The organism is Shewanella intestini (genome assembly GCF_018221465.1).
GTDB lineage: Bacteria > Pseudomonadota > Gammaproteobacteria > Enterobacterales > Shewanellaceae > Shewanella > Shewanella intestini.
In genome coordinates this window covers 57672-115342 of record NZ_JAAIKR010000011.1, presented here as the reverse complement: position 1 = coordinate 115342, position 57671 = coordinate 57672, and the positions used below count along the sequence as shown (strand labels likewise).

The following is a 57671-nucleotide window of genomic DNA, read 5'->3' as shown; positions in this document are numbered from 1 at the left end:
CCGCGAATTTGATCAGCAACTAGACGGGCCTTCTGCGCAGACGTACGAGCAAAACGATGTTTAGCTAAAACTTCCATCTTATTTCTCCCGTATTAACGCTTCTTCGCTTTCTTATCAGCAGCATGGCCGCGATAAGTGCGAGTTGGTGAAAACTCACCAAGCTTGTGGCCGATCATTTCGTCAGTTACGAACACAGGTACGTGCTGACGACCATTATGGACAGCGATGGTCAACCCAATCATATTAGGGATGATCATTGAGCGGCGAGACCAAGTCTTAATTGGTTTTTTATCTCCCGCTTCCATCGCTTTCTCTACCTTCTTCAGCAAGTGCAGGTCAATGAATGGACCTTTCTTGAGAGAACGTGGCATGGGCGAATCCTCTTACTATTTGTTACGACGACGTACAATGTACTTGTCAGTGCGCTTGTTACTACGAGTTTTATAACCCTTAGTTGGCACACCCCATGGACTTACTGGATGACGACCACCAGAAGTACGACCTTCACCACCACCATGTGGATGGTCTACCGGGTTCATTGCAACACCACGAACTGTAGGGCGTACGCCTCTCCAGCGTTTAGCACCTGCTTTACCTAACTGGCGTAGCATGTGCTCGGCATTACCAACTTCACCGAATGTCGCGCGGCAATCAACTGGAACTTTACGCATTTCGCCTGAGCGAAGACGTAGAGTTGCATAAGCGCCATCACGAGCAACAACTTGTACATAAGCACCAGCTGAACGAGCGATCTGAGCACCTTTACCAGGCTTCATTTCTACCGCGTGAACAACACTACCTACAGGAATGTTGCGTAACGGCATTGCGTTACCGGTCTTGATTTCGGCATCGATACCAGATTGGATTGCGTCACCAGCTTGCATACCTTTAGCAGCAAGAATATAGCGGCGTTCACCATCTGCGTATAATACTAGCGCAATGTGCGCTGTACGGTTTGGATCGTACTCAAGACGTTCGATTTTTGCAGGGATACCATCTTTATTGCGTTTGAAGTCAATAATACGGTAATGCTGCTTGTGTCCACCACCGATGTGACGAACAGTGATACGACCAGTATTGTTACGGCCACCACTTTTAGACTTTTTCGCCAACAAGCCAGCAAAAGGTTTACCCTTATGCAGGTCAGTGTTTACCACTTTAACAACGTGGCGACGACCAGCAGAGGTAGGCTTACACTTAATAACTGCCATGATAATTCTCCTTTGCTTACTCAGCGCCGACGAAATCGATGTCAGCACCAGCAGCTAGAGTAACGTAAGCTTTTTTCCAATCGCTACGACGACCAACACGGCCACCAGTGCGTTTAGATTTGCCTTTGTTAACTAAAGTGCGAACCGAATCAACTTCAACTTCAAATAGCTTCGCTACTGCAGCTTTAATTTCTGCTTTAGTCGCATCAATCGCTACACGGAAAACTACAGTGTTGTTTTTCTCAGCAACAATAGTGCTCTTTTCAGAGATATGCGGCGCTAAGATAACTTTTAGCAAACGTTCTTCGCGGATCATGCTAGCATCTCCTCGATTTGCTTCACTGCGTCAGCAGTAACTAAAACAGTGTTGAACGCGATTAGACTTACTGGGTCAAGACCCGCTACGTCACGTACGTCAACTTTGTATAAGTTGCGAGCTGCTAAGAATAAGTTCTCATCAACTTCTGCAGTAACAATCAGAACGTCGTCTAATTTAAGCTCATTCAATTTCGCTTTTAGCTCTTTAGTTTTAGGAGCTTCAACGCTGAATGACTCAACGACAACAAGACGTTCTTGACGTACCAATTCAGAAAGAATGCTCTTAAGAGCACCACGGTACATCTTCTTGTTAACTTTTTGGCTGTGATCTTGTGCTTTAGCAGCGAATGTTACGCCACCGCCACGCCAGATTGGGCCTTTAACACTACCGGCACGAGCGCGGCCTGTGCCTTTTTGACGCCAAGGCTTTTTGCCTGAGCCTTTTACTTCCGCACGAGTCTTTTGAGCACGAGTGCCCTGACGCGCGTTTGCAGCATAAGCTACAACTACCTGATGAACCAGTGCCTCGTTAAAGTCACGGCCGAAGGTAGTTTCGGAAACTTCAAGAGCGCTTTGGGCGTCTTTCAATACCAATTCCATTACTATCTCCTCAGACCTTAAGCTTTAACGGCAGGTTTGATAATCAGGTCGCCATTGGTAGCGCCTGGAACTGCGCCGCGTACTAATAACAAGTTACGCTCTGCATCAACACGTACAACATGTAGATTTTGAGTTGTTACTTGCTCAGCACCCATATGGCCTGACATCTTCTTGCCTTTGAATACGCGACCTGGCGTTTGGTTCTGACCAATAGAACCATTCGCACGGTGCGCTAATGAGTTACCGTGAGTCATGTCTTGAGTACGGAAGTTCCAACGCTTAATACCGCCTTGGAAACCTTTACCTTTCGACTGACCAGTAACGTCTACTTTCGCTGTGTCAGCGAAAATATCAACATTTAGCTCAGCACCAACTTCAATGCCTTCGCCTTCACCATCTGCTAAACGCATTTCCCATAAACCACGACCGGCTTCAACGCCGCCCTTGGCAAAGTGACCTGCTTCTGCTTTGGTGATGCGATTGGCTTTTTTGGTACCTGTAGTTAACTGAAGTGCACGATAACCGTCGTTTTCTAAAGTTTTCACTTGAGCAACGCGATTGCCAGCAACTTCAATTACTGTTACAGGGATTGACGCACCATCTTCAGTGAAGATGCGGGTCATACCCACTTTACGACCAATAAGACCGATAGCCATCTCTCAAACCTCTTCTAAGGATCTCAATTAACCTAAGCTAATCTGAACGTCGACACCAGCCGCAAGATCTAAACGCATTAATGCGTCTACTGTCTTCTCTGTTGGCTCTACGATGTCAACTAAACGCTTGTGGGTACGAATTTCGTACTGATCACGAGCATCTTTGTTAACGTGCGGAGAGATCAAAACGGTATAACGCTCTTTGCGTGTTGGTAGTGGAATTGGACCACGTACCTGCGCGCCTGTACGCTTAGCAGTTTCAACGATTTCCGCTGTAGACTGATCAATCAAACGATGATCAAAACCTTTCAAGCGGATACGGATTCTTTGGTTCTGCATTGACCAGAGCTCCTAAAATGGACACATAAAAAATCACCCTCTAGCTTCTTCCTTATGGAAAAGCAGAGCGAGATGATTTAACCGTTAGACTCCCAATCGGAGTCCCTATGAATATGAAAAAACCATATCGGTTTTTCACTTTATTTTCTCTGTACTAGTACAGAGAGGGGCAATTATACAGATCAATAATTAAAGATCAAGCCCGTTGTGTAATTAATCTGCTATTGCAGTAATACACAATTTATTTGCGTAGTTTACTGTTATCTATAAAAAGTGCAACTTTTTATAGATAACAAAAAAGGAAGCCGAAGCTTCCTTTTTAGATGTGAGTTAAAATCTGCTATTAAGCAATGATTTTAGCTACAACACCAGCACCTACTGTACGGCCACCTTCACGGATAGCGAAACGTAAACCGTCGTCCATCGCGATTGGGTAGATTAGTGTAACAACCATTTTGATGTTATCACCAGGCATTACCATTTCTACGCCTTCTGGTAACTCAATAGTACCAGTTACGTCAGTTGTACGGAAATAAAACTGTGGACGGTAACCTTTGAAGAATGGTGTGTGACGTCCACCTTCATCTTTCGAAAGTACGTATACTTCTGATTCGAAAGTGGTGTGTGGAGTGATGGTTCCTGGCTTAGCAAGAACTTGACCACGTTCTACTTCATCACGCTTAGTACCACGTAATAGAACACCACAGTTCTCACCTGCACGACCTTCGTCAAGCAGTTTACGGAACATTTCAACACCTGTACAAGTTGTTGTTGTAGTGTCTTTGATACCAACGATTTCTACATCGTCTGATACGCGGATGATACCACGCTCTACACGACCTGTTACAACTGTACCACGACCTTGAATTGAGAATACATCTTCAATTGGAAGTAGGAAAGGCTTATCAATATCACGCTCTGGCTCTGGAATATAAGTATCTAGCGCTTCTGCAAGTTCTAGTACTTTAGCTTCCCAATCAGCTTCGCCTTCTAGCGCTTTAAGTGCTGAACCTTGGATTACTGGTAAGTCATCACCTGGGAAGTCATATTCTGAAAGAAGTTCACGAACTTCCATCTCTACTAATTCTAGTAGTTCTTCATCGTCAACCATGTCACATTTGTTCATGAATACGATGATGAAAGGTACACCAACCTGACGTGAAAGTAGGATGTGCTCACGAGTCTGTGGCATTGGGCCATCTGTCGCTGCTACTACTAAGATTGCGCCGTCCATTTGGGCTGCACCAGTAATCATGTTTTTAACATAATCCGCGTGACCAGGACAATCTACGTGTGCGTAGTGACGTGTTGGTGTGTCATATTCGATGTGAGAAGTATTAATAGTAATACCACGCTCACGCTCTTCTGGAGCATTATCGATTTGTGCGAAATCTTTAACATCACCGCCGTATGCTTTAGTCAATACTGCTGAGATTGCTGCTGTTAAAGTAGTTTTACCATGGTCAACGTGACCAATTGTGCCCACGTTTACGTGTGGTTTGCTACGTTCAAATTTTTCTTTAGCCACAATATATTCCTTTCTTTTCAGAAGTGCTCGATTTGTCGAGCTATATACAATTAATTAAGCACCTAACTATAATTAGGTACGTGATTCAATAATCGCTTTTGCAACATTTTGCGATGCTTGGTCATATTTCAAAAACTCCATAGAGTACGAAGCACGACCTTGTGTAGCACTACGCAAGTCTGTTGCATAACCAAACATTTCAGCTAGGGGAACAACTGAGTGAACGATTTTAACACCACCTAGGCCATCGTCCATACCTTCAATTAATCCGCGACGACGGTTGAGATCACCCACCACATCGCCCATATAATCTTCAGGTGTTGTTACTTCTACTTTCATGCAAGGTTCGAGCAAAACAGGGTCAGCTTCTAGAGCGCCCTTTTTAAAGCCCATGGAACCAGCAATTTTAAAAGCCATCTCGTTAGAGTCTACATCATGGTATGAACCATCAAATAGTGTGACTTTTACATCAAGAACAGGATAACTGGCTAATACACCATTTTTCATTTGTTCTTGAATACCTTTGTCAACCGCTGGGATGAATTCACGAGGAACCACACCACCTACGATTTCATTGACAAATTCGTATCCAGCCCCTTCTGCTAGTGGTTCGATTTTCAGCCATACATGACCAAATTGACCGCGGCCACCTGATTGGCGGACGAACTTACCTTCCACTTCAACACTGCTACGAATAGTTTCTCGGTATGCCACTTGTGGCTTACCAACATTACATTCAACACCAAACTCGCGACGCATACGGTCGACGATGATATCTAAATGTAACTCACCCATTCCAGAGATGAGTGTTTGAGCGGTATCTTCATCTGTTTCAACACGAAATGATGGATCTTCTGCAGCTAATTTCTGCAAAGCAATCCCCATTTTGTCTTGAGCAGCTTTCGAACGTGGCTCAACGGCAATGGTAATTACAGGCTCTGGAAACTCCATTCGCTCAAGAATTACTTTTTTATCGTTGTCACATAGAGTATCGCCGGTTGTGACTTCTTTTAACCCAATAGCCGCTGCAATGTCACCCGCGCGAACTTCTTTTAGTTCGGTACGGTCGTTTGCATGCATTTGCACCATACGACCAATACGTTCACGTTTTTGTTTGACTGAATTGTATACTGAAGCGCCAGTTTCTAGCACGCCCGAATACACTCGGATAAAGGTTAAAGTACCAACAAACGGGTCAGTCGCAATCTTGAACGCAAGGGCTGCAAAAGGAGCGTCATCATCAGATGGACGTTCAACTTCCTTCTCATCCATATCAATACCCTTAATAGCAGGGACATCGACAGGTGCAGGTAAGAAATCTACAACCGCGTCAAGTACAGCTTGCACACCTTTGTTCTTAAATGCAGAACCGCAGGTTACAAGAACAATTTCATTATTGATTGTTCGCTGACGTAGGGCTTGCTTAATCTCTTGTTCTGACAGCTCACCTTCTTCAAGGTATTTGTCCATCAGTTCATCAGAGGCTTCAGCAGCACTTTCTACCAAATACTCATGCATTTCTTCGGCTTTAGCCAAAAGATTTGCAGGAATTTCTTCATAAGAGAAAGTCACTCCTTGATCTTCATCAGACCAATTAATCGCTTTCATCTTGATCAAATCAATAACACCTTTGAAGTTTTCTTCTGCCCCAATATTCAATTGAATAGGGACACAGTTTGCTCCTAGGCGGTTACGAATTTGGTCGACCACGCTATCAAAGTCAGCACCAGCACGGTCCATCTTATTGACGAACACTATTCTTGGTACTTCATATTTGTTGGCTTGACGCCAAACAGTCTCTGATTGAGGTTCTACGCCTGATGAGCCACAAAATACAACTACTGCGCCATCAAGAACACGTAAAGAACGCTCCACTTCAATGGTGAAGTCAACGTGGCCGGGAGTATCGATGATATTAATACGATGTTCAGTGAATTGAGCATCCATACCACGCCAGAAAGCAGTTACTGCAGCAGATGTGATAGTAATACCACGCTCTTGCTCCTGAACCATCCAATCTGTTGTAGCGGCGCCATCATGCACTTCACCGATTTTATGAGACAAACCGGTATAGAACAGAACACGTTCTGTTGTGGTAGTTTTACCTGCATCCACATGAGCGACAATACCGATGTTGCGGTAATGCTCAATTGGGGTTGTACGAGCCACTTTTATACCCTCTCAACTAAAGTGTAAACTTTAGTAAATATCAACAATATGAGGCGGGCATTAGCCCGCCTCATTATATTACCAACGGTAATGAGCAAAGGCTTTGTTTGCTTCAGCCATACGGTGAACGTCTTCACGTTTCTTAACAGCTGTACCTTTGTTTTCAGATGCGTCTAACATTTCACCTGCTAGACGTAGAGCCATAGATTTTTCACCACGCTTGCGAGCAGCTTCAACTAACCAGCGCATCGCTAGTGCGTTACGACGCACTGGACGAACTTCGCATGGAACTTGATAAGTTGAACCACCAACACGACGAGATTTAACCTCGACTGATGGGCGAACATTTTCAAGTGCTGCGTCAAGGATGCTTAAATGTTCTTCGCCTTTTTTCTCAGCAACAACATCTAACGCCTTGTAAATAATTTTTTCAGCAGTCGACTTTTTGCCGTCCTGCATGATGACGTTGATGAACTTAGCCAGCAACTCACTTTGAAACTTTGGATCTGGTAGGATTTTACGTTGTCCTACAACGCGACGTCTTGGCATATTAATTCTCCGTATGCTTCAGGTATTTCCAAAACTGGAATGTCTATAAATTTAGCTTGGCCTTACTATTAACGGGATACGTTAAGACTTAGGACGCTTAGCACCATATTTAGAACGGCCTTGGCGACGAGTAGTCACACCAGCACAGTCTAATGCGCCACGAACAGTGTGGTAACGCACACCTGGTAAATCTTTAACACGACCACCACGGATTAGGATTACACTATGTTCTTGCAAGTTATGGCCTTCACCACCGATGTACGAAGTTACTTCGAAACCGTTAGTTAGACGCACACGAGCTACTTTACGTAGTGCAGAGTTAGGTTTTTTAGGTGTAGTAGTGTACACACGAGTACAAACACCACGTTTTTGTGGGCACGCATTCAACGCAGGCACATTCGTCTTTTCGACTTTTGGCGCGCGTGGCTTACGTACCAACTGGTTTACAGTTGCCATGTATAGCTCCGACAGTTGAATATCTCAACAATTAGGTGTGAAAAATCTATATCCCACAATTGTGGGACGCGGAATTTTAGAAAGGTAATGGCTGCCTGTCAAGAAATAGACAACTTTTGATCGAAATAACATAAAAAAAGGCGCCTTAGGCGCCTTTTTTTACATTTTGATCACTTAGTCTTGGCTACCAGCCAAATTAAGTAGATCAGCGAGGTTCTGCTCAGCTTCACTAGCGGTTACCGTTGGAGCCTCAACATTGTCCGTACCTTTGGCACGTTCTTCGTTGCGGTTCATATGGTAAGAGTAGCCAGTACCCGCAGGGATTAGACGACCAACGATTACGTTTTCTTTAAGACCACGTAATTGATCGCTCTTACCACCTACTGCAGCTTCAGTCAGTACGCGAGTTGTTTCTTGGAACGATGCTGCTGAAATGAATGATTCAGTAGCCAAAGATGCTTTGGTAATACCTAATAATTCACGTTCAAACGTTGCAGGCGCTTTACCTTGAGCAATAAGCTCACGGTTAGCAATTTTAACGCGCGAAACTTCAGCTTGTTCGCCTTCAAGGAACTCACTATCACCAGCGTTCTCAATGATACACTTACGAAGCATTTGACGAATGATAACTTCAATGTGTTTATCGTTGATTTTTACACCCTGTAGACGGTATACATCTTGAACTTCGTTCACAATGTAATTCGCTACATGATGGATACCACGTAAACGTAAGATATCATGTGCAGCTTCTGGGCCATCTGCAATCACTTCACCGCGTTCAACTTTTTCACCTTCGAACACGTTTAAGTTACGCCACTTAGGGATCATCTCTTCGTAGTGATCACTGCCATCTGCTGGTGTGATAACCAAACGGCGCTTGCCTTTGGTCTCTTTACCAAACGAGATAGTACCTGAGATTTCTGCAAGAATTGCAGGTTCTTTAGGTTTACGTGCTTCGAACAAGTCAGCAACACGTGGCAGACCACCGGTAATATCGCGAGTTTTTGATGACTCTTGTGGAATACGCGCTAGCGCATCACCAACGTTGATTTTCGCGTTATCGTCTTTAGCAACAATTGCGTGACCAGGTAAGAAGTATTGAGCTGGAACCTCTGTCCCAGGGATCATTAAGTCATCACCGTTAGCATCAACAAGGCGAATTGCTGGACGCATTTCTTTACCTGCTGCAGTACGCGCATTTGCGTCCAATACAACAATTGAAGAAAGACCCGTTAGTTCATCTGTTTGACGAGTCATCGTCACGCCATCAATCATGTCAACAAACTTAACACTACCCGCTACTTCTGAGATGATTGGGTGAGTATGTGGATCCCAGTTCGCGATGATTTCGCCCGCTGATAATTCACTTTCTTCCAATTTCTCAAGCACAGTACCGTAAGGCACTTTATAACGCTCTTTTTCTCGACCTAGCTCATCGATAACAGCTAGTTCTGATGAACGAGAAACGATAACAAGTTTACCTTCAACGTTAGTAACGTGTTTAGCATTATGCAGTTTCAATGAACCTGCATTTTTAACTTGAACATTATTTTCAGCAGATGCTCTAGATGCAGCACCACCAATGTGGAACGTACGCATTGTAAGCTGTGTACCAGGCTCACCAATAGATTGAGCAGCAACAACACCAATAGCTTCACCGTGGTTAATGATATGACCACGTGCTAAGTCACGACCATAACATGCTGCACAAACACCGAAATCAGTTTCACAAGTAATTACAGAGCGAACGATGACTTCGTCAACACTGTTTTCTTCTAACTTATCACACCATTTTTCGTCTAACAGCGTATTGCGCGGAGCAAGAACTTCATCAGTACCAGGCTTAAATACATCTTGCGCAACAACACGACCCAGTACGCGTTCGCGTAATGGTTCAACAACATCACCACCTTCGATTAGTGGTTTCATTGTTAGACCGCGTTCAGAGCCACAGTCATCTTCAATAACAACTAAATCTTGTGCAACATCAACAAGACGACGAGTTAGGTAACCCGAGTTAGCTGTTTTAAGTGCGGTATCGGCAAGACCTTTACGTGCACCGTGAGTTGAGATGAAGTACTGAGATACGTTTAGACCTTCACGGAAGTTCGCCACAATTGGCGTTTCGATGATAGAGCCATCTGGTTTAGCCATCAGACCACGCATACCAGCAAGCTGACGAATCTGTGCCGCACTACCACGAGCGCCCGAGTCGGCCATCATGTAAATGCTGTTGAAAGACTCTTGTTCTTCCTCAACACCGTCACGATTAACTACGGTTTCTGTCGATAAATTTTTCATCATCGCTTTAGAAACTTTTTCGTTGGCACTTGCCCAGATATCGATCACTTTGTTGTAGCGCTCACCCGCGGTGACAAGACCAGATTGGAACTGTTCTTGAATTTCACGAACTTCAGCTTCAGCATCAGCAACAAGCGTGTACTTCTCAGGTGGGATTTCCATGTCGTTAATACCGACAGAAGCACCAGAGATAGTTGCATAACGGAAACCGGTATACATCAATTGGTCAGCGAAGATAACAGTGTCTTTTAGACCAAGCTGACGGTAACAGGTGTTCAATAATTTCGAGATCTGTTTTTTACCCATGTTCTGGTTAACCAGATCATAAGATAAGCCTTCAGGCAGGATCAATGAAAGTAATGAACGACCAACAGTCGTGTCAACAATACGGGTAACACGATTACGGTCACCGTTTGCATCAATGATAGTTTCAGTGATACGAACTTTAACGCGTGCATGTAATTCAGCAGCACCTGTCGCATACGCTTTTTCTACTTCAGCAACTGAAGAGAAAGCCATGCCTTCACCTTTACCGTTTACACATTCCCGGCTGGTGTAATATAAGCCTAATACAACGTCTTGAGACGGAGTAATAACAGGCTCACCGTTTGCAGGTGACAAAATGTTATTGGTAGACATCATTAACGCACGAGCTTCAAGTTGAGCTTCCAGAGTTAATGGAACATGTACCGCCATTTGGTCACCATCGAAGTCAGCGTTGTACGCTGCACAAACGAGTGGGTGTAATTGAATTGCTTTACCTTCAATTAGAACAGGTTCAAATGCTTGGATACCTAGTCTATGAAGTGTTGGTGCACGGTTAAGCATCACTGGATGTTCACGAATCACTTCGTCTAATACATCCCATACTTCTGCTTGTTCACGCTCAACCATTTTCTTAGCTGCTTTGATTGTCGTAGCAAGACCACGACCTTCTAATTTGCCATAAATAAATGGTTTAAATAGCTCAAGAGCCATCTTCTTAGGAAGACCACACTGATGCAGACGCAAAGTTGGGCCTACAGTAATTACCGAACGACCTGAGTAATCTACACGTTTACCAAGTAAGTTCTGACGGAAGCGACCTTGTTTACCTTTGATCATGTCAGCCAAAGATTTAAGAGGACGTTTGTTAGATCCGGTAATTGCACGACCACGACGACCATTATCTAATAGCGCATCAACAGATTCTTGTAGCATACGTTTTTCGTTACGTACGATAATATCCGGAGCAGCTAAGTCCAATAGACGTTTTAGACGGTTGTTACGGTTGATGACACGACGATAAAGGTCGTTCAAATCAGAGGTAGCAAAACGTCCGCCATCTAGCGGAACTAGAGGACGTAAATCAGGTGGAAGTACTGGTAATACTTTTAGGATCATCCACTCTGGTTTGTTACCAGAGGTAAAGAAGGCTTCCATTAACTTCAAACGCTTAGTGACTTTCTTACGACGAGTCTCAGAATTGATTGAAGGTAACTCTTCACGCATTTGTTCGATTTGTTCTGCTAAATCGATTGCACGTAATAAGTCTAAAACGGCTTCAGCACCCATTTTAGCTTCAAACTCATCACCGTATTCTTCTAAGGCGTCTAAGTAAGTTTCTTCCGTTAACATTTGACCGCGCTCAAGCGAGGTCATGCCAGGCTCAATCACGACAAATGATTCAAAGTACAGTACGCGTTCAATGTCACGTAGTGTCATATCTAGCATCAAACCGATACGAGACGGAAGTGATTTTAAGAACCAAATGTGTGCAACTGGGCTAGCCAATTCAATGTGACCCATACGCTCACGACGTACTTTGGTTTGGGTGACTTCAACGCCACACTTTTCACATATCACACCGCGGTGCTTAAGACGTTTGTATTTACCACACAAACATTCGTAATCTTTTACAGGACCGAAAATACGCGCACAGAACAAACCTTCACGTTCAGGTTTGAATGTACGGTAGTTAATGGTTTCTGGCTTTTTAACTTCACCAAAAGACCAAGAACGGATTAGGTCAGGCGAAGCCAACCCAATTTTAATACCGTTAAATTCTTCAGTCTTGCTTTGCTGTTTAAGAAACTTTAATAAGTCTTTCACGTTTCTCTCCTGAAGGAGTTAAACCAGGTGCTCTGCTGTGCAGAGCACCGTTAGGTTACCAAACATTGCTAAAGAGCGATGCTTACTCTTGATCCAACTCGATATTAATACCCAGTGAACGGATCTCCTTCAGCAATACGTTGAAGGACTCTGGCATGCCAGGTTGCATCTGATGGTTACCGTCGACGATGTTTTTATACATCTGTGTGCGACCGTTAACGTCATCTGATTTAACCGTTAGCATTTCTTGAAGAGTATAAGCAGCACCGTATGCTTCTAGTGCCCATACTTCCATCTCACCGAAACGCTGACCACCAAATTGAGCTTTACCACCCAATGGTTGTTGAGTCACTAAGCTGTACGAACCTGTAGAACGGGCGTGCATCTTGTCATCAACTAAATGGTTCAGTTTAAGCATATACATGTAACCAACAGTTACTTTACGCTCAAATTCGTTACCGGTACGGCCGTCACATAACGTTAACTGGCCAGAAGTAGGTAAGCCGGCAAGTTCAAGCATTTGCTTGATCTCTTTTTCTTTAGCACCATCAAATGCTGGGGTTGCAATTGGCAAACCAGTTTTAAGGTGTTTAGCAAGGCGTACAACTTCATCATCAGAGAATGAGTCGATGTCAACTTTTTGTTGAATTTCATCACCTAACTCATAAACTTGTTTGATATAACCACGAAGCTCAGCTAATTCACGCTGTTCGTCAAGCATTTCAGTAATACGATTACCGATACCTTTAGCGGCAGCGCCCATGTGAACTTCTAATACCTGACCAATGTTCATACGCGATGGTACACCCAGTGGGTTTAGTACGATATCAACAGGGTTTCCTGTTTCATCATATGGCATATCTTCAATTGGACAAATCTTCGAGATAACACCTTTGTTACCATGACGACCCGCCATTTTATCACCAGGTTGGATAGTACGTTTTACTGCAAGGTAAACCTTAACAATTTTAAGTACACCTGGTGCTAAATCATCACCTTGAGTGATCTTACGACGTTTAATTTCAAACTTCTTATCAAAATCAGCTTTAAGCTCTTCGTGCTGCTCAGCTAACTGCTCTAGTTCAGTTTGTTTTGTTTCGTCGTCTACAACTTGAATCAATACATCTTTGCGTGCAATTTCGGCTAATTTAGCTTCTGAGAAACCCGCTGACAATAACAAGTTGCGTGCACGGTTTAAGACACCTTCTTCAAGGATCTTGAACTCTTCACCTAAGTCCTTACGAGCTTGGCTAACGTGCATTTCTTCAATTTCAAGTGCGCGCTTGTCTTTTTCAACACCATCACGGGTGAAGACTTGAACGTCGATGATGGTACCTTTAACTGAATTAGGTACACGTAGAGAGCTATCCTTAACATCAGATGCTTTCTCACCGAAAATCGCACGGAGCAGTTTTTCTTCTGGCGTTAGCTGTGTTTCACCTTTAGGTGTCACTTTACCAACTAAAATATCGCCGCCCTTCACTTCTGCACCAATGTAAACAATGCCCGACTCATCTAATTTAGATAGAGCAGACTCACCTACGTTTGGAATATCAGCGGTGATCTCTTCGCTACCCAATTTAGTATCACGTGCAATACATGATAATTCTTGAATATGAATAGTGGTGAAACGGTCTTCTTGCGCTACGCGCTCAGAAATAAGGATAGAATCCTCAAAGTTATAACCATTCCAAGGCATAAATGCGATACGCATGTTTTGACCAAGTGCCAAGTCACCTAAATCGGTAGACGGACCATCAGCTAAAACATCACCACGAACAACTGGCTCACCAACAAAACAACGAGGACGTTGGTTAATACAAGTGTTTTGGTTTGAACGGGTGTATTTTGTCAGGTTGTAAATGTCGATACCTGCTTCACCAGGAGTCAGTTCGTCTTCATTTACTTTGATTACGATACGACTTGCGTCAACATAATCAACCACACCACCACGTTTAGCAGCAACAACCACACCAGAGTCAACAGCAAGAGTACGTTCAATACCAGTACCGACTAATGGTTTTTCAGCATTTAGTGTTGGTACGGCTTGACGTTGCATGTTTGCACCCATCAATGCACGGTTAGCATCATCGTGTTCTAAGAACGGAATTAATGACGCTGCAACAGAGATAATCTGTTGTGGTGATACATCCATATATTGAATATCAGAAGGACGCATAAAGGTTGATTCACCTTTGTGACGACAAGCAACTTGTTCTTCAATAATGCGATTTTCACCGTCAATTTCAATGTTCGCCTGCGCGATCACATAACGACCTTCTTCGATTGCCGATAAGTATTCAACATCATCAGTAACCACACCATCAACAACCTTACGGTATGGTGTTTCAAGGAAGCCGTATGAGTTAGTACGTGCAAAACTTGCCAAAGAGTTAATAAGACCAATGTTTGGTCCCTCTGGCGTTTCAATTGGACATAAACGACCGTAGTGAGTCGGATGCACGTCACGTACTTCGAAGCCTGCACGTTCACGAGTCAAACCACCTGGGCCTAATGCAGAAATACGACGTTTATGCGTCACTTCTGATAGCGGGTTGTTTTGATCCATGAATTGAGAAAGCTGTGAAGAACCAAAGAATTCTTTCACTGCCGCAGAAATCGGTTTAGCGTTAATCAAATCTTGAGGCATAAGCTCGTTTAAATCGCCTAGAGATAGACGTTCACGAACCGCACGTTCAACACGTACTAAACCAACACGGAATTGGTTTTCAGCCATTTCACCCACAGAACGAATACGACGGTTACCTAAGTGGTCGATATCATCGACTTCGTCATCGCCATTGCGGATTTCAATGATTTTCTTCATTACTGCAACGATATCGTCTTTTGACAATATGCCTGCACCTTCGTCTTCAGACATTTCAAGACGACGGTTGAACTTCATACGACCTACTTTTGATAAGTCATAACGTTCGTCACTGAAGAATAGGTTTTGGAATAAACCTTCTGCGGCATCTTTGGTTGGTGGCTCGCCAGGACGCATCATACGGTAGATTTCAACTAACGCTTCTAAGCGTGTAGTCGTTGAATCAATACGTAATGTGTCGGCGATGTATGCACCATGATCTAAGTCATTGATAAACAGAGTATCAATTTCTTTGATGCCCGCTAAAGAAAGTTTAGCTAGATCTTCTAATGAGATTTCACTGTTAGCAGCAATCAGTACTTCACCGGTGTCCTGATCGATATAATCTTGTGCAGCATACTTGCCCACAATGTAATCAACAGGTACTTCAAGTTCAGTCGTATTACTTTTTTCTAGCTGTCTAATATGACGAGCAGTAACACGGCGACCGGCTTCAACTAATAACGTGCCTTCAGCATCTTTAATATCATAACTTGCCGTTTCACCACGTAGGCGATCAGGTACAAGTTTCATGACTAAAGAATCTTGCTTAATCTTGAACTCAATGCGTTGGAAGAATAAGTCAAGAATTTCTTGAGTAGAGAATTCTAATGCACGTAAGATGATAGTCGCTGGTAATTTACGGCGACGGTCAATACGGACAAATAATGCATCTTTAGGGTCAAATTCGAAATCAAGCCATGAACCACGGTAAGGAATAATACGTGCGTTATATAACACTTTACCTGATGAGTGGGTTTTACCACGGTCGTGATCGAAGAAAACACCAGGAGAACGGTGTAACTGAGATACGATTACACGCTCAGTACCATTGATAACAAAAGTACCGTTTTCAGTCATTAATGGGATATCACCCATGTAGACTTCTTGTTCTTTGATATCTTTTACAGTACCTGCTGCAGCTTCACGGTCAAACAGTACCATGCGTAGCTTAACGCGTAATGGCGCTGAATATGTAACACCGCGGATCTGACATTCTTTCACATCAAAAACTGGCTCACCTAGCTTATAGCTGACATATTGCAGCTCACTATAGCCAGAAAAGCTCTTGATAGGAAAAACGCTACGGAATGCGGCTTCAAAGCCACGTTCACCCGTAGGGTCTTGATCGGTGAACTTCTTAAAAGAGTCTAACTGGATAGACAATAAATAAGGGATGTCCAATACTTTAGGACGCTTACCAAAGTCTTTGCGAATACGCTTCTTTTCAGAATAGGAGTAAACCATGGGTTTCCTCTACTTACGAGATGTGACCAAGACTGAAATAAAATTAATTAAATCAGCACGTTTGCCCATCACCGTTGATGCAAGAACCTAACCAGTAATCTCTGCTAGGGACTGCTAAACATTGGCGACAAACGGTGAGAAAAAATCGCCTGCGCTTAGAGCGCAAAAAAGGCCGACGGTTAAAAAACCGCCAGCCTTCACCCAATTACTTGGGTGAGTAAGCTAGATTATAGCTTACTTGATTTCAACTTCAGCGCCAGCAGCTTCTAAATCAGCTTTAAGTGCTTCAGCTTCTTCTTTAGTGATAGCTTCTTTAACTGCAACTGGTGCAGATTCAGCCATCGCTTTTGCTTCTTTAAGGCCAAGACCTGTTGCGCCACGAAGTGCTTTAATTACAGCAACTTTGTTTGCACCGAATGAAGTCATCATGACGTCAAATTCAGTTTGCTCTACAGCAGCAGCGCCAGCGTCACCGCCAACAGCAACAGCAGCAGCTGCAGCAGATACGCCGAACTTCTCTTCCATTGCTTCGATTAGTTCAACAACTTCCATTACAGACATTTCTGCAAAGGCTTCTAAGATTTGATCTTTAGTGATAGACATTAGAAATATTTCCTATTGTTCTGAATTCAATTTAATTAAGCAGCTAATGAAAAATTATGCTGCTTCTTTCTGATCGCGTAGGGCAGCCAAAGTACGTACGAATTTGCCAGCTGATGCCTCTTTCATGGTCATCATTAACTGAGCTAATGCTTCGTCGTATGTTGGTAGTTTCGCTAAACGATCAATATCAGCTGCGGAGATGAATTCTCCTTCAAATGCTGCACCTTTAACTTCAAACTGCTCTTCTTGTTTAGCGAAGTCTTTTAAAAGACGCGCTGCAGCACCTGGGTGCTCATTAGAAAATGCAATTAAAGTTGGGCCAGTGAATGTGTCTACTAAGCACTCAAAATTAGTACCTTCAACAGCACGCTTAGCTAATGTGTTACGTACAACGCGTACAAACACACCATTTTCGCGAGCTGTTTTACGTAGAGCAGTCATGGCTCCTACAGTTACACCGCGTGAATCGGCAACAACTGCAGAAAGTGCACCTTTGGCAGCTTCGTTGACTTCAGCAACAATTGCCTTTTTGTCTTCGAGTCTTAATGCCATTGGCCTTACTCCTGGATTCTACCTAGGGATCCCCCTAGTATTAACCAAACTAAACACACCTGTGTTTAGTTACTTACGGTGCAGATTTCCAGCAGAATAAAATTCTTTCTGGGGGTCTGACACCGTCTACGCAGGAAATTAAGTGTATCTATTGATATACACCTGCGGTCTTGGACGGAAGCCAATTCTTCGCGATATAAATCACGTCAAATCAGCTTCAACCCACAAAGTGCGCGCATTATAGACTAATACGCACTCTTTGTATATTACTTCGCTTCTTCTAACGAACTTTGGTCAACAGCAACACCTGCGCCCATAGTTGTAGAGATGCTAACTTTCTTCACGTAAACGCCTTTTGCAACTGCAGGCTTAGCCTTTTTCAGTGCAGCGACTAGTGATTCTAAGTTTTCTTTAAGCTGTTCAGTAGTAAAGTCCACTTTACCGATAGTAGTGTGGATAATACCATTTTTGTCGTTGCGGTAACGAACTTGACCAGCTTTAGCATTCTTAACTGCTTCTGCAACATTTGGAGTCACAGTACCAGTTTTAGGGTTAGGCATTAAACCACGTGGGCCTAATACTTGACCTAACTGACCAACAACACGCATTGCATCTGGAGATGCAATAACAACGTCGAAGTTCATTTCGCCAGCTTTAACTTGTGCAGCTAAGTCGTCCATACCAACAAGTTCTGCGCCAGCTTCTTTCGCAGCTTCAGCGTTTGCACCTTGTGTGAATACCGCAACGCGGATATCACGACCAGTACCGTGTGGAAGTACAGTAGCACCACGCACGTTTTGGTCTGATTTACGAGGATCAATACCTAGGTTAACGGCAACGTCAACACTCTCAACGAATTTAGCAGTTGCTAATTCTTTAAGAAGAGCTACAGCTTCGTTAATATCGTAGCTTTTAGTCGCTTCAACTTTCTCGCGGATAACGCGCATACGTTTAGTTAGCTTTGCCATTATATTAGTCCTCTACTACCAAACCCATTGAACGTGCAGTACCTTCAATTGAACGCATCATAGCTTCAATATCAGCACCAGTCATATCAGCGGCTTTAGTTTCAGCAATTTCCTGAACAGCGCTGCGCTTGATAGTTCCAACTTTCTCAGTATTTGGACGACCTGAACCTGATTTCAGACCCGCTGCTTTAAGCAGTAGGAAAGACGCAGGAGGAGTCTTAGTTTCGAAAGTGAAAGAACGGTCGTTATAAACAGTGATAACAACTGGAATTGGCATGCCTTTGTCGAACTTTTCAGTACGAGCATTGAATGCTTTACAGAATTCCATGATGTTCACACCTTTTTGACCCAAAGCTGGACCAACTGGTGGAGACGGGTTTGCAGCACCGGCTGCTACTTGTAGCTTAATATAAGCTTCAATTTTCTTTGCCATGTCGACATTTCCTCAATTTGGGTTCAAACGCTTATCGGCGACATGCCAATATGCTCCCCTGAAAACAACGGGCGCAGATTATACAAAAATCTGCACCCGCAAACAATCATAAATTTGCTTTTAATTTAATCAGCTTTTCTCAATCTGACTAAAATCTAGCTCTACAGGCGTTGAGCGACCGAAGATCATTACAGAAACCTTAACGCGGTTTTTGTCGTAATCAACTTCTTCGATTGTGCCATTAAAGTCTGCAAATGGACCATCAGATACGCGAACAACTTCACCAGGCTCGAACATAACGCGATGCGTTGGAGACTCAGTGGTTTCTTGAAGACGTTGTAAAATTGCATCCGCTTCTTTATCAGAAATCGGTGCCGGACGATCTGAGGTGCCACCAATGAAACCCATTACACGTGGAATGCTTTTCACTAAATGCCAGCTATCATCATTCATTTCCATCTGTACTAATACATAGCCTGGAAAGAACTTACGTTCACTTTTACGGCGTTGACCTGCACGCATTTCAACTACTTCTTCTGTAGGTACTAATACCTCACCGAAGTAATCTTCCATGTTGTGCATTTTGATATGTTCAAGCAGTGTTTTGCATACACGGCCTTCATAGCCAGAAAATGCTTGGATCACATACCATCTTTTTTTCGCTTCAGTAGCTTCAGTCATTTTTAATGCCTATACGCCGGTAATGAAATTTACTAGTTGTAGCAACACTGCGTCTAATCCCCAAAGGATTAATGCAACAACACCTGTTGCAGCAAGTACGATAAACGTAGTATTACGCGCTTCTTGACGCGTTGGCCATACAACCTTACGCACTTCAATTTGTGCTTCTTTAGCAAAATTAAGTGCTATTTTGCCTTTAATTGTTTGAGCAGCAATAAAACCTGCAATTGCGAATGTCACAATTACACCAGCTGCGCGAGCAACCACACTGGCTTCACTAAAAGAGTGGTTAGCGATAACTGCAGCTGCGATTAATACTACTGCAACGCCCCACTTTAAAATATCCAGAGAAGTACTCTGGTTTTCAGTATTTGTTGTCATCGGTTAGTTCCGTTACTTACTACGACCTGAGCTCATATTTAAACAATTACATGTTTACTTGTTTATATTCCATTATTTAGGAATATAGTGCCGCGCAGGGTCAAAAATCGGCCATAGATTGTATTCTTATTCAACTTTGTTCGCAACATGCTAAGTGCTGTTAGCGTAACAAAATTGAAAAAACATGCTATTTAAATTTAAAAACAAAAAAGGAAGCCGAAGCTTCCTTTTTAGATGTGAGTTAAAATCTGCTATTAAGCAATGATTTTAGCTACAACACCAGCACCTACTGTACGGCCACCTTCACGGATAGCGAAACGTAAACCGTCGTCCATCGCGATTGGGTAGATTAGTGTAACAACCATTTTGATGTTATCACCAGGCATTACCATTTCTACGCCTTCTGGTAACTCAATAGTACCAGTTACGTCAGTTGTACGGAAATAAAACTGTGGACGGTAACCTTTGAAGAATGGTGTGTGACGTCCACCTTCATCTTTCGAAAGTACGTATACTTCTGATTCGAAAGTGGTGTGTGGAGTGATGGTTCCTGGCTTAGCAAGAACTTGACCACGTTCTACTTCATCACGCTTAGTACCACGTAATAGAACACCACAGTTCTCACCTGCACGACCTTCGTCAAGCAGTTTACGGAACATTTCAACACCTGTACAAGTTGTTGTTGTAGTGTCTTTGATACCAACGATTTCTACATCGTCTGATACGCGGATGATACCACGCTCTACACGACCTGTTACAACTGTACCACGACCTTGAATTGAGAATACATCTTCAATTGGAAGTAGGAAAGGCTTATCAATATCACGCTCTGGCTCTGGAATATAAGTATCTAGCGCTTCTGCAAGTTCTAGTACTTTAGCTTCCCAATCAGCTTCGCCTTCTAGCGCTTTAAGTGCTGAACCTTGGATTACTGGTAAGTCATCACCTGGGAAGTCATATTCTGAAAGAAGTTCACGAACTTCCATCTCTACTAATTCTAGTAGTTCTTCATCGTCAACCATGTCACATTTGTTCATGAATACGATGATGAAAGGTACACCAACCTGACGTGAAAGTAGGATGTGCTCACGAGTCTGTGGCATTGGGCCATCTGTCGCTGCTACTACTAAGATTGCGCCGTCCATTTGGGCTGCACCAGTAATCATGTTTTTAACATAATCCGCGTGACCAGGACAATCTACGTGTGCGTAGTGACGTGTTGGTGTGTCATATTCGATGTGAGAAGTATTAATAGTAATACCACGCTCACGCTCTTCTGGAGCATTATCGATTTGTGCGAAATCTTTAACATCACCGCCGTATGCTTTAGTCAATACTGCTGAGATTGCTGCTGTTAAAGTAGTTTTACCATGGTCAACGTGACCAATTGTGCCCACGTTTACGTGTGGTTTGCTACGTTCAAATTTTTCTTTAGCCATGATATTGCCTCAATCCAGAGTCTTGGTAATAAAAACACATATAGAAAAAATCCGACGCATGAAATGACATCGAATCAATTAGTTTTGGGTGATTAAGTTTAGCATAAGACAGGAGGTGCTGATTTAAAGGATTTGATTGACTTAATAATTCAAATAAAAAGAACGATTAAGCAATCAAGTCATTCAGCAATTTGGAGCGGATGGCGGGAATCGAACCCGCGTTATCAGCTTGGAAGGCTGGAGTAATACCATTATACGACATCCGCGCAACCTGAAAGGCTACCTAACTACCTTTAAAAATGGTGGAGGGAGAAGGATTCGAACCTTCGAAGGCTGAGCCGTCAGATTTACAGTCTGATCCCTTTGGCCACTCGGGAACCCCTCCAGAAAATGGTGCCGGCACCAAGAGTCGAACTCGGGACCTACTGATTACAAGTCAGTTGCTCTACCAACTGAGCTATACCGGCTAATCATTTCGGGGACGGATATTAGGTAAATGTCGCGTCGAGTGCAACTTAAATTTGCAAAAAAAACAAAAAAAATGCCTAAACGATGCTTTTTTATCCTTAAACCGCGCACTTTGCTGCCTTTGTGCACAATTAAGCATAATTCAGTTGGGATTTATTATTGCACTATTGTTTCAACTGTCGTTTTTGCGTTACTGTGCTTGCTTACAAAAGGAATGGTCATGAACTCGACAAGCACACTTCAAAATGCCCTGTATTATACTTTTACTCGTGACAAATGGTCGAAACTGCGCAAAGCCGTACCGCTGACGTTAAGCGAAACGGAGTTGACTCGTTTACGCGGTATGAATGAACAGCTGTCGCTCGCTGAAGTAACTGACATATATCTCCCCCTAAGCCGTTTACTTAATTTAATTGTTGGTGCCAAACAACAACGAAATCTTGTACTTGAGCAGTTTCTCGACCAAAAGCCAGATCAAAGCCCCTATATAATTAGCATTTCAGGCAGTGTTGCCGTAGGTAAAAGTACTACGGCGCGAATTTTACAAGCACTATTACAACATTGGCCCGAACATCCTAAAGTTGACTTAGTGACCACTGATGGTTTTTTATATCCACTTGCCGATTTAAAACGTAAAGGATTGATGAAACGCAAAGGCTTTCCTGAAAGTTACGATGTGAAAATGCTCAGCCAGTTTATCTCTGCGGTGAAAGCGGGCCAAAAGGAAGTATTAGCTCCGCTATACTCGCATATTACTTATGATCGCAGACATGATGAGCATCAGCCAGTACGTCAACCTGATATTTTAATTCTAGAAGGATTAAATGTTTTACAGACAGGTATGGATACTTTAGTGCATTCCACTGCCCCCTTTGTCTCCGATTTTGTCGACTTTTCTATTTATGTCGATGCACCAGAGCCGTTATTAAAGCAATGGTACATGCAACGCTTTTTACAATTTAGACAAAGCGCCTTTATAAATCCCGACTCTTACTTCAATCATTATTCTAATTTAACGGACGATGAAGCCAATGCCATTGCGGGCAATATTTGGGATACAATTAATGCACCAAACCTAAAACTGAATATTCAGCCCACGCGAGAACGGGCACATCTTATTTTACAAAAAGGTCCAAACCACACGATGGAAAAGGTGTTACTCCAAAAATAACATCTTAAAGGTGATTAATCTGCTCGCAGGCTTATTTCTCCACCGATATAACTTTGTTTTCCCTGTGCGGTATTGAGCATTACAGCGCCGTCTTTATCAATACCGCAATAAGTGCCGTAAACTTCATTTGGTGCCATGATCAATGTCACTGCTTTTCCCATAAACTGATCGTCTTGATTCCAACGAGCAATAAAGTCAACTAAGCCTGTACGTTCAAAGTGCTCAATGTCTTCACATATTTGTTGATGCAATTGCCCCATTAACATGGTCTTATCGATCTGATTTTCTACCCCTGACAAATCACTCCACGGTTGATCGATTTTCAGCCCTTGTGCCTTAGACATATTCATATTCAATCCAAGCCCAATCACCAGCTCAAGACCTTGAGCTTGATTCGCACCTAACTCAACCAATACCCCCGCTAATTTGCGACCATCGCGGTAAATATCATTCGGCCATTTGACACTCAAACCGTCAACGCCAAAGGCTTTCAATACCTGCACCATAGAACAGCCAATGACCAAACTTAATCCCATGAGTTGTGGCGGAGTCAGCGATGTACGCCAAAACACGGAAGTATATAGATGATGTCCATAAGGTGACTGCCATGTACGCCCTCTACGACCACGCCCTTTTGACTGATATTCAGCAATACAAACATCGCCACTATTAAGCTCTGCAGCATGTGCCATTAAAAACCCATTTGTACTGTCGATGTCATCAAAATAAAAACAGCGTTTGTCTATTAATGTCAGCAACCGAGATTCGTCTATTAACGAAATAGGCTCAGCTAATTGGTATCCCTTACCTTTCACTGAATAGATATCAATGCCGTATTGTGCCATAGCATCAATGTGTTGATTAACCGCACCGCGCGTAAGCCCTAGTGCAGTAGCAATTTGCTCACCTGAGACGAATTTATCCGCCGTTAATAAGGCTAAGATATCTCGCTTTGTTGCCCAATGTTGCATGGTCATACTAATGCTACCTCCGCTTGTGATCCCATCACTCTTGGCTCCGCTTCTAATGTTATTGCAAATGTCGTTTCAACAACTTGCATAACATATTTAGCTAAACGGCAAATGTCCTCGCCCCTTGCGTGGCCTAAATTAATTAATACTAAGGCTTGTTTATCATGTACGCCAGCGTTGCCAAGCTTGTATCCTTTCAAATGCGCATGCTCAATTAACCAACCAGCGGCTACTTTTATGTCGCCTTTATCTTGTGGGTAGCCGACGATATTTGGGTATTGTTGTTTTAACAAAGCAAACTTTGCCGCAGTAATAATTGGGTTTTTAAAAAAACTGCCCACATTCCCCATTACATTCGGGTCGGGTAACTTCGCCTTACGGGTTTGGCAAACATGGTCAAAAACTTGTACTGCACTGACGGTATCAGCCGATAAATGCTTTAACGGACCATAGCTTAAATTAGGCTGCCAATTAGCCGGAATAAATAACCTGACCGCAGTGATAATCGCTTTTCCCATTAGCGCCTGTTTAAAAATGGAATCGCGATAACCAAACTGACACTGTTGATTATCCAACCTATTAAGCTTAAAAGACGTTCGGTCTAAATATTCAACTTGGGTACAAAACTGACCAAACTCCACGCCATAGGCACCAATATTCTGAATCGGCGCAGCTCCAACACTACCGGGGATTAACGCTAAGTTTTCCAATCCATAAAAGCCTTGCTGCAGACAATATTCAACCAATTGATGCCAATTTTCACCCGCTTGCACGGTTAACGTTACGCCATCAGCTTGTTGCTCCACCTCAATACCTTTCGTGTTCATTCTCAATACCGAACCCGCGAAATCAGTGGTTAAAACCACATTACTGCCGCCACCTAATACCAATAATGCTTGATTTAACGCTTGTAATCGCTGGCATTGGATAATGAGCTGTTCGACACTTTCGACATTGATTAACTCCTGACACGACTGGTCTAGGCCTAATGTATTGTATTTCAGCAATGAAACCGACATATAAACTCTTAGCTACCGATAAATTAATCTGCATTGTACCAGTTTTGACTCGTTTCACACCTACACAGACCCGCCTTGCTGCGATATACACCGATGGAGTTTTTGCTTTTAACTTTGTGATGATGATTTTTGTGACTAACAGTAATATAAAGGCAATCATTTTTTGAAAAAGAGCTGATTTATCCTGATTTACATATCGTTACTTTTGAATTGTTTTTGATACACTGTGATGCCGTATCGAACCGTCCACCATTATGACAACAGAAACACTCAAACCATATAAATTGTGGTTATTCTTAGCGTTGGGGTTAATTTGTTTATCACCATTGATCTCTTCTCCCATTGCCTTGCTTTTAGGCTTTACCTTAGCCAGCCTTGGATTGGTTCCACCCAATATTGATCTCGGCAAATGGACAAAAAAATTATTGAGTTATTCCATTGTCGGGTTAGGCTTCGGAATTAATTTACCTGAAGCAATTTCTGCTAGCAGTCACAATTTGGGTTTGATTGTCGGCTCAATTGTATTCACTCTGATACTCAGCTTTGTGTTAACTCGAGCATTGCAATTGGAAGTCAAAACGGGTCACCTGATTGGTTGCGGTACGGCGATTTGTGGTGGAAGCGCCATTGCAGCAGTATCGCCGGCCATTAACGCACGAAACGATCAAACGGCGGTTGCCCTCGCTTGTATATTTCTGCTGAATTCAATCGCATTATTTGTATTTCCCGCTATTGGCCATGCCTTAAACATGAGTCAGTATGACTTTGGGGTGTGGAGTGCCATTGCCATTCACGACACGTCATCTGTGGTGGGTGCCGCTAGTGCATATGGTGATGAAGCGTTAAAAACCGCAACAACCATCAAACTTGCTCGCGCGTTATGGATAATTCCTGTTGCTATGTTGAGTGCAGTTGCATTTGGCGGAGACCGCAGCAAAATCCGTATACCTTATTTTATCGGGTTTTATTGTTTGGCTATCTTATTCGCCTATTTTGTCCCTCAAGGTCAACCGGCTTATGAATTGTTATTTGCGGCATCTAAACAAGTTTTAATTGTATGCTTATACTTAATTGGTGCAGCCATAACCGTCAGCAAAATGCGGGCTAATGGTCCAAAACCATTGTTATTAGGTGTGTTGTTGTGGGTGTCGATTGGCGTTGCGTCATTAAGTTATATATTAATGGTTAGCTAGTAAAAGCGGCATAAATTTGCGATTGCAGCAAATGCATTGAAGATTTGCTGCAACTGACATTTCATTCTACATTTTCATCGATATACGGTTTTGATAAAACCAACCATAGCAAGGTAGCAAACACCAGTAATTCAATCACCGCGGTGATCAACCCACTGGTGAGCAATGATGCGGCAACGGCAATAACACACAATAACAAGATGAATATTGATTTTAATTGCTTACTGCCTGATAACGATTTCATGTTAATTCTCCATAGCTTAACTATGACGAATTATCTAAGTGGCTGATAAAACTTGCCAATACCAATCTTTTCTAACTTATTACTAATAAAAGCATAAGGCCGATTTTCATCGCTCAAAAGCAGATTAATTTATCACTTGTTTATCGCTAGGTTTTAACCAAAACTGCAATGCGACGGCCAATAAGCAATAGCCACTAAAATAATAAAAACCACTTTCAAATTGTGCTTGAGTCACTAGCATATCCCCCATTCCTGCAGAGGCATTTCCAGCCATATAGACAATAATTAACGCCACTACAAATACATCGGCCATTGACCACTTTCCAATGGCTGTCATCATCTTTAACAGCATATTCTTAAGCGATGAGGGTATTGGAAAATTAATCATCAATAGCATCAATAGTTTTAACGACGGAATGACAACACTAAAGAGTCCAACCATTAGCGCCACAAATACATGTTGCGACTGATACAGTTCATTTATTGTATCTAAGATACTTCGCGATTTATGAAACACTTCAACCGTGCCTGTAACCTCATCGAGCCCCAGCATACCCACGGCAATATTGAGCATGTTCTTTGCACTACTTTGGGAATGTTGTGGGATACTTTCAATGAACATGTCCATCCCGCTATCAACTAATTGTGACTTTTCAATCGTTCCTGTAATCGTGAGTACAGGTTGGGTTATACCTGGAATTAATAACCCCATAGAGACAATGATTAAACACACTGACATTACCGTTCTCATCTTTATCCCTTACTGTTAATGCTAAATTGAGCCCAATAAAAAACCATCATAAAGATGGCAAAAATAGATATTAATATTGATGTTTATAGTTTTAATAAAAAGGCGACGGGTCAGCTTCTAATGAACTAGGTGATACGCCACGCTCAATATTTAACTCTGACTTTTTCAGGTCGACAAATGCAACCTTGGTATAGCGTTTATGTTTTAGTGAATAAAAACATTTCACGATAGGGTTTAAAGGATTGCGTCCTTTTGAGTCCCATACAATACCTACTCTATCATCAGATAATTGTACTAACGATCCAACGGGATAAATGCCAACACAACGAATAAACTCATAAACCAACTTTTGGTCTAGATGATGTGGCGTTAAGCTTATTAACACTTTAAACGCGGCAGCTGGACTCATTGCCTCTTTATAACAACGTGTGGCAGTTAGCGCATCATAGATATCGACAATACACCCCATGCGTCCATGTTGCGGTATTTGCTCATCGATTAAACCTTTGGGATAACCGGTTCCATCCAATTTTTCATGATGCATTAAACACACATCGATACTTGTTTGAGACAAACCTTCAATATCTTTCATAATATCGATGGCATAAACCTGATGCAGTTTCATTTTTTCAAACTCTTCAGGGGTTAATTTAGCTGGCTTTTGTAAGATGGTAGTATCGACATTCACTTTGCCAATATCATGCAAAATCCCGCCTATGGCCATTTGCTTAACCAGTGCATTATCGATATTTAAATGGCGACCAAACGTCACTAATAAAAACGCCACATTAATTGAATGTTCAAGCAAGTAAGCATCTTTAGTACGCAGTGCTGAAATACATTTGAATGCATCTGCATCACCCACAACTGACTCAATCATTTTGTCAGCAATTTCCGCAAACGGCTCAACTTCAATCGCTTTACCTTCGAAAGTTTCTGACATTACCTTTTGAATAAGGCATTTAGCTTCGGCAAGAATTTTTTTGGCATGTTTTTGCTTGATATCGCGCGGGTTGAGCGCCGGCTTTCCTCTTAACGGATTACTTGTTGTCCTCGGTTCCTTCTTTTTTAAACCACTGGCTTCAGAAGAACGTTCAACATCCACCCATACCGTTTTAATCCCATTTTTAACTAACGTGGTTATCGCTTGCCGATTTTTAATTTGTCCAGCATTAGAAATCGCCATTTGACTATTGTTTTGATCAAACGCGGTTACAAACATACCGACTGATAATTTACTCACCGGTATTTTTATGACATTGGCTGATTCCGTTGAATCACTCATGTAAAAACCACTCCAGAAAGACAATGTTGTGTAGAATAAATAAGGGAAAATAAAAGAATTAGCATTCTTCATTAATGTTAAGCTTTATCAGCGATATTTACCAAAGCTATGACACATTTATTCCATATATCGTTGTAGCATGCGCTCTTAGACCTCTTACTTCAAGAGTTTGTGCTTTTTTGTTAATCACCTCGTATTAGATATTTCTTTTAGATTGTCACAAGACTGATAATTGCTTATCGGCTTTTTAATTCGCTGCTGGTATATTAACTTTTTATTGCGTTTCAAAAGTCACTATAATTTACATTATCGCGCTCGTGCATTATTGGAGAATACATTGTCAGGCCACGTTTTTTCACAACAAATTAATGAGTTAAAAGAAAAGCTCATTAAACTAAAACAAACGCCTGTGATAGAGCCTATTGTACAATTATCGGCAGATGCTCCTTCTGTACCGGTTTTGTCTTGGCTTGGCTCACAAGTTATTTACCCTAAGATTTATTGGCATGGACGTGACAAAATAGAAGAAGTTGCCGCGATAGGCTCATGTAAAGACTTTTTCTTTGAAGACCAAATTGATGATGACAGCTTAGCAGAGCTTTACCAAAATCAACGGGGTAAAAGTCATGGTCAAGATATCCGTTACTACGGCGGCTTAGCGTTTGATCGCAGCGTTGAATGCTGGGGTGAGTTTGGTCGAGCACGCTTTGTTTTACCACGGATTGAAATTCGTCGTAATGGCAACACCATTCGTATTTTGCTCAACCTCAACTTTGACAACACTTGCCCACAACAAGAATGTGAAGACGCTCTAGCAGCATTAATGCAAATCCAACGTGCCACGCCACTATCACCACCTAAAAAATTGGCTTTGATGGGCCGCAGCGATCTACCCAATTACCCTCGTTGGCAAGAGCTTGTTGAACAAGTCACTCAGCAACAATTTAATAAAACCACCCCTAAAGTCGTACTGTCGCGCCAAACGCAACTAGAAGTAGACGACATTATTGATCCTTGGACACTGCTTGCTTGTTGGCAAGGACGTAACCCCAATAGTTTCCAATTTGGGTTCCAGTTTTCAAAAAACAAAGCCTTTATTTCCTGTTCTCCTGAGCGTTTATATCTGCGTCGCCAACAAGAGTTATATACTGAGGCATTAGCTGGAACAACCATAAGAGGTTTAAATCAGGAAGAGGATCAATGCTTAGCGCAACAACTTCTTGATGACACCAAAAACAGTCACGAAAACCAACTCGTCAGACAGCATATTGTTGAATCACTGGCATCACTGAGTCAGTATGTCGGCGCTGAAGAAGTCCCTAAAATTTTTAAACTCAACCATATTCAACATTTACATCGCGATATTCGTGCTCAGTTGAAAATGGGTGTAAGTGATTTTGACCTACTAAAAGCACTGCACCCAACGCCTGCTGTTGGTGGACTGCCTCGTTTTTCAGCATTGAATTTTATTCGCCAACGCGAAGGCTATGCTCGCGGTTGGTATGCTGGCGCATGTGGTTATTTAAATCATTATGAATCTGAGTTTTCAGTCGCTATTCGTAGCGCACTCATTGAACCGAGACGAATTAATTTATTTGCAGGTGCAGGCATTGTTGCAGGTTCTGATCCTCAAGCCGAGTGGCAGGAGCTAGAAAATAAACTCGCAACGATCATGTCTATTTTAATTGATTTTTAATCAAGGACTTCACTCAGAACAATCTCTCATATTAAGGCGTTTGCGAAAACTGACGCTTTTCCTGTGAGGTTACTTTTGCTATTATCCCGCCCCCAAAAAGCTGTTACCAATAATATAGCCACATCATTGATGTCTGTTAGCATTGATTGGTCACTGAATATTTATCACTGTCATTGTGCTCAGATTGAACGAAAACTAATTTATCGTTATTTTTACCTGCGTACATAACGGGTTCCCTCACCCCGTGCAACTTCAATAAAAAGGCCACAATATGTTATCGCTTACCGCGACGCAAAAGCACCGCGCACTGACTTTATTAGTCAGCTTTCACATCCTTATTATTTGTGCCAGCAATTACTTGGTACAACTGCCCTTTCAAATATTTGGCTATCACACCACTTGGGGAGCATTTAGTTTTCCTTTTGTATATCTGGCAACCGATCTCACTGTACGTATATTTGGTCAACAAGCTGCTCGGGTCATTATTTTTAAAGCCATGCTACCAGCGCTACTTATTTCTTATGTTGTTGGAGTGATATTTACCCAAGGTCAATTTCAGGGCTTAGGTGCATTAGCTGAAATTAATCAATTTGTATTTCGTATTGCCTTTGCAAGCTTCGTTGCTTACCTTGTGGGTCAGCTGATGGATATTAGTGTCTTTGCCAAATTACGCACCCTTAAATACTGGTGGGCAGCCCCTGCTGCATCGACTGTCGTTGGCAATTTAGTCGACACGTTAGTGTTTTTCAGTGTGGCATTTTATGCATCAAACGATGCCTTTATGGCGCAACACTGGCCAGAAATAGCCACCGTTGATTACAGTTTCAAATTGATTGTCAGCTTAGGGTTATTTTTACCTGCTTATGGTGTCTTGCTAAAAATATTGCAAGATAAAATCTTAACTACCCAAGCGCATTCAAACGTTAGCTCACACTAATTTTTATCAGGTTATTTGAGTAAACCTACCAATCTCACAGTTTGCTCAAATAACCAACGCCACACCTACCCTACTTGCCCGTCCTCATGTAATGTTTCAATAAAATAGTCGTTCATATAATTAGAAGAGGGAGATTGAAGATGTACTCCACTGAAATCAAAGCTTATACCCAACTTACGCCCCAAATAGTGCAGCAATTATCTAAATTAACGCTGTCGATCCCTGAACTTAATAACCCACAAACCGCTGCAGAGTTAGAACAAAAGCTAATCAACAAAAATATACTGATATTAATTGCTTATGTGGAAGGAGAAATGGCGGGATTCAAGCTAGGTTACGCCCAATCAGAACAGACTTTTTATAGTTGGCTTGGCGGTGTACACCCTGACTTTAGAAAACTGGGATTAGCAAAATCAATGTTAGCATTTCAAGAAAATTGGGCCATGCAGCAGAATTACCACACAATGACAGTAAAAACCCATAATCATTTTAACGCCATGCTAAATCTGTTGGTCAATCAGAAGTATCACATCACTGCCGTTATCGAAGCAAGCGAAGTACCAAACCACAAGTTACACTTACAAAAGCAATTATAACAATAGCTTAAAAATTATTTTGTAAAGATAAGCACTTTTTTTACATTCAAACTTGCAAATATTAATGATAATGATTACTATTTACGTGCGTTCCAAAACCTTGATAGTTAAAGACTCATCACTTTAATTATTCTCCGGGTTTATCAGTACAACATTGCTCATACACTCTTTGTGGCCGGGTTCATCACCCGGCTTTTTTTTGTCTGCATTTTAGGCGATATATCAAAAAACATTCATCTTTTTAACGAATATAAATACATAATCTCATCACGCGTTGTCATCTTGGATTGCAAACTTAGATCGGCCACCAAAATGCAGCCCAACATATGGACTATTCGCCCCCTCTTCTTTGGCTTTATGATACAAACCAATAGTAAACACAGTGCCTTTACCAAGCACAGAACTCACCTCAATCGTGCCGCCAATGCGCTTAATAATCCCGTAGCTTAAAGATAAACCCAGCCCAGTACCGTCTTTACGAGTGGTATAAAACGGATCAAAAATGCGACTTAATTTCTCTTCTGAAATCCCAGAGCCTTCATCGGCAATCTCAATTTTAACCCCAATGCATTCACCCTTTTCATTGAGCCAGTCGTTTGTCTTAATAAAAATCTTGCCACGTTGCTCAATGGCATGAGCGGCATTAACAACCATATTAATCAGCACTTGCAAAATTTGTGGTTGATTAATTTCAACTTCACAAGTGGCGTTAAGCTCTTGCACTAATTCAACTTGTTGCTGTTGAATAGAATGACGCACTAACACTAACATCTCTTCAATAATTGGCGTCACTGGATTCATTTGAATAGGTGCATTAAATTCACCCGGTCTGCTGTACTGCAGTAAACTGCGAATAATGGTGCTAATTCTGCCAACTTGTTGGATAACAAGATCAATCTCTTCTTCAACCGTTTCAGCTTTATCACCTAGCTCATATTTAAGCAGCTCCATATTGCCTAATATAACCGCGGTAGGATTATTAATTTCATGCGCTATCCCTGCGGTTAACTCCCCTAGTGCGGTGAGTTTTTCGTTTGTCACTAATTGCTGGCGAGTTTCATTAAGTAACGCAACATTGCGTTGCAGCTCTTCTGTTTTATCCTGCAAGCTACGGGTCCGTTGCTCAACTTTTACTTCAAGCTGTTCTGCAGCCGACTGGATCTGAGCATTACGTTGTTGTAGTAAATCGAGCATTCGGTCAAATTGCTCAGCAAGATTTGATAGTTCATTTTCACTGTCTAAATCTAATTCACCTATACGGACATTACGCCCAGATTGAACCGCTTTGACAACGTGATGAATTTGTTCAATAGGTTGCAATAAACTATAGGCACCGCGATAAACTAATAAACCAGATACCAATAATACCAGCATCAAAATCGTGCCAAGCTCAATGATATTGAGTAGGTAGTTATGAATAAAAGGCGATTCTGAAAAGCCGGTATATATCATCCCGACACGTTTGCCACGAATATCTATAATGGGAGAGTAGGCTGCGATAAACCAATCATTAAGCACAAAAGCACGGTCAACCCATATATTGCCATTAACCAGCACATCTTCACGGACGTCCTCAGACACTAAAGACCCCAACGCTCTGGTAATACTTTTTTCCTCCGGGAACTTGATGCTCACAGGTACGTTAGTGCTTACTCGTATATTATCCAGAAAGATAGTTACGGTACCAATAGAGCGTTCTGGCAAGGTCCCGGTGTCGTAAACTAAGTCGCGAATGGCATCGACTATCACGGTATTACGGTTTATTAAAATACCACAATCTAAATACCACACGACATTACCGTGTTGGTCTAATACTGGTAATACGCTGCGGCTCATTAAACCACGACGCTCTTGCTTTTTATTAGGTTGTTGAGCGCGTAGTGTTTCCGTTAATGGGATAACAGCTTTTTCAGCTAATTCAGGATCAATATGTTTAAGTCGTTGCGATGAGACGACCGTAATACCTGAATGGGCTTTATTGTCTTTTATTCCAGCAAGCATGGTACGTAAGTCTGGGTCAGCTGCCGCTTCAGTGATGGTTAATATGCGTAAAAAATCTAAACCAAATTGAGCTTTTTGTTGTTTTAAATGTGCATTTAATTTTGCTTGATTCGCAAGTTGTTGAGGTCGCCCCTGAGAGATGAGTTGTTCGTAGAAATTATGAAATTCCCATGAATGACTAATGGTAACCAGTTGGCGTTGCTGCTCTTGTTGTACTTGCATCAAGGTGTTATTTGCCACCGCAAGATCAGCCTTCACCTTCATAAACAATTGCTGACCGGTATAACTGATATTCCAATAAATGGTAATAAATACCAAACTAACAAGTGTCAACAAAATGGGTAATAACGTCAGTACTAATAACCGATATCGCACCTTGGCGCGCATTTGTTGCCAAGTTACCCCAAATATACGCGAAAAAAATGACACGATTAATCTTCCTTGTCGGTTTCTACGTCTGCGTTGTTAAACCAGTCTTTAAATTTACGGTCAAGGGTTTTGCGAGACACTCCTAAATCTCTTGCCGCAGCTGATTTATTTCCATCATGTGCATCAACGACGTGCATCACATGCTGCTTTTCAACATCTTTTAATGGCCAATCAACTGGATAACCAATAATTTCTGCAACGGGCTCTTGGCTATCCACCTTCCAATACTCTGCCGGCGGTTTACCTAATAAAATGCAACGTTCAATCATATTGCGCAGTTCACGAATGTTACCTGGCCATTCGTATCCTTTTAACACTTGTAGGTCTTCATGGCTCCAAATCACTTCCTTCAAACCCATTTCTCGGGAAATTTGCATAGTGAAGAAATGCGTTAATTCGACAATATCATCGACTCTTGCACGCAGTGGCGGAATAAGAATATTCAAAACATTTAACCGATAGAATAAATCACGACGAAAATGTCCAGCTTCAACTTCTTCTAACAATGTTCTATTAGTTGCAGCGACAATACGCACATCAATAACGACTTCTTTTTCGCTACCAATCGGCCGAATTGCACGTTGCTCTAACACTCGTAGTAATGCCGTTTGCATGTTCATTGGCATTTCCCCAATTTCATCAAGGAAAATAGTACCACCTGATGCAAAGCTAAATAGGCCTTCCCGACTGTTTTTTGCCCCAGTAAATGATCCCGCAATATGGCCAAATAACTCGCTGCCTAATAATTCTGGTGCAATGGCCCCGCAATTAACGGGCACAAATGCCCCCGTTCTGCCACTTAACGAATGCAGCTGTCTGGCAACGAGCTCTTTACCTGTGCCCGACTCACCTTCAATTAATACAACAGCATTGGTCGGTGCCACACGCTCAATAACTTGTTTGACTTCTTGCATGGCATCACTGCGACCTATAATTGTTGAAGCTTGCCCATTTAGCAGTTCACGCTTGAGCATAAAGTTCTCTCGCTGTAATAAGCGCCGCTCAATGCAGCGATTAACCGCCGTCATCATTTGCTCAAGATGAAACGGCTTCATAATGAAATCAGAGGCACCAGCACGTAATGCTTTAATGGCCACGTCCATATCGGCATAACCGGTCATAAAAATAATATCTGCTTGACGATCTGGGTCATCAAGCGCCTCATGCCATTCAATACCGGAACGGTCTGGGAGGCGGATATCGACAATCAATAAATCATAATGCCCCTGAGAGCGCATTTGCTCAGCCTGGGTAATCGTTGAGGCAGTATCAACCAAGGCAAATTTTTTGCTCAATGCTTTGGTTAAAAAACTGCGCATACCCGGTTCGTCATCGACAATTAACACGGACATGCCTGTCGGAAATGAATTTTTCATTCGCTCTCTCTAATGATTTAAATGGACAAAATGACACTATTATTCATGCTTATATAATTATGCCACTATTATAATGGTCAGTATGAACCAGTATTATCACCCAGTGGGACAAATTGTCTGGGGGTATTATACAAATAACAGGAGATAGATCACACTTGGCATTGCATTCGTGACAAATAATGCTTTCAATACACTATGGCATTACATTTGCTTACAATAACGTTGAAATGGCTTTGTCTATTATGCACTTACGATTATCATTGAGTGTAATAGTCTTTATTTTTATCGATATTTCAGGAAATTTTCATGTTTATTAAAAAAACGACAGCAACTTTTGTTTTAGCAGCAAGCTTAGTCAGTAGCGTTGTATTTAGCCCAGCAGTATTCGCTGGTGATATTATTAAACTTGCCACTACAACCAGTACCGAAAATTCGGGTTTATTGGGTTATATTCTGCCTAAATTTGAAAAACAATCGGGTTACACAGTGCAAGTCATTGCGACGGGTACAGGTAAAGCATTAAAACTTGCTAGCCAAGGTGATGTAGATGTGGTTATGACTCATGCACCTGGTGCTGAAGCTAAATTTGTTGCTGACGGATTTGGTATTGAACCACGTGGTATTATGGCCAACGACTTTGTTGTTCTTGGGCCCAAAGCCGATCCTGCTGGCATTCACTCGAGCAAAACTGCAGAAGATGCTTTTGCTAAAATCGCCGCAACTCACAGCACGTTCTTATCACGCGGTGATAACTCGGGCACCAACATGAAAGAAAATATCATTTGGAAACGTGCTAAAGTCACACCTAACTTTAAAGGTTATACACCTGTTGGCCAAGGTATGGGTAAAACATTGCTAATGGCAAATGAGTTACAAGCCTACACCTTATCTGACCGTGGTACTTTTGTTGCTTACAAAGCAAAATTAGATTTAGAAGTTAAATTTGATGGTGGCAAGTTATTGGCTAACCCATATCAAGTTATTCTAATTAACCCTAAAAAATATCCTGACTTAAACCACAAAGGTGCACGTGCATTTAGTGATTGGTTAGTTAACCCTAAAACAAAAGCGTTAATTAACAGCTATAAAGTACAAGGCCAACAATTATTTAAGGCAAAAGAAGACTAATGAGCGAAGGCTGGTTATCTTTATTGCAGCAAGCATTTAGCTTGCTGCTTTCTTTTGACCACGACGTGTGGTCAATTATCAACATCTCTTTTAGCGTCTCTTTTGCGGCGTTACTTATCACACTCATTCCATCGCTTGCGCTGGGATTTGTGCTTGCTTTTACCCAATTTCGTGGCCGCTGGTTAGTCACCAATCTTGTGCAAACATTGCAATCAATTCCTACTGTTGTCATTGGTTTATTGGTTTACCTACTACTCACCCGTAATGGTGTTTTAGGTGATTTAAAGTGGTTATTCACCCAAAAAGGCATGATTTTAGGCCAAATGCTGATTTGCGCCCCAGTGTTAATTGCCCTATCACAAGCAGCATTTTCAAGTGTTGATCGCCGCGCATGGGAAACGGCTCGTACTCTTGGCGTAGCTTGGCCAAAGGCCGTCTATGTATTATGCCGAGAGCTTAGAGTGCCATTACTATTAGCGGTTATTGCGGCATTTAGTCGCATTTTAACTGAGGTGGGATGTTCGATGATGGTTGGTGGCAACATTATGAATGTCACCCGTAACATTCCTACCGCCATCGCCCTTGAAACCAGTAAAGGGGATTTTGCTCAGGCCATTGCATTAGGTTTAGTGCTATTAATTTTAGCTTTAATACTTAACTTTACCTTAGGCACTTTACGTGGCAAAGCCGTGCCGAGGAGTCATTAATAATGGCAAATTCTAATATTGCTTGCATTATTGCAGAGCACGTCACAATGCACTTTGATGGAAAAATGTTATTTTCCGTACAGCATTTATCTTTCTCTCAAGCTGATGTGATTTATTTGCAAGGTGACAATGGCTCAGGCAAGTCAACCTTAATGAAATTACTCGCGGGGTTAAGTATTGCAAGTGAAGGCAGCATCACTGCCCATGGCTTTGAAAAGTCTCATTGGTGGCGAAAAGATGGCTTAGTCGGTAAAGCGCTTTACCTGCATCAACACCCGTATTTATTTGATGGCTCGGTAAAATATAATCTAACATTTGCGGCCAAGCAGGCCTCAAAAAACAAACAGCTACTCACGAAAAGAGTTGAACAAGCCATTGAAATGGCGCAGTTAGGTCATTTGCTCGACAACAGTGCGAGTAATTTGTCTGGCGGAGAACGCCAACGCTTAGCAATGGCAAGAGCGTGGATTATTCAACCGACATTATTGATGCTAGACGAACCGACATCGAACATGGATAAACCTTCACAGCTGTTGGTGTTGGATATGATCAAGCAGTTAAAAGAGGAAGGCACAGGGCTATTATTAAGTAGCCATCAAGCCTGTGGACTCACAAGTTTGTGCAATAAGCATTGGTTTATTACTAATAAACAAATTAAGGTCAGCGATGATGCGCCGCATAATAGTGACCAAACACTTTTAACCACGATGGAATTAAATTATGCAAATTGATGCGGTGATATTGGCTGGCGGAATGGCTCGCCGTATGGGTGGTAACGATAAAGGTTTAGTTGAACTAGCTGGTAAACCTATGGTGCAACATACAATTGAACGTCTAAGGCCACAAGTCGACCACATCATGATTAACGCTAATCGTCACCATGAGCAATATTGTCAGTTTGGTTTTGATGTGTTTAGCGACCAAGACAGTGGTTATTTAGGCCCGTTGGCAGGCATGATCACCGCAATGGACAACACCGAGGCAAATTATTTATTGGTCGTTCCTTGTGATTGCCCATTATTGCCCACAGATCTACTGGCACGATTAAAGGCGACATTAGAGCAAAACAACGCTGATTTAGCCGTAGCAAGTGATGGTAAACGCGAACAACCTGTCGTGTTGTTATTAAAACCACAACTGCGCCAATCCATGAAGAATTTTTTAGATGCTGGTGAACGTAAAATAGATATTTGGTATGCACAGCACAAATATGCTGTAGCGGAGTTTAGCGACCAGCCAAATGCATTTGTAAACGTCAACACCCCAGAACAAAAACAACAACTTGCTGCCGAAATAGCGCAGTAATTGAGTCGAGGTCAAACTATGAGCATTGTGTTTTCTAACCCACTTTCAGTCCCTGTTCTTGGATTTTGTGCCTACAGTGGTACGGGTAAAACGACATTATTAAAACAATTGATCCCTGAGTTAAACCGTCGAGGTGTTCGCTTAGCTGTGATTAAACATGCTCATCATAATTTTGATGTCGATATTCCAGGAAAAGACAGTTACGAAATGCGTAAAGCCGGTGCTAAGCAAATGCTAGTCGCATCGCATGTTCGTTGGGCATTAATGACTGAAGACGCAGTTGAAAACGACCCAAAACTTGATCATCTGTTACGCCAAATTGAAACCGACACGATTGATATTGTATTGGTGGAAGGTTTTAAAAAGCTGTCATTGCCAAAAATTGAACTGCATCGAGCAGCTCACGGTAAGCCACTAATCTATACCCATGATGATGATATTGTGGCGATTGCCTGTTGTGACGATACCCAAACTCCACCAGAGCTCACCCGTTTAGACCTCAACAATGTGTCACAAATTGCCGACTTTGTTATTGAGTACCAAAAAAACTGGCAACCAGCTCCAGCGCAACTGCCAATTAACGTACCAGCGCAAGTCGACAGTCAAAATAATCAACAAGCACTGAGTGTTTCTCAAGGTATCACTTACGTTTTAGATCAAGTTACTGCCAGCACCAAAACCACCATGTGTCAGTTAGATGATTTAGCTAACCGCGTATTAGCGACAGACTTAATTTCACCTGTTAATGTGCCGCAACAAACCAATTCTGCAATGGACGGTTATGCCTTTGCTTATGCAAGCACAAGTCACGCAACATTAAACGTTGTAGGTGAGGTGCTCGCTGGCCACGGTTATGACAAAACATTACAAGCGGGTGAAGCGGTAAGAATTATGACTGGCGCTCCGGTTCCAGCAGGGGCTGATACCATTCAACCACGCGAGTTGACTACCGAAGAAAATAACCAATTAACGCTTACAGATGTAGACGCTATTAAAGCAGGTCAACATGTTCGCCTTGCAGGTGAAGATATCGCCAAAGATGCTGTAGCACTTCAAGCAGGCACACGTATGGGCGCTGCTGAAGTCGGATTAATGGCCTCATTAGGTCTTAGCCAAGCACAAGTAGTGAAACGTCCTACTATTGCGGTATTTTCTACTGGTGATGAAGTTAGCCAACCAGGCGAGGCATTACAATCCAATTGCATCTACGACTCTAACCGTTACACCATTAAAACCATGGCCAAAAAATTAGGCTGTGAAGTGATTGACTTAGGCATCATTGAAGACGACGAAGCTAGCTTAATGCAAGCTTTGGACTCAGCAAGTCAACAAGCTGATATTGTGATCAGCTCTGGTGGTGTTTCAGTAGGTAATGCTGATTATATTAAAACCGCATTAGCCAAACTTGGTGCCATTAATTTTTGGCGGATCAATATGCGTCCCGGCCGTCCGTTAGCCGTAGGTAAGATAAATGATGCCTTATTCTTTGGTTTACCGGGCAACCCTGTTGCTGTGATGGTGTCATTTTTGCAATTTGTTCAACCAGCATTACGTAAATTGGCTGGTGAAACACACTGGCAACCCACCTTCTTACCGGCTGTTACTGATGAAACACTCCGTAGCCGTGAAGGACGAACAGAATTTTTGCGCGGCGTTTACCACATAGGTAACGACGGCAAGCTCCATGTAAAATCAACTGGAGCACAAGGTTCAGGCATGCTGAACTCGATGGTACAAGGGAACTGTTTAATTGTTATTGGCGAACAACCTAAGTCGGTTGTCAGCGGTGACACGGTATTTATCCAACCCTTTGCCGATGTGCTTTAAGGTTTTATATGAGCCAAATAGTTGACCTGTTTGATCGCCACGTAGATTACCTACGTTTGTCAGTTACTGACCGCTGTGACTTCCGATGCGTATATTGCATGAGTGAAGACCCTGAATTTTTACCTCGTGATCATGTGCTCAGTCTTGAAGAGCTGTCATGGGTTGCGCAAGCTTTCACCGAACTTGGGGTAAAGAAAATTCGCCTTACCGGTGGTGAACCACTCGTGAGAACCGATTGTGACCGTTTAGTTGAATACCTTGGAAAATTACCAGGGCTTGAAGACTTATCGATGACCACTAACGGTTCGCGTTTAAGCAAATTGGCCAAGCCATTATTTGATAACGGTCTTAAACGCTTAAATATTAGCTTAGACACACTGAACCCTGAATTGTTTAACAAACTTACCCGTAACGGTAAACTGGAACGTGTGATTGCTGGTATTGATACCGCAATCGCTGCTGGGTTCACTAAAATCAAAATCAATGCCGTCATTTTACGTGGTCAAAATGATCATGAAATTATTGACCTGGTTAACTTTTGTCGTGAGCGTAAACTGGATATTTCTTTTATTGAAGAGATGCAAGTTGGCGTCATTGATGAACGTAAACAAAGCCGTCATTGCTCAAGTGCCGAAGTACGTGAAATTATTGAGCAACACTATCCATTATTGCCTTCAAGTAAGCGTACAGGTGGGCCTGCACGTTATTACAAAATGGCTGATAGCGACACCCACATTGGCTTTATTTCGCCGCACAGCAATAACTTCTGCCATGAATGTAACCGTGTCAGAGTCACGGTAGAAGGCCGTTTAATCCTTTGTTTAGGTAACGAAAACTCAGTTGATTTAAAAGCGATTGTAAGAGCGTACCCTGGTGATATTGACCGCTTAAAAACCGCCATTTTAAATGGTATTAAAAATAAGCCAAAAGAGCATCATTTTGGTCAACAAGACGAAGTACAAATCTTACGCTTTATGAATGCGACAGGCGGTTAACCGCAACTAACAACGACAGCCATGACCACAATGTGCCTTGCGCATGTGTCATGGCTTGGTTTTATTCGATTAGTTCACCACGTTGTTGTGTTAAACCTACACTCACGACTACGCTCACAACAAACCTTGTTTCGACTTCATTATTTACCTTATTTAGCGCAATATGATAGCGTAAGCATCATTTTGATGGATAACCGTCAGCGTCTACATAAGTGAATAACAATATGGCTTTGTCTCGTAAAAAATGGAACAACATCATTATCGCAGCCAGTGTGATTATGATTTCACTCTTATCGTATCTCGACCGCAAAACCCAACAATTGCCCGACGATGCGCTGCCATTATTTGACGACGCCAGTCCCATTGCTCAACTTCAATTAAACAACGTATGGTTAAAGCACCAACCGAACAATGCTTCAAAGCAATGGCAATGCGCCACAACGGTATTAAATTGCCAATTATGGGCACAAGCTTGGCAGCAAATATATGTCTCGCCGTTAAGCCAAGCGCCTCAGTTAACTGACACACCAAAAGAATTATTAATTCAAGTGACATCATCCCCCCAAGTGCAACGTTGGCAATTTTTTGTCAGGCACGGGTTGCTTAAATCAGCCAGCGGCAATTGGTATCAAATCCCCCCCAGTTTACGTGATAATTTACTGCCGATTATCGATTTAAGCGCTAAATCATAAACTCGCTTTGGCCATCTCAATTAATGGATTTTATAAGGAAATAGTTGCTCAATGCCTGAATTACCCGAAGTTGAAGTTACCCGCCAAGGGATTACTCCTCACCTACTAAACCAAACGGTTAGCGCATTGGTGGTCAGAAATGCATCATTACGATGGCCAGTGCCTCAGGTGGCGCAAAACATTGTCGGCCAAACCATTACGCATATCCGCCGCAGAGCAAAATATTTGCTGATCGAAACCCAAGCGGGGATCACTATCATTCATTTAGGAATGTCAGGTAGCTTACGGATATTGCCCGCATCGACCCCAATCGAAAAACACGATCATATTGACATGCTATTAGCCAATGGTCAGGTACTGCGCTTTAACGACCCGCGACGCTTTGGTGCGTGGCTATGGTATGAGCTACCAGAAGAAAATCACCCGCTGTTAGCAAGGCTTGGTCCAGAGCCACTCAGTGAGGCATTTAATCCGCTGCAACTACAACAGGCAATAGCAAATAAGAAAAAGGCCATCAAGCTGTGCTTAATGGACAATCATATCGTGGTTGGCGTCGGGAATATTTACGCCAATGAAGCGTTATTTGCAGCAGGTATTCATCCTCAAACACCCGCAGCTAAAGTGGATATTGCGCGTTTAACGGTATTAGTCACTGAAGTGAAGCGGATTTTAGCCTTAGCAATTAAACAAGGCGGCACGACATTAAAAGACTTTACCAATGCCGATGGTAAACCAGGTTATTTTGCCCAAAAGTTACATGTTTATGGCCGTGGCGGACAAACCTGTACTCACTGCGGTAATCTACTCAGTGAAATTAAGCTTGGCCAACGTACTACCGTATTTTGTGGACGTTGCCAAACTCGCTAAGCTATTAATTTTAAGAAAAAATAACGCGCTAATGGCGCGTTATTTCATAAGTAACCGCGATAAATTTGATGTCATTATCTGATTTATCGCATACAGATAAGCTATCTCACATAGGTCGGTAATGTAGCCAATTAACCAACCATAGTTGCAGGTTAAAATCAGTGACGCGCTTCAATCTGTTTTCTGTAGCGCGTTTGCCACTTCGGGATGAACAAACTGGCTCACATCGCCGCCATGCAAAGCCACTTCTTTAACTAGCGAAGATGAAATAAATGAATTTTCTTCTGCTGGGGTTAAAAATACACTCTCTAGATTTGGGCTTAAACGTCTATTCATATTCGCAAGCTGAAATTCATACTCAAAGTCAGAGACCGCGCGTAGACCACGAACTAATACACTGGCATCTTGCTGCTTAGCAAAATCGACTAACAGCCCGCTAAAACCGACGACTTCTACATTATCTAAATGCTCAGTCACCTTGCTCAGCAACGCCACGCGTGCTTCAAGGCTAAAACGCGGTTGTTTCGTAGGGTTCGCCGCAATACCAATAATGACATGCTTAAAAAGTTTTGCAGCCCGTTCAATTAAATCAGCATGACCATTGGTCACAGGGTCAAATGTGCCGGGATAAATCGCGCGTCTATGCATAATTCAAAATACCTGTGCTTAATAGGTTAATGTGTTTAAATTTAACTTTTTAACGTTGAAATATCAGGGAGTTTATGACGGTTCAACCTAACCTTCGCTTCAAAACACATTTTTTGTAAAATACGCTTTAAAGGCCGTTTTTGAGTTTGGGAGCGGTTACCTAAAATGGTAATTTCACTTTCAAATTTAGCCCCAACGACAGGAAATGGTCTTACAACAAAACAATTTATGTTTTTCTCAAACCAGTATTGAATATCAACATCAATAGGTCGAGAAATGGGTAACGCCGTCGCTAACAATTTTTTCGCTCCGGCAAGTGACACAAATTGACCACGGGTTGATGCCGGCAATTTTAAACACGTGCCAATAGAGAACTTGTCGTTAATAGCAATACTGTCAATGACGCCCTTTTCTTTTTTACTGTGGCACAATTTAATGTAATCCCACGTTGGTTCCAACTGGGCAACACCGTCCATTAACGTTCCAAGTTCAGGGTCAAGTCTAGAGTCATCTTCTAAAATCAAAGCAAATTCAATTTGCTGTTCAACCATCTGTTTCCAACAGTTAACATGGCTTAAATAACACCCTAACTCACCGACATTCAGAACTTTATCGTACTTTTCAAGATTCGCTTTCTCATTAAAAACAGCTGTAATTTCTGAATCATCAAGATCTTTGCCATACACGGCTGCAACCCTTTCGTATGCGATATCAAGCTGTTGTAATTGCCGATGCATAAAATCCATTCTTTCTGTACTTTTATCCAAATTAATAACAAATACTTTGCATTTCATAGTATTTTTAAATTCCATCCGAGTGTCGTGAAGTAATTGATGTCTTTAGTCATCGAGATGTCTCACCGTAAGCTTAAAACCACTTTAACATTATGATTTTTAAGTCATCCTAAGACGTGTTTCAGAAGCTTATGCTTTTGAATTAGGCGTAATATTTAGCTTTTGCTTCAACACTGTGGAACTGACATTTGGCGTATAATCAAAATAAACCATTTCACAGGTAACGGCGGGATATTTTCCTTTCCAATCGGAGCCGACAGAAATGGCATCGATATTATATTGATCAACAATATCTTGTTTATTTTTATCGACTTGCGGAATAACCTCATCAACAAACCGATTTGCTTCTAAAATAGAGATTCGTTCGTCAAATGGAATAATTGGTGGACGTCCTTTTGATTTAATAATCAATTCATCGGTTGACACACCAACAATTAAATAATCACACAACTCTTTAGTTTTCTTAAGAATATTTAAATGACCTTGATGGAAAATATCAAAACAACCTGATGTATACATTTTCCTATAGGGCTTTTTAGTGTCAGCAATGGTTACTTCAGCCACATTGCTAAAATCACTTTTTAGGGTTTTAAGTAACTCTTCACGATAAATATTTGGAAGCTTTAATTCATTAGATAAACTTGGTGGTTTAGGCCAGTTTGAATCGAGGTATTCTTGGTCACAAAATTCAACGGGGAACTCATAACGAGGAACAATATGAAAGTGAACCGCTGGATCAACCATCATCAACATTAGATAGTTAACTTTATTACAATCAAAACGATATTTAAGCACGCTTTCAACATCTGAGATAATCTGTTTCTGCTCCTCTGCTGCGGCAGTAGAAATCTTCGAATAGTGATGAACACTTTCTTTACAAACTAAAACCATTGATCCTAACGTAGGTTGATCAGGTCTAAGTAATAAATGCCAATGTTGATAGCTTTTTATCAAGCTTGCAGGATAATCAAAAGTTCTCAAAGTTGAATGAGGCATAATTAAAACATTTCTTGTTAAAATAAAGCATTCATTTTAATTGAATTAGGGTTAATCGTCTACGTTGGCTACATTTGGTCATTTCAATATAACCATGCTAGTGAGTAAGATTCCGCGGATGACTGCTTCTACTTCATTGACGTTGCCAGCCCTCTTAAAACAGTAAAACTAGCGTCGAAGTAGACTTCATAAAGGTGGTATCGCTTTGCTAAAAATTGATTCATAATATGATTGATAAAAGCATCACGATGCAAATTCTGAAATCCACATAACAAACTGAATTATATAGCTTTAAATTCAGTTGGGTTTGGCAGTAGCCATGAAACAACCTATTTACAACAATAAAAGTATTAAAGAGAGTGCTATGTTAATTTTGTTTGACACATTGAATGTTTATTACTTGCCTCAATACGTTCCAATTATCGAACAACTGAAACTGCGACACCATCAAGTAAAGTTGGTTTGTTATAGCAATAAAAATGACCAACAGGCATTTTCTGAAGTGATTAATGACTTAGATGTAGAGTGTATTTGGGTTAATAATACACAACAAGCGAAGCTTGCCTACCTATCCTTAAAAGCGGATTGGATATTCTTCGGTAATAAATTTGAGTTCCTTGACGAAGTACATCAACACTCAAAAACAGCACAATTAGGTCACGGTGTTGGTCCAAAACCTAGCTACTACCATAAATCAAAAACCCCCATGACGGTTAGATTTATTGAAGGTGATCTCAGGTTAACCAAAATTAAAGAGTATTATCCTAAAGATAAATTTATTCAGGTTGGTTTTTCTAAGCTAGACCCTATGTTTAATCACACACAACCGGAGGGGGATTTAGCGGAATTAGGATTGGATCCTAATAAACCAACAATCCTTTATGCACCAACCTTCAACCCGAGCTCTCTTGAGTGCTTCCCAGATAATTGGCCTGAGGATTTTAGAGAATATAACATTCTTATTAAGCCGCATTCGCTCACTCAAGTTCGCGAAAAGTATAAAAAACAACGACAAAAATTAGCCAAGTGGTCAATATTTGACAATGTTTATGTCGCCAAAGAACAAGATATTTCCTTACTCCCTTTTATGAAAAATGCCGATATTTTGTTAAGTGAAGCATCCAGTACCCTATTTGAATTTGCCGCACTCAACAAACCGGTTATTGTGTGTAATTTTTTCAAATTGAAATGGTCATATCGCGGTATTTTTAAATACCGATTCTATAATCGTTTCGGTAAAGATAATGTTTTATATTCAGAAATTGGCTTGCATGTTAATAATTACACCGCATTAATCAAAGCCATTCCTCAACAATTGGCTCACCCGGAACAGTACGCAGCCAACAGGGAAATATATACAAATGAACATGTTGGCCCCACTGATGGAAAAGCATCAGAGCGGATCGTTCAATACCTTGAGAATGCCCCTTCCTCGTAAAGAATAACCACAATTGGTAAATTCGTTAACGGATGAACTTACAAAGGAATTTTTGAACGGCTGATTCAATAAAGCCTTTATCAATAATATTGATAAAGGCTCATTTTCCTCTAAAGCAGTGTTTATTCCACTGCATCTATTTGTTCAATGACTCGTGCAACAGAAATACGCGCCATTAAATCACCGCCTTTTGCTCGCGTCCCCCACTTTATTGGCGCTGTTTTTTGCTCGGTTATGACTTCATCATACACGCTGACCACTCGGTTAAGTGACGTATATGGACCTGTACGGCCAGGATTAGAGTGGGCATATAAACCAATCACTTTGGTACCTTGGGTTACGGCCATATGTGCAGGACCCGTATCTGGTGCAATGACTAACGTTGCGTTTTTTAATACCGCTAATAATTGGGTTAATGACGTCTGCCCAACCTGGTTTTCAAGCGTTTGAGTCGCACAATTGATAATGGCTTTTGCAAGTGACACCTCTAACTCACTTGGGCCACCACAAATAATAACGCGATAACCTTTGGCGACAGCATGATCGGCCACTTGCGCATAACGCTCAGGCAACCAATTGCGCTCAGCTTTACTCGCGGCAGGGCAAATGACTAATACCTTGTCATCAACCTTTATTAATTGGCCTGCAAACTGCGTGTCCGCTTCAGGCACAGGTATATGCCAACGAGGAGTAAGATCTTGTACTCCAATGGCTTTAGCAAACCCCATAAAACCTTCTAACACATGCGGCGTTGCCAATGGTTCAACCGTTTTATTGGTTACTAGCCATTGCCCTTCTTTGGCTCTGGCTTTATCAAAGCCAATACGAGTGCGAGCGGAAATCATTAATGAAGCTATCGTTGCTCTTAATGCTACCTGCATATGCAACAACACATCAAAACGCTGACCTTGTAAATCTCGTTTTAATTTGCCATAGCTGCGCCATCCTTGTGACTTATCAAAAATGACAAATTCTACGCCTTCGAGGTGCTTAAGTAATTGATACTCGACCTTACCGATGACCCATGTAATAGCAATATCAGGGTATTGACGCTGAATCGCCTGCACCATTGCAACGGCGTGACACACGTCGCCAATGGCTGAAAGGCGCAGTAAACAAAGTGATTTAATCGAGCTAAAGTCTGTAGACATGATATCCCATCATCATCGTGCGGCAGCACGGTTGTCGTAGATAAATGCAAGTGGGGGATATTAAGGTATAATGCGATTTTTATCCACATTCAACATACGGCTTTAGTGAATTCAGTATGCAAATAAAACAAACTAAACATGGTTACATCGCTTGGTGTATTGACCAGGCTAAAGCACTAGAATCTGTCGATTTCAGTGTTGAACCTTGGCAAGCAAAGCACGCTGTAACAGGACAATCTTGCGGGCGTTATACCACTTGGTTTGTCCAGCCTCAAACCACTTCACAACAATGGGTGCTTCGCCACTACTGGCGTGGAGGGTTAGCAGCAAAGCTTTCGAAAGATGGATACTTATATACCAGCCTGAACAATACCCGCGCAGTGGCAGAGTTAGCATTACTTGAGACTCTTTATCAACAAGGGTTTGCAGTTCCTAAACCTATCGCCGCTCAAGTGCAACGTTTTGGGATTTGGTATCGTGCAGACATTATTATTGAGCGTATTGCGGGCGCTAAAGATCTGGTAGCGTATTTAACGCAACATACCATGACAAATGAACAATGGCAGTCACTAGGACAAACCATCGCTAAATTCCACCAGCACGGGGTATATCATGCTGACTTGAATGCTAAAAACATTCTCATTAGTGCAGATACATTTTATTTAATTGATTTTGACCGTGGAGTGATAAAAACACCGGCTAAGTCTTGGCAACAAGCTAATCTTGCGCGATTGCTGCGTTCGTTTAATAAAGAACAAACCAAAGCGCCAGTGCTGCAATTTACGCAAGACAATTGGCAAGCCTTATTAACCGGATACCAGCAATTCATCCGTTAAAACATTAAATACCAAGCGACAAAACCACTTCCCTACATTAATGCATTTTCGTGGTCTCTAGCCATTGTTGCAAAGCCACCACATGCGCAGTTAATGCGCCTCTATTTTGCGACACAACCTCAAGTGATGCGCGTCGTTTTGCAGCCAATAATGGTTGCTCAGTGAAGTTTGCTAATAGCTGCTGCGCCAGCTCATCTGAATTGTGCACCACATTAAGCGCACCCGCTTGCTGTAATAACTGCGTAATTTCAGTAAAGTCCCAATGATGTGGCCCCATATAAACACCCAGTCCCATTGCTGCGGGCTCAAGAGGGTTATGCCCCCCATTTTCAATTAAGGTACCACCAATAAACGCTTGATCAGCCGTGCCATACAGCATTAATAGCTCACCCATGGTATCGCCTAATATCACTTGAGTTTGTTCAGTAACCTGCTGCGTTTCACTTCTGCGCACTAAATGAAATCCTTGCTTGTTTATGGCTTGTGCCGCTGCGTCAAATTGCTCTGGATGACGTGGCGCCATTATCAATAATGCATCAGGGTAAACCGCCAAGACTTGTTGATGCGCGTTGAGCATAATGTCAAACTCGCCCGGGTGCACACTGCCTGCGACCCAAACAGGAGCCAACTCTTTTTGCCATTGGCTACGTAGCGCGACTGCGCGTTGTTGTTGCACTGGGTCAATAGTGATATCAAACTTTACACTGCCAGTGACCTTGATATTAGCCGCGCTCACACCTAAGGCCATAAAGCGCTCTGCTTCAATTTGCGTTTGTACCAAAATCTGGTCCAAACAGCGCAACATCGGCAAGCTCAACTTAGGTTTCGCTTGGTATTTATCCGCTGACTTTTGTGACAAACGCGCATTGGCCAAAATGATTTTTATCTGTTGATTATGCGCAAAATGCACCAAATTTGGCCATAACTCCGTTTCCATAATCACACACAATTGCGGTTTAACTTGCCTTAAGAAGCGCTTAACCGCAAAACTGAAGTCTAACGGTAAATAACAATGCTGTACTTGATCTCCAAACGCGTTAACGACTTGCTCAGAACCCGTTGGACTTGTCGTCGTAATGGTAAATGTCTTATCCGGGTTTTGTGCCATTAATTGTTTAATCAAATTCACTGCAGCTAATGTTTCTCCCATTGAAACACAGTGGAATAACACATCAGTTTTGATTAATGGGTTAAACCCAAAACGTTCAGACCAACGCTTACGATAATCAGGACTTTTTACACTGCGAAGCAGTAAATACATAATCACAAGCGGGGAAAGTAAATAGAGCAAACAGGAATAAATGTAACGAGTCATATCGAGGGCTTAAATGATTTTGCGAAACTGTTATGCTCAATGCTAACATAATCGAACGAATGAAAGATATTTGTCCTCTACACCAGCCAACTTGCACGTCTAACCATTACTTTGGAATCAATATGAAAACCCGTGATAAAATTGTTTTTGCCAGCTTAGAGCTTTTCAATGAACACGGTGAGCGTAATATCACAACCAATCATATAGCTGCACATTTAAATATTAGCCCTGGCAATCTGTATTACCATTTCCGCAATAAAGAAGACATTATCAACTCTATCTTTTCATTATATGAAGCCAACCTAGAAAATGGCTCAAAGCCTTATCAAGATGTTGCCATTGATGTTGAGTTACTCCTTGGCTACTTTGACGCCATGTTTTACACCATGTGGCAATTCCGCTTTATGTATGCCAATTTGGCCGACATTTTAAGCCGAGACAATGCTCTAAAACAGCGTTACATGCTGGCACAGCAGAACGTATTGCATAGTTCAAGTAATGTATTAAAACAACTTGTACGCGATGGCTTTTTAGCCGTTGACGATGACATTGTGATGGAACTTGCCGATACCATGAAGATGATGGTGAGTTTCTGGATTAGCTACCAATTAACACAATCAGGTGATGCCACCATCACGAAAGCCACGTTATACAAAGGCCTATTACGGGTATTGATGATTTTTAAAGCCTATTCAACCCCCACCTCTCTTGCCACCTTCAATCGCATGGAATTACATTATCGCTCGATGATTGAGCAAGAAGGCAGCCAACAAGCTGATTAACCTTGCTTACTTGATTCGTCTTTGCGGGTGTTATTTTACTCGCCTTCGCCGCTCTTGGTTATGGTATGCGCGTATAGAAATGAACCGCTCTTTTTTCATATTCAGATTAGTTAATCTTATCTGAAATTCCGCTACGCCCTAATCCCATTTATCTTATCCCCGTGGCAAAAGAAAACACTAGGCATGGTTATTTTTAAGAGTAGAATGCCAACAATTACCGAGCTAAAATTGCTAACTTTGCCCCCTACGGCAGCGTTCGGATTATCTAACAACATCACTAGGAGAATTCAGGTGGCCTCTACCTCTTTTTACGACCGAATTAACCAACAAATTGCTGAAGTTAAAGCTGATGGCTTATACAAAAGTGAACGCATTATTGCTTCTGCACAACAAACTGCCATTGCAGTAAATAATAATGAAGTCATTAACTTTTGCGCTAATAACTATTTAGGCTTAGCAAATCACCCTGAATTGGTCAAAGCCGCTCAAGGCGGTTTAGAGCGTCACGGTTTTGGTATGGCGTCGGTACGATTTATTTGTGGCACCCAAGACATTCACAAACAACTTGAAGCAAGCTTAAGTGAATTCCTTGGCATGGAAGACACCATTTTATATTCTTCATGCTTTGACGCCAACGCAGGCTTATTTGAAACCTTGCTTGACGCCAATGACGCTATTGTTTCAGACGCATTAAACCACGCTTCAATTATTGATGGTGTGCGTTTATGTAAAGCAAAACGTTTCCGTTACGCCAACAACGATATGGCCGATCTAGAAACCCAACTGATCGCAGCAACTGAAGCTGGCGCACGTAATATTCTCATTGCTACTGACGGCGTATTCTCAATGGATGGCGTTATTGCCAACCTTAAGGGCGTGTGCGACCTTGCCGATAAATATGGCGCTTTAGTCATGATCGACGACTCTCACGCAGTTGGTTTTGTAGGTAAAAATGGCCGCGGTACGCATGAATATTGTGAGGTCATGGATCGCGTTGATATTATTACCGGCACACTTGGTAAAGCATTAGGCGGCGCCTCTGGCGGGTTTACTGCCGCTAAAAAAGAAGTGGTTGAATGGTTACGTCAGCGATCACGCCCTTACCTATTCTCAAACTCATTAGCGCCTTCTATTGTTACCGCGTCTATCCATGTGCTTGAAATGCTTAAAACCGGTCAGGCTTTACGTGAAGCGGTTTGGGAAAACAGCCGTTATTTCCGCGAACAAATGTCTGCAGCAGGCTTTACCTTAGGCGGCGCTGACCACGCCATTATTCCAGTCATGATTGGTGATGCTAAATTAGCGGGTGACTTTGCCAACCGTCTACTTGCTGAAAACATTTACGTAATTGGTTTCTCGTTCCCTGTGGTACCTAAAGGCCAAGCACGCATTCGCACTCAAATGTCAGCAGCACATACTCGTGCCCAAGTTGACCATGCAATTGACGCCTTTACCCGTATAGGTAAAGACATGGGTATTATTTAATAGGTCACGAACATGAAAGCATTAAGTAAATTAAAGCCAGAAGAAGGCATTTGGATGGTTGATGCGCCTAAACCTAAAATGGGCCATAACGATCTATTAATCAAAATTAAAAAAACGGCAATTTGCGGTACCGACGTCCATATTTATAACTGGGATGAATGGTCACAAAACACTATTCCAGTACCGATGGTTGTTGGCCATGAATATGTTGGCGAAGTTGTCGACATGGGCCAAGAAGTGCGTGGTTTTACTGTTGGCGATAGAGTATCAGGTGAAGGCCACATTACCTGTGGGCATTGCCGTAACTGCCGTGGTGGTCGCACCCACTTATGCCGTAATACCTCTGGTGTTGGTGTTAACCGCGAAGGCGCTTTTGCTGAATACCTTGTTATTCCAGCCTTTAATGCATTTAAAATTCCTGATGATATTTCAGATGACTTAGCTTCAGTATTTGACCCATTTGGTAACGCTGTACATACCGCACTGTCATTTGATGTGGTTGGTGAAGATGTATTAATTACGGGTGCAGGCCCAATTGGTATTATGGCTGCAGCGGTGTGTAAACATGTTGGCGCTCGTCATGTAGTTATTACTGACGTAAACGAATATCGCCTTGATCTCGCCCGTAAAATGGGTGCGACACGTGCAGTTAACGTCGCCAAAGAAAACCTTGAAAATGTCATGACTGAACTTGGCATGACAGAAGGTTTTGATGTCGGGCTTGAAATGTCGGGTGTACCGTCAGCGTTTCATTCTATGTTAGACACCATGAACCACGGCGGCAAAATTGCCATGTTGGGCATTCCAGGTGGTGACATGGCAATCGACTGGAGTAAAGTCATCTTTAAAGGGCTTATCTTAAAAGGAATTTACGGTCGTGAAATGTTTGAGACTTGGTACAAAATGGCCAGCCTCATTCAATCAGGCTTAGATTTAAGCCCAATCATCACCCATCACTATAAAATCGATGACTTTCAACAAGGCTTCGATGCTATGCGCTCAGGACATTCAGGTAAAGTTATTCTCGACTGGGAATAAACACCGTTTAACACATGCACGCATTAAGGGGTTGTCTGATGATAACCCCTTACTTCATAATCAATCTAACCCAAAATAAGCGAGTTTCTTTGTTATGAGTACATTTAAACACCTTTCGATTAATGAATTAATCCACATGACCGCAGAGTCAGATTTAGTACAAATTGTCGATATACGCGATGAAGCCAGCTTTAATACAGCTCACATTGCCGGTTCAATAAACTTAAACAATGAAAACATCGCCAATATCATTGCCGATGCTGACATGGACGCGCCACTTGTTGTCGTGTGTTATCACGGTATTAGTAGCCAAAATGCGGCAAACTATTTAATCGAACAAGGTTTTGACGACGTATACAGCCTCGATGGTGGCTATAGCGCTTGGAGCACAGCAAACGCATGATTGAAATTGGTTTACTCCCTAATGCACGCATGGCACAAGCCTTTATTGATTACCTTAAAGGACTCGATATTATTTGTAGTAGCATTCCCGACCCTCAGGGAGTCAAACTATTCATTGAACATCAACAAGATGAAGCCATTGCACTCAGAGAACTCGCTTTATTTCTTCAACATCCAGCTGATAGTAAATACCGACAAGCATCTTGGGATAACGGCAGTAGCCAGATTAAATTTAACTACGGCTCAGGTGGCTTAGGGCTATTACAACAGTTTATAACTGGTGGTGGCCCATTAACTCTGATCACCGTATTAGTTTGTGTATTAATTTACATCGCCATGAATATTGGTTTTGCTAACCCAGTATATGAATCGTTATCCTTTTTTAATGCGACTGCGAATAACAACTACAGCGAATTTTGGCGTATTTTTACCCCCAGTTTAATGCACTTTTCCATAATGCATGTCAGCTTTAACTTGCTGTGGTGGTGGTATTTAGGCGGAAAAATAGAAAACAAACTCGGTATGGCGCCCTTGATGTTCCTATTGGTGGTTGGTGGTACCTTACCTAGTGTTTTACAGTATTTTGTCTCAGGACCAAATTTTGGCGGGTTATCAGGCGTGGTCTATGCCGTGGTTGGCTACACTTGGTTGATGGGAAAACGCCAACCTTACAAAGGTATCTGGCTACCAGACAGCTATATGGTATTTATGATGATTTGGTTAGTCCTTGGCTTTACTGACATATTAGGCATGCCAATTGCCAATGGAGCCCACATGGGAGGCTTAGTTGTTGGTTTGTTACAAGCTTTATTTGATAGCCGCGAACGCCATGCCAGCAATAAGTAAATGATCCCGATTAATAAACAAATGACGTCATTATTAACTTGTGTATAAATACGCTGCCATGCCGCTGGCAGCAACATCAGACAACACTCATTGTTGATAACTCTTCCACTATGACAAAGATCTTTTATCTTGATCCCATAACCTGACTCACTACGCCCCTTTTGGCAATGAAACCTGCTTATTTCAGTATCAACTTTTCTTCTTATTCACTTACTTAAAAGAAAAATATTATTTAACTTCAATAATTTATTTGAACAGTGATTTTTGATCAAAAAATAATTTAACAAAAAACAAACAAAACAGTTGATCTGAATATTAATCATGCTAACTTAGTGGCTCGAATTTGGTCAGCGTAAAAAATAGACAGTTACGATCGTGAAATAATACGTTGTCTAGTCTTGCTATTTAAAAAAGTCCACAAATTTAGTTTTTTTTTTGAGATCTTCACCCAGTTCACACTTTCAAATAATATCCTTGATAAACAGTGATTTACAAAAAATCAATTCTCCTCATTAAAAAGACTCATTTCTTATATTGCTATTTAACTAACAGACTTATCCACAGGTTGCTTGTTAATTGCTATCAATTCAGATCCAATATCTCCTCATTTTAACGACTTGCGCGATCATTGAAGATCTAACAACAAGTTAAGATCGCCTTATTTACACACTGGACAAATTTTCATTCCCTTATTTACTGTCATCGTCGCACAAGCAAATCATAAACAAGGTTGAGCAATGTAAGCGATAATGTCATCCTATAGTATCTCAGAATACTGACTACGAAACCCACTATGCCTACAATTCCAAACAATCCCCTCGTGCTTGTCGATGGTTCTTCATATTTATACCGTGCGTATTATGCACCACCACATTTGACTAACTCTAAAGGCGAAGCTACCGGTGCAGTTTATGGTGTAGTGAACATGCTTAGAAGTTTGATCACCCGCTATGACCCAAGTCATATTGCAGTGGTTTTTGATGCCAAGGGTAAAACCTTCCGTAACGACATGTACAGTGAATACAAAGCTCAACGCCCACCAATGCCAGATGACCTTCGTAGTCAAATCGCTCCCTTACATCGCATTATTCGTGCACTCGGTTTGCCATTAATTTCTATTGAAGGTGTAGAAGCCGACGATGTCATTGGCACGATTGCCGTTCAAGCTAGTAAAGAAGGCCGTGCAACACTTATCAGTACTGGCGATAAAGACATGGCGCAATTGGTTGATGATAACGTCACCCTCATCAACACCATGACTGATACCGTGATGGGGCCTGCAGAGGTCACCACAAAATTTGGTGTTGGCCCAGAACTTATCATCGATTACTTAGCTTTAATGGGTGATAAAGCCGATAACATTCCAGGCTTACCCGGTGTCGGTGAAAAAACCGCTCTTGCGATGCTTACAGGCGTAGGTAGCGTTGACACCTTATTAGCAAATCCACAAAGCGTACTTGAGGTCAGTTTTAGAGGCGCTAAAACCATGCCTAAAAAGATTATCGACAACGCAGAGATGCTAAAGCTGTCATACGAGCTTGCAACAATTAAAACCGATGTTGAATTAGAACAACCTTGGCAAGCACTCAACATTAAGCCTCAAGATAAAGATGAACTAGTCGCTTGCTACAGTGAAATGGAATTCAAACGTTGGTTAGCAGAAGTGCTCGACAATACTGCAGGAAAAGCTTCGCCTTCACCCGCTGAAGAAACCATCGTTAAACAAGATATTGCAACTGAATACCAAACCATTTTAACCGAACAAGATTTAGACGCCTGGATCGCAACACTCAGTCAAGCTGAACTAATGGCTTTTGACACCGAGACGACCAGTCTAAATTACATGGAAGCTGAATTAGTCGGACTTTCTTTTGCCGTTGAAGTCGGTAAAGCTGCTTATGTACCTGTGGCACATGATTACGTCGGTGCGCCAACGCAATTATCAAAACAACTGGTATTAGAAAAGCTACGACCAATCCTTGAAGCAGACAAACCAGCTAAAGTCGGTCAAAACCTTAAATACGATATCAGCATCATGGCTAACCAAGGTGTTAAGCTTGCTGGGGTTAAGTTTGACACCATGCTTGAGTCTTACGTGTTTAATTCTGTTGCATCACGTCACGACATGGATGGTTTAGCGCTTAAATATTTAAGCCATAAAAATATCAGCTTTGAAGAAATTGCCGGTAAAGGAGCAAAACAGCTCACTTTTAATCAAATTGATTTAGACGTTGCTGGCCCTTACGCGGCTGAAGATGCCGATATCACCTTACGCTTGCATCAACACTTATGGCCGCGACTTGAAAAAGAACCACAACTGGCGAGTGTATTTACCGATCTTGAATTACCCCTAATCCAAGTACTATCGGGCATCGAGCGCACGGGGGTTTACATTGACTCCATGCTACTTAGCCAACAAAGCCAAGAGCTGGCCCAAAAACTCGATGAATTACAACAAAAAGCCTATGAGATAGCGGGCGAAAAATTCAATCTTGCTTCACCTAAACAGCTGCAAGCTTTGTTCTTTGACAAACTTGGCTACCCGGTAATCAAGAAAACCCCTAAAGGTGCACCTTCAACATCAGAAGAAGTATTAGTAGAACTGGCTTTAGACTACCCACTGCCTAAAATTATTTTAGAGCACCGCAGCTTAGCCAAGTTAAAAAGCACTTACACTGACAAACTGCCATTAATGGTCAACCCTGTCACAGGCCGGGTCCATACCAGCTATCACCAAGCGAACGCTGCAACGGGGCGCTTATCATCTAGCGAGCCAAACCTACAAAACATTCCAATTCGTACAGAAGAAGGTCGCCGAATTCGTCATGCTTTTGTGGCACCTGAAGGCAAAAAAATTCTTGCTGCCGATTACTCGCAAATTGAATTACGTATC

53 protein-coding genes and 3 tRNA genes (2 of these 56 cut by a window edge) are annotated in these 57671 nt (G+C 42.0%); 21 read left to right on the top strand and 35 right to left on the bottom strand.

Annotated elements, in window-relative coordinates; genetic code table 11:
- The 23 genes from rplV to G3R48_RS11780 form a co-directional block, all read right to left on the bottom strand.
- Nucleotides 1-77, bottom strand: partial view of a 50S ribosomal protein L22 gene (rplV, locus tag G3R48_RS11890; protein ID WP_153666261.1) — the 5' end (the start) only. Its footprint begins 256 nt before the window's first position; only the first 77 of its 333 coding nucleotides appear in the window; the start codon lies at nucleotides 75-77; its stop codon lies off the left edge, out of view.
- Nucleotides 78-92: 15 nt separating this feature from the next.
- On the bottom strand, nucleotides 93-371 hold the full coding sequence (gene rpsS / locus G3R48_RS11885) for a 30S ribosomal protein S19 (RefSeq protein WP_006083596.1): 279 nt from the start codon (nucleotides 369-371) through the stop codon (nucleotides 93-95).
- 15 nt (nucleotides 372-386) lie between these two features.
- Complete coding sequence (gene rplB / locus G3R48_RS11880; protein WP_153666260.1) at nucleotides 387-1211, bottom strand: 50S ribosomal protein L2; 825 nt, start codon at nucleotides 1209-1211, stop codon at nucleotides 387-389.
- 16 nt (nucleotides 1212-1227) lie between these two features.
- Nucleotides 1228-1527 carry a 50S ribosomal protein L23 gene (gene rplW, locus G3R48_RS11875; protein ID WP_153666259.1) on the bottom strand — a complete coding sequence of 100 codons (300 nt, stop codon included), beginning with the start codon at nucleotides 1525-1527 and terminating at the stop codon, nucleotides 1228-1230.
- Nucleotides 1524-2129, bottom strand: a complete 606-nt coding sequence (gene rplD, locus G3R48_RS11870) for a 50S ribosomal protein L4 (protein ID WP_153666258.1) — start codon at nucleotides 2127-2129, stop codon at nucleotides 1524-1526. The genes rplW and rplD overlap by 4 nt, the downstream gene beginning before the upstream one ends.
- Before the next feature lie 17 nt (nucleotides 2130-2146).
- Nucleotides 2147-2785 (bottom strand): 50S ribosomal protein L3, encoded by a 639-nt coding sequence (gene rplC, locus G3R48_RS11865; protein ID WP_153666257.1) that lies wholly within the window; start codon nucleotides 2783-2785, stop codon nucleotides 2147-2149.
- Nucleotides 2786-2812: 27 nt separating this feature from the next.
- The gene (rpsJ, locus tag G3R48_RS11860; protein WP_011635639.1) at nucleotides 2813-3124 is read right to left on the bottom strand and encodes a 30S ribosomal protein S10; all 312 of its coding nucleotides are present in this window, start codon (nucleotides 3122-3124) and stop codon (nucleotides 2813-2815) included.
- Between the two features lie 343 nt (nucleotides 3125-3467).
- Nucleotides 3468-4652 (bottom strand): elongation factor Tu, encoded by a 1185-nt coding sequence (tuf, locus tag G3R48_RS11855; RefSeq protein WP_212593330.1) that lies wholly within the window; start codon nucleotides 4650-4652, stop codon nucleotides 3468-3470.
- 72 nt (nucleotides 4653-4724) lie between these two features.
- Nucleotides 4725-6821, bottom strand: a complete 2097-nt coding sequence (gene fusA / locus G3R48_RS11850) for an elongation factor G (RefSeq protein WP_212593332.1) — start codon at nucleotides 6819-6821, stop codon at nucleotides 4725-4727.
- 78 nt (nucleotides 6822-6899) lie between these two features.
- Nucleotides 6900-7370 (bottom strand): 30S ribosomal protein S7, encoded by a 471-nt coding sequence (gene rpsG / locus G3R48_RS11845; protein ID WP_153666331.1) that lies wholly within the window; start codon nucleotides 7368-7370, stop codon nucleotides 6900-6902.
- Nucleotides 7371-7451: 81 nt separating this feature from the next.
- A complete protein-coding gene (rpsL, locus tag G3R48_RS11840; RefSeq protein WP_025823559.1) occupies nucleotides 7452-7826 on the bottom strand; it encodes a 30S ribosomal protein S12 in 375 nt (124 codons plus the stop codon).
- 174 nt (nucleotides 7827-8000) lie between these two features.
- A complete protein-coding gene (gene rpoC, locus G3R48_RS11835) occupies nucleotides 8001-12218 on the bottom strand; it encodes a DNA-directed RNA polymerase subunit beta' (protein WP_212593331.1) in 4218 nt (1405 codons plus the stop codon).
- Nucleotides 12219-12300: 82 nt separating this feature from the next.
- Complete coding sequence (gene rpoB / locus G3R48_RS11830; protein ID WP_153666332.1) at nucleotides 12301-16332, bottom strand: DNA-directed RNA polymerase subunit beta; 4032 nt, start codon at nucleotides 16330-16332, stop codon at nucleotides 12301-12303.
- A gap of 234 nt (nucleotides 16333-16566) precedes the next feature.
- The gene (gene rplL / locus G3R48_RS11825) at nucleotides 16567-16935 is read right to left on the bottom strand and encodes a 50S ribosomal protein L7/L12 (protein ID WP_153666333.1); all 369 of its coding nucleotides are present in this window, start codon (nucleotides 16933-16935) and stop codon (nucleotides 16567-16569) included.
- Between the two features lie 54 nt (nucleotides 16936-16989).
- The gene (rplJ, locus tag G3R48_RS11820; protein WP_153666334.1) at nucleotides 16990-17487 is read right to left on the bottom strand and encodes a 50S ribosomal protein L10; all 498 of its coding nucleotides are present in this window, start codon (nucleotides 17485-17487) and stop codon (nucleotides 16990-16992) included.
- Nucleotides 17488-17753: 266 nt separating this feature from the next.
- Complete coding sequence (rplA, locus tag G3R48_RS11815) at nucleotides 17754-18455, bottom strand: 50S ribosomal protein L1 (protein ID WP_153666335.1); 702 nt, start codon at nucleotides 18453-18455, stop codon at nucleotides 17754-17756.
- 4 nt (nucleotides 18456-18459) lie between these two features.
- The gene (gene rplK / locus G3R48_RS11810; RefSeq protein ID WP_153666336.1) at nucleotides 18460-18888 is read right to left on the bottom strand and encodes a 50S ribosomal protein L11; all 429 of its coding nucleotides are present in this window, start codon (nucleotides 18886-18888) and stop codon (nucleotides 18460-18462) included.
- 129 nt (nucleotides 18889-19017) lie between these two features.
- Entirely contained in the window at nucleotides 19018-19569 is a 552-nt protein-coding gene (nusG, locus tag G3R48_RS11805) for a transcription termination/antitermination protein NusG (RefSeq protein ID WP_153666337.1), read from the bottom strand.
- A gap of 9 nt (nucleotides 19570-19578) precedes the next feature.
- Entirely contained in the window at nucleotides 19579-19950 is a 372-nt protein-coding gene (secE, locus tag G3R48_RS11800) for a preprotein translocase subunit SecE (protein ID WP_153666338.1), read from the bottom strand.
- A 254-nt stretch (nucleotides 19951-20204) separates the two neighbouring features.
- On the bottom strand, nucleotides 20205-21389 hold the full coding sequence (gene tuf, locus G3R48_RS11795) for an elongation factor Tu (RefSeq protein ID WP_212593330.1): 1185 nt from the start codon (nucleotides 21387-21389) through the stop codon (nucleotides 20205-20207).
- Nucleotides 21390-21581: 192 nt separating this feature from the next.
- A tRNA-Gly gene (locus tag G3R48_RS11790) sits at nucleotides 21582-21655 on the bottom strand.
- 34 nt (nucleotides 21656-21689) lie between these two features.
- A tRNA-Tyr gene (locus G3R48_RS11785) sits at nucleotides 21690-21774 on the bottom strand.
- Nucleotides 21775-21780: 6 nt separating this feature from the next.
- A tRNA-Thr gene (locus tag G3R48_RS11780) sits at nucleotides 21781-21856 on the bottom strand.
- Nucleotides 21857-22077: 221 nt separating this feature from the next.
- Between G3R48_RS11780 and coaA the strand changes: the two genes are divergently transcribed.
- Nucleotides 22078-23028, top strand: a complete 951-nt coding sequence (gene coaA, locus G3R48_RS11775; RefSeq protein ID WP_153665909.1) for a type I pantothenate kinase — start codon at nucleotides 22078-22080, stop codon at nucleotides 23026-23028.
- A gap of 14 nt (nucleotides 23029-23042) precedes the next feature.
- Here the strand turns inward: coaA and birA are convergent, their stop codons facing one another.
- Both birA and murB read right to left on the bottom strand, forming a co-directional pair.
- Nucleotides 23043-24005, bottom strand: a complete 963-nt coding sequence (birA, locus tag G3R48_RS11770) for a bifunctional biotin--[acetyl-CoA-carboxylase] ligase/biotin operon repressor BirA (protein WP_153665911.1) — start codon at nucleotides 24003-24005, stop codon at nucleotides 23043-23045.
- Nucleotides 24002-25018 (bottom strand): UDP-N-acetylmuramate dehydrogenase, encoded by a 1017-nt coding sequence (murB, locus tag G3R48_RS11765; protein WP_153665913.1) that lies wholly within the window; start codon nucleotides 25016-25018, stop codon nucleotides 24002-24004. The genes birA and murB overlap by 4 nt, the downstream gene beginning before the upstream one ends.
- 254 nt (nucleotides 25019-25272) lie before the next feature.
- Here murB and G3R48_RS11760 point away from each other — a divergent pair, with 254 nt between their 5' ends.
- Nucleotides 25273-26211: a YeiH family protein gene (locus G3R48_RS11760; protein WP_153665915.1), complete on the top strand. Its 939-nt coding sequence runs from the start codon at nucleotides 25273-25275 to the stop codon at nucleotides 26209-26211.
- Between the two features lie 61 nt (nucleotides 26212-26272).
- On the opposite strand, the gene G3R48_RS11755 is transcribed toward G3R48_RS11760, so the two are convergent.
- The 3 genes from G3R48_RS11755 to G3R48_RS11745 all read right to left on the bottom strand — a co-directional run bounded on the left by G3R48_RS11755 (nucleotide 26273) and on the right by G3R48_RS11745 (nucleotide 28491).
- Complete coding sequence (locus G3R48_RS11755; RefSeq protein WP_153665917.1) at nucleotides 26273-26455, bottom strand: hypothetical protein; 183 nt, start codon at nucleotides 26453-26455, stop codon at nucleotides 26273-26275.
- 124 nt (nucleotides 26456-26579) lie between these two features.
- Entirely contained in the window at nucleotides 26580-27206 is a 627-nt protein-coding gene (locus tag G3R48_RS11750; RefSeq protein WP_153665919.1) for a paraquat-inducible protein A, read from the bottom strand.
- Between the two features lie 91 nt (nucleotides 27207-27297).
- On the bottom strand, nucleotides 27298-28491 hold the full coding sequence (locus G3R48_RS11745; RefSeq protein ID WP_153665921.1) for a cyclic di-GMP phosphodiesterase: 1194 nt from the start codon (nucleotides 28489-28491) through the stop codon (nucleotides 27298-27300).
- 337 nt (nucleotides 28492-28828) lie between these two features.
- On the opposite strand from G3R48_RS11745, the gene G3R48_RS11740 reads away from it, so the two are divergent.
- From G3R48_RS11740 to G3R48_RS11730, 3 genes are all read left to right on the top strand, one after another.
- Entirely contained in the window at nucleotides 28829-30187 is a 1359-nt protein-coding gene (locus tag G3R48_RS11740) for an isochorismate synthase (RefSeq protein ID WP_153665923.1), read from the top strand.
- A 271-nt stretch (nucleotides 30188-30458) separates the two neighbouring features.
- A complete protein-coding gene (locus tag G3R48_RS11735; protein ID WP_153665925.1) occupies nucleotides 30459-31124 on the top strand; it encodes a 7-cyano-7-deazaguanine/7-aminomethyl-7-deazaguanine transporter in 666 nt (221 codons plus the stop codon).
- 140 nt (nucleotides 31125-31264) lie between these two features.
- Entirely contained in the window at nucleotides 31265-31720 is a 456-nt protein-coding gene (locus G3R48_RS11730; RefSeq protein WP_153665927.1) for a GNAT family N-acetyltransferase, read from the top strand.
- 267 nt (nucleotides 31721-31987) lie between these two features.
- On the opposite strand, the gene G3R48_RS11725 is transcribed toward G3R48_RS11730, so the two are convergent.
- Nucleotides 31988-34150, bottom strand: coding sequence for a sensor histidine kinase (locus G3R48_RS11725; RefSeq protein WP_212593329.1), 2163 nt, complete (start codon nucleotides 34148-34150; stop codon nucleotides 31988-31990).
- A gap of 2 nt (nucleotides 34151-34152) precedes the next feature.
- Nucleotides 34153-35526: a sigma-54-dependent transcriptional regulator gene (locus G3R48_RS11720; protein WP_153665929.1), complete on the bottom strand. Its 1374-nt coding sequence runs from the start codon at nucleotides 35524-35526 to the stop codon at nucleotides 34153-34155.
- 306 nt (nucleotides 35527-35832) lie between these two features.
- Here G3R48_RS11720 and G3R48_RS11715 point away from each other — a divergent pair, with 306 nt between their 5' ends.
- From G3R48_RS11715 to mutM, 8 genes are all read left to right on the top strand, one after another.
- Nucleotides 35833-36654, top strand: coding sequence for an ABC transporter substrate-binding protein (locus tag G3R48_RS11715; protein ID WP_153665931.1), 822 nt, complete (start codon nucleotides 35833-35835; stop codon nucleotides 36652-36654).
- Nucleotides 36654-37361 (top strand): ABC transporter permease, encoded by a 708-nt coding sequence (locus G3R48_RS11710; protein ID WP_153665933.1) that lies wholly within the window; start codon nucleotides 36654-36656, stop codon nucleotides 37359-37361. The genes G3R48_RS11715 and G3R48_RS11710 overlap by 1 nt, the downstream gene beginning before the upstream one ends.
- A gap of 2 nt (nucleotides 37362-37363) precedes the next feature.
- Nucleotides 37364-38092, top strand: a complete 729-nt coding sequence (locus tag G3R48_RS11705) for an ATP-binding cassette domain-containing protein (protein ID WP_153665935.1) — start codon at nucleotides 37364-37366, stop codon at nucleotides 38090-38092.
- Entirely contained in the window at nucleotides 38082-38666 is a 585-nt protein-coding gene (mobA, locus tag G3R48_RS11700) for a molybdenum cofactor guanylyltransferase MobA (RefSeq protein WP_153665937.1), read from the top strand. Before G3R48_RS11705 ends, mobA begins: the two co-directional genes overlap by 11 nt.
- An 18-nt stretch (nucleotides 38667-38684) precedes the next feature.
- Nucleotides 38685-40493, top strand: a complete 1809-nt coding sequence (locus G3R48_RS11695) for a bifunctional molybdopterin-guanine dinucleotide biosynthesis adaptor protein MobB/molybdopterin molybdotransferase MoeA (protein ID WP_153665939.1) — start codon at nucleotides 38685-38687, stop codon at nucleotides 40491-40493.
- Between the two features lie 8 nt (nucleotides 40494-40501).
- Entirely contained in the window at nucleotides 40502-41488 is a 987-nt protein-coding gene (gene moaA / locus G3R48_RS11690) for a GTP 3',8-cyclase MoaA (RefSeq protein WP_153665941.1), read from the top strand.
- 224 nt (nucleotides 41489-41712) lie between these two features.
- A complete protein-coding gene (locus tag G3R48_RS11685; RefSeq protein WP_153665943.1) occupies nucleotides 41713-42180 on the top strand; it encodes a hypothetical protein in 468 nt (155 codons plus the stop codon).
- 51 nt (nucleotides 42181-42231) lie between these two features.
- On the top strand, nucleotides 42232-43047 hold the full coding sequence (gene mutM / locus G3R48_RS11680) for a bifunctional DNA-formamidopyrimidine glycosylase/DNA-(apurinic or apyrimidinic site) lyase (protein WP_153665945.1): 816 nt from the start codon (nucleotides 42232-42234) through the stop codon (nucleotides 43045-43047).
- Between the two features lie 171 nt (nucleotides 43048-43218).
- Here mutM and coaD read toward each other — a convergent pair whose 3' ends face one another.
- From coaD to G3R48_RS17275, 3 genes are all read right to left on the bottom strand, one after another.
- On the bottom strand, nucleotides 43219-43695 hold the full coding sequence (coaD, locus tag G3R48_RS11675; protein WP_153665947.1) for a pantetheine-phosphate adenylyltransferase: 477 nt from the start codon (nucleotides 43693-43695) through the stop codon (nucleotides 43219-43221).
- Between the two features lie 41 nt (nucleotides 43696-43736).
- A complete protein-coding gene (locus G3R48_RS11670) occupies nucleotides 43737-44489 on the bottom strand; it encodes a glycosyltransferase family 25 protein (protein WP_153665949.1) in 753 nt (250 codons plus the stop codon).
- A gap of 129 nt (nucleotides 44490-44618) precedes the next feature.
- Nucleotides 44619-45485, bottom strand: a complete 867-nt coding sequence (locus G3R48_RS17275) for an adenylyltransferase/cytidyltransferase family protein (RefSeq protein WP_228497498.1) — start codon at nucleotides 45483-45485, stop codon at nucleotides 44619-44621.
- 319 nt (nucleotides 45486-45804) lie between these two features.
- Between G3R48_RS17275 and G3R48_RS11660 the strand changes: the two genes are divergently transcribed.
- Nucleotides 45805-46923, top strand: coding sequence for a CDP-glycerol glycerophosphotransferase family protein (locus tag G3R48_RS11660; protein WP_228497499.1), 1119 nt, complete (start codon nucleotides 45805-45807; stop codon nucleotides 46921-46923).
- 122 nt (nucleotides 46924-47045) lie between these two features.
- On the opposite strand, the gene G3R48_RS11655 is transcribed toward G3R48_RS11660, so the two are convergent.
- A complete protein-coding gene (locus G3R48_RS11655; RefSeq protein ID WP_153665951.1) occupies nucleotides 47046-48074 on the bottom strand; it encodes a glycosyltransferase family 9 protein in 1029 nt (342 codons plus the stop codon).
- Nucleotides 48075-48190: 116 nt separating this feature from the next.
- On the opposite strand from G3R48_RS11655, the gene G3R48_RS11650 reads away from it, so the two are divergent.
- Nucleotides 48191-48910: a 3-deoxy-D-manno-octulosonic acid kinase gene (locus G3R48_RS11650; protein ID WP_153665953.1), complete on the top strand. Its 720-nt coding sequence runs from the start codon at nucleotides 48191-48193 to the stop codon at nucleotides 48908-48910.
- Nucleotides 48911-48947: 37 nt separating this feature from the next.
- On the opposite strand, the gene waaA is transcribed toward G3R48_RS11650, so the two are convergent.
- Complete coding sequence (gene waaA / locus G3R48_RS11645) at nucleotides 48948-50225, bottom strand: lipid IV(A) 3-deoxy-D-manno-octulosonic acid transferase (protein WP_153665955.1); 1278 nt, start codon at nucleotides 50223-50225, stop codon at nucleotides 48948-48950.
- Nucleotides 50226-50347: 122 nt separating this feature from the next.
- Between waaA and G3R48_RS11640 the strand changes: the two genes are divergently transcribed.
- The 6 genes from G3R48_RS11640 to polA form a co-directional block, all read left to right on the top strand.
- On the top strand, nucleotides 50348-51007 hold the full coding sequence (locus G3R48_RS11640; RefSeq protein WP_153665957.1) for a TetR/AcrR family transcriptional regulator: 660 nt from the start codon (nucleotides 50348-50350) through the stop codon (nucleotides 51005-51007).
- 291 nt (nucleotides 51008-51298) lie between these two features.
- On the top strand, nucleotides 51299-52492 hold the full coding sequence (locus tag G3R48_RS11635; RefSeq protein ID WP_212593328.1) for a glycine C-acetyltransferase: 1194 nt from the start codon (nucleotides 51299-51301) through the stop codon (nucleotides 52490-52492).
- A 12-nt stretch (nucleotides 52493-52504) separates the two neighbouring features.
- Complete coding sequence (tdh, locus tag G3R48_RS11630) at nucleotides 52505-53530, top strand: L-threonine 3-dehydrogenase (RefSeq protein WP_153665961.1); 1026 nt, start codon at nucleotides 52505-52507, stop codon at nucleotides 53528-53530.
- Nucleotides 53531-53624: 94 nt separating this feature from the next.
- Nucleotides 53625-53933 carry a thiosulfate sulfurtransferase GlpE gene (glpE, locus tag G3R48_RS11625; RefSeq protein WP_153665962.1) on the top strand — a complete coding sequence of 103 codons (309 nt, stop codon included), beginning with the start codon at nucleotides 53625-53627 and terminating at the stop codon, nucleotides 53931-53933.
- A complete protein-coding gene (gene glpG, locus G3R48_RS11620) occupies nucleotides 53930-54778 on the top strand; it encodes a rhomboid family intramembrane serine protease GlpG (protein WP_153665964.1) in 849 nt (282 codons plus the stop codon). Before glpE ends, glpG begins: the two co-directional genes overlap by 4 nt.
- Nucleotides 54779-55571: 793 nt before the next feature.
- Nucleotides 55572-57671: the 5' portion of a DNA polymerase I gene (polA, locus tag G3R48_RS11615; RefSeq protein WP_153665966.1), read on the top strand. 651 nt of this gene lie beyond the right edge of the window; the window shows 2100 of its 2751 coding nt (coding positions 1-2100); it begins with the start codon at nucleotides 55572-55574; its stop codon lies off the right edge, out of view.

What these genes read in the sequence shown, in the direction of transcription:
- G3R48_RS11650 (WP_153665953.1), top strand. Translation starts at nt 48,191, where the DNA reads ATGCAAATAAAACAAACTAAACATGGTTACATCGCTTGGTGTATTGAC.
- G3R48_RS11710 (WP_153665933.1), top strand. Translation starts at nt 36,654, where the DNA reads ATGAGCGAAGGCTGGTTATCTTTATTGCAGCAAGCATTTAGCTTGCTG.
- rpsS (WP_006083596.1), bottom strand. Translation starts at nt 371, where the DNA reads ATGCCACGTTCTCTCAAGAAAGGTCCATTCATTGACCTGCACTTGCTG.
- G3R48_RS11640 (WP_153665957.1), top strand. Translation starts at nt 50,348, where the DNA reads ATGAAAACCCGTGATAAAATTGTTTTTGCCAGCTTAGAGCTTTTCAAT.
- secE (WP_153666338.1), bottom strand. Translation starts at nt 19,950, where the DNA reads ATGACAACAAATACTGAAAACCAGAGTACTTCTCTGGATATTTTAAAG.
- G3R48_RS11670 (WP_153665949.1), bottom strand. Translation starts at nt 44,489, where the DNA reads ATGAAATGCAAAGTATTTGTTATTAATTTGGATAAAAGTACAGAAAGA.
- G3R48_RS11730 (WP_153665927.1), top strand. Translation starts at nt 31,265, where the DNA reads ATGTACTCCACTGAAATCAAAGCTTATACCCAACTTACGCCCCAAATA.
- G3R48_RS11705 (WP_153665935.1), top strand. Translation starts at nt 37,364, where the DNA reads ATGGCAAATTCTAATATTGCTTGCATTATTGCAGAGCACGTCACAATG.
- rplK (WP_153666336.1), bottom strand. Translation starts at nt 18,888, where the DNA reads ATGGCAAAGAAAATTGAAGCTTATATTAAGCTACAAGTAGCAGCCGGT.
- G3R48_RS17275 (WP_228497498.1), bottom strand. Translation starts at nt 45,485, where the DNA reads ATGCCTCATTCAACTTTGAGAACTTTTGATTATCCTGCAAGCTTGATA.
- G3R48_RS11735 (WP_153665925.1), top strand. Translation starts at nt 30,459, where the DNA reads ATGTTATCGCTTACCGCGACGCAAAAGCACCGCGCACTGACTTTATTA.
- coaA (WP_153665909.1), top strand. Translation starts at nt 22,078, where the DNA reads ATGAACTCGACAAGCACACTTCAAAATGCCCTGTATTATACTTTTACT.
- rpsG (WP_153666331.1), bottom strand. Translation starts at nt 7,370, where the DNA reads ATGCCAAGACGTCGCGTTGTAGGACAACGTAAAATCCTACCAGATCCA.
- rplC (WP_153666257.1), bottom strand. Translation starts at nt 2,785, where the DNA reads ATGGCTATCGGTCTTATTGGTCGTAAAGTGGGTATGACCCGCATCTTC.
- nusG (WP_153666337.1), bottom strand. Translation starts at nt 19,569, where the DNA reads ATGACTGAAGCTACTGAAGCGAAAAAAAGATGGTATGTGATCCAAGCA.
- rplL (WP_153666333.1), bottom strand. Translation starts at nt 16,935, where the DNA reads ATGTCTATCACTAAAGATCAAATCTTAGAAGCCTTTGCAGAAATGTCT.
- G3R48_RS11685 (WP_153665943.1), top strand. Translation starts at nt 41,713, where the DNA reads ATGGCTTTGTCTCGTAAAAAATGGAACAACATCATTATCGCAGCCAGT.
- rplB (WP_153666260.1), bottom strand. Translation starts at nt 1,211, where the DNA reads ATGGCAGTTATTAAGTGTAAGCCTACCTCTGCTGGTCGTCGCCACGTT.
- G3R48_RS11745 (WP_153665921.1), bottom strand. Translation starts at nt 28,491, where the DNA reads ATGAGTGATTCAACGGAATCAGCCAATGTCATAAAAATACCGGTGAGT.
- rpsJ (WP_011635639.1), bottom strand. Translation starts at nt 3,124, where the DNA reads ATGCAGAACCAAAGAATCCGTATCCGCTTGAAAGGTTTTGATCATCGT.
- rplD (WP_153666258.1), bottom strand. Translation starts at nt 2,129, where the DNA reads ATGGAATTGGTATTGAAAGACGCCCAAAGCGCTCTTGAAGTTTCCGAA.
- tdh (WP_153665961.1), top strand. Translation starts at nt 52,505, where the DNA reads ATGAAAGCATTAAGTAAATTAAAGCCAGAAGAAGGCATTTGGATGGTT.
- G3R48_RS11760 (WP_153665915.1), top strand. Translation starts at nt 25,273, where the DNA reads ATGACAACAGAAACACTCAAACCATATAAATTGTGGTTATTCTTAGCG.
- glpE (WP_153665962.1), top strand. Translation starts at nt 53,625, where the DNA reads ATGAGTACATTTAAACACCTTTCGATTAATGAATTAATCCACATGACC.
- mutM (WP_153665945.1), top strand. Translation starts at nt 42,232, where the DNA reads ATGCCTGAATTACCCGAAGTTGAAGTTACCCGCCAAGGGATTACTCCT.
- mobA (WP_153665937.1), top strand. Translation starts at nt 38,082, where the DNA reads ATGCAAATTGATGCGGTGATATTGGCTGGCGGAATGGCTCGCCGTATG.
- murB (WP_153665913.1), bottom strand. Translation starts at nt 25,018, where the DNA reads ATGTCGGTTTCATTGCTGAAATACAATACATTAGGCCTAGACCAGTCG.
- rplJ (WP_153666334.1), bottom strand. Translation starts at nt 17,487, where the DNA reads ATGGCATTAAGACTCGAAGACAAAAAGGCAATTGTTGCTGAAGTCAAC.
- coaD (WP_153665947.1), bottom strand. Translation starts at nt 43,695, where the DNA reads ATGCATAGACGCGCGATTTATCCCGGCACATTTGACCCTGTGACCAAT.
- moaA (WP_153665941.1), top strand. Translation starts at nt 40,502, where the DNA reads ATGAGCCAAATAGTTGACCTGTTTGATCGCCACGTAGATTACCTACGT.
- glpG (WP_153665964.1), top strand. Translation starts at nt 53,930, where the DNA reads ATGATTGAAATTGGTTTACTCCCTAATGCACGCATGGCACAAGCCTTT.
- G3R48_RS11660 (WP_228497499.1), top strand. Translation starts at nt 45,805, where the DNA reads ATGAAACAACCTATTTACAACAATAAAAGTATTAAAGAGAGTGCTATG.
- birA (WP_153665911.1), bottom strand. Translation starts at nt 24,005, where the DNA reads ATGACCATGCAACATTGGGCAACAAAGCGAGATATCTTAGCCTTATTA.
- G3R48_RS11655 (WP_153665951.1), bottom strand. Translation starts at nt 48,074, where the DNA reads ATGTCTACAGACTTTAGCTCGATTAAATCACTTTGTTTACTGCGCCTT.
- G3R48_RS11750 (WP_153665919.1), bottom strand. Translation starts at nt 27,206, where the DNA reads ATGAGAACGGTAATGTCAGTGTGTTTAATCATTGTCTCTATGGGGTTA.
- rpsL (WP_025823559.1), bottom strand. Translation starts at nt 7,826, where the DNA reads ATGGCAACTGTAAACCAGTTGGTACGTAAGCCACGCGCGCCAAAAGTC.
- G3R48_RS11720 (WP_153665929.1), bottom strand. Translation starts at nt 35,526, where the DNA reads ATGAAAAATTCATTTCCGACAGGCATGTCCGTGTTAATTGTCGATGAC.
- waaA (WP_153665955.1), bottom strand. Translation starts at nt 50,225, where the DNA reads ATGACTCGTTACATTTATTCCTGTTTGCTCTATTTACTTTCCCCGCTT.
- tuf (WP_212593330.1), bottom strand. Translation starts at nt 21,389, where the DNA reads ATGGCTAAAGAAAAATTTGAACGTAGCAAACCACACGTAAACGTGGGC.
- G3R48_RS11755 (WP_153665917.1), bottom strand. Translation starts at nt 26,455, where the DNA reads ATGAAATCGTTATCAGGCAGTAAGCAATTAAAATCAATATTCATCTTG.
- rplW (WP_153666259.1), bottom strand. Translation starts at nt 1,527, where the DNA reads ATGATCCGCGAAGAACGTTTGCTAAAAGTTATCTTAGCGCCGCATATC.
- G3R48_RS11695 (WP_153665939.1), top strand. Translation starts at nt 38,685, where the DNA reads ATGAGCATTGTGTTTTCTAACCCACTTTCAGTCCCTGTTCTTGGATTT.
- G3R48_RS11715 (WP_153665931.1), top strand. Translation starts at nt 35,833, where the DNA reads ATGTTTATTAAAAAAACGACAGCAACTTTTGTTTTAGCAGCAAGCTTA.
- rplA (WP_153666335.1), bottom strand. Translation starts at nt 18,455, where the DNA reads ATGGCAAAGCTAACTAAACGTATGCGCGTTATCCGCGAGAAAGTTGAA.
- rpoB (WP_153666332.1), bottom strand. Translation starts at nt 16,332, where the DNA reads ATGGTTTACTCCTATTCTGAAAAGAAGCGTATTCGCAAAGACTTTGGT.